At 65.9% G+C, this 54,907-nt stretch carries 58 protein-coding genes, 1 tRNA gene and 1 pseudogene (2 of these 60 running past the window's edge); 27 read left to right on the top strand and 33 right to left on the bottom strand.

From position 1 onward, the window contains the following. Positions 1 to 708 carry the final stretch of a cation:proton antiporter gene (locus QA600_RS06370; protein ID WP_278291120.1) on the top strand. The gene continues 1,095 nt to the left of window position 1, outside the view, so only the last 708 of its 1,803 coding nucleotides appear in the window; its start codon lies off the left edge, out of view; it ends in the stop codon at positions 706 to 708. 261 nt (positions 709 to 969) lie between these two features. Here QA600_RS06370 and QA600_RS06365 read toward each other — a convergent pair. The 4 genes and pseudogenes from QA600_RS06365 to QA600_RS06350 all read right to left on the bottom strand — a co-directional run. After that, positions 970 to 1,200, bottom strand: a pseudogene (locus QA600_RS06365) (IS6 family transposase); the annotation flags it as partial. A gap of 26 nt (positions 1,201 to 1,226) precedes the next feature. Beyond that, the gene (locus QA600_RS06360) at positions 1,227 to 2,888 is read right to left on the bottom strand and encodes a cation:proton antiporter (protein WP_278291119.1); all 1,662 of its coding nucleotides are present in this window, start codon (positions 2,886 to 2,888) and stop codon (positions 1,227 to 1,229) included. Then, on the bottom strand, positions 2,881 to 4,599 hold the full coding sequence (locus tag QA600_RS06355) for a cation:proton antiporter (RefSeq protein WP_278291118.1): 1,719 nt from the start codon (positions 4,597 to 4,599) through the stop codon (positions 2,881 to 2,883). The genes QA600_RS06360 and QA600_RS06355 overlap by 8 nt, the downstream gene beginning before the upstream one ends. Positions 4,600 to 4,691: 92 nt before the next feature. Further along, entirely contained in the window at positions 4,692 to 6,182 is a 1,491-nt protein-coding gene (locus QA600_RS06350; protein WP_278291117.1) for a hypothetical protein, read from the bottom strand. Between the two features lie 197 nt (positions 6,183 to 6,379). Between QA600_RS06350 and QA600_RS06345 the strand changes: the two genes are divergently transcribed. Together QA600_RS06345 and QA600_RS06340 are read left to right on the top strand one after the other, a co-directional pair. Further along, positions 6,380 to 7,207, top strand: a complete 828-nt coding sequence (locus tag QA600_RS06345) for a pantoate kinase (protein ID WP_278291116.1) — start codon at positions 6,380 to 6,382, stop codon at positions 7,205 to 7,207. A 41-nt stretch (positions 7,208 to 7,248) separates the two neighbouring features. Beyond that, positions 7,249 to 8,028 (top strand): 4-phosphopantoate--beta-alanine ligase, encoded by a 780-nt coding sequence (locus QA600_RS06340; protein ID WP_278291115.1) that lies wholly within the window; start codon positions 7,249 to 7,251, stop codon positions 8,026 to 8,028. Here QA600_RS06340 and QA600_RS06335 read toward each other — a convergent pair. Then, positions 8,025 to 8,687 (bottom strand): hypothetical protein, encoded by a 663-nt coding sequence (locus QA600_RS06335; RefSeq protein ID WP_278291114.1) that lies wholly within the window; start codon positions 8,685 to 8,687, stop codon positions 8,025 to 8,027. The genes QA600_RS06340 and QA600_RS06335 overlap by 4 nt on opposite strands. 150 nt (positions 8,688 to 8,837) lie before the next feature. Between QA600_RS06335 and QA600_RS06330 the strand changes: the two genes are divergently transcribed. Both QA600_RS06330 and QA600_RS06325 read left to right on the top strand, forming a co-directional pair. Further along, complete coding sequence (locus QA600_RS06330; protein ID WP_278291113.1) at positions 8,838 to 9,116, top strand: HalOD1 output domain-containing protein; 279 nt, start codon at positions 8,838 to 8,840, stop codon at positions 9,114 to 9,116. A gap of 65 nt (positions 9,117 to 9,181) precedes the next feature. Further along, a complete protein-coding gene (locus QA600_RS06325; protein ID WP_278291112.1) occupies positions 9,182 to 10,162 on the top strand; it encodes a tyrosine--tRNA ligase in 981 nt (326 codons plus the stop codon). Between the two features lie 54 nt (positions 10,163 to 10,216). Here QA600_RS06325 and QA600_RS06320 read toward each other — a convergent pair whose 3' ends face one another. Beyond that, on the bottom strand, positions 10,217 to 10,387 hold the full coding sequence (locus tag QA600_RS06320) for a hypothetical protein (RefSeq protein ID WP_278291111.1): 171 nt from the start codon (positions 10,385 to 10,387) through the stop codon (positions 10,217 to 10,219). A 164-nt stretch (positions 10,388 to 10,551) separates the two neighbouring features. On the opposite strand from QA600_RS06320, the gene QA600_RS06315 reads away from it, so the two are divergent. Then, complete coding sequence (locus tag QA600_RS06315) at positions 10,552 to 11,490, top strand: biotin--[acetyl-CoA-carboxylase] ligase (RefSeq protein WP_278291110.1); 939 nt, start codon at positions 10,552 to 10,554, stop codon at positions 11,488 to 11,490. On the opposite strand, the gene QA600_RS06310 is transcribed toward QA600_RS06315, so the two are convergent. The 3 genes from QA600_RS06310 to QA600_RS06300 all read right to left on the bottom strand — a co-directional run bounded on the left by QA600_RS06310 (position 11,487) and on the right by QA600_RS06300 (position 15,261). Then, a complete protein-coding gene (locus QA600_RS06310) occupies positions 11,487 to 11,990 on the bottom strand; it encodes a universal stress protein (RefSeq protein ID WP_278291109.1) in 504 nt (167 codons plus the stop codon). The genes QA600_RS06315 and QA600_RS06310 overlap by 4 nt on opposite strands. Before the next feature lie 222 nt (positions 11,991 to 12,212). Continuing rightward, complete coding sequence (locus tag QA600_RS06305) at positions 12,213 to 13,319, bottom strand: carboxypeptidase regulatory-like domain-containing protein (RefSeq protein ID WP_278291108.1); 1,107 nt, start codon at positions 13,317 to 13,319, stop codon at positions 12,213 to 12,215. 238 nt (positions 13,320 to 13,557) lie between these two features. Then, on the bottom strand, positions 13,558 to 15,261 hold the full coding sequence (locus QA600_RS06300) for a tRNA uridine(34) 5-carboxymethylaminomethyl modification radical SAM/GNAT enzyme Elp3 (RefSeq protein WP_278291107.1): 1,704 nt from the start codon (positions 15,259 to 15,261) through the stop codon (positions 13,558 to 13,560). Positions 15,262 to 15,363: 102 nt separating this feature from the next. On the opposite strand from QA600_RS06300, the gene QA600_RS06295 reads away from it, so the two are divergent. Further along, positions 15,364 to 15,822, top strand: coding sequence for a hypothetical protein (locus QA600_RS06295; protein WP_278291106.1), 459 nt, complete (start codon positions 15,364 to 15,366; stop codon positions 15,820 to 15,822). Positions 15,823 to 15,862: 40 nt separating this feature from the next. Here the strand turns inward: QA600_RS06295 and QA600_RS06290 are convergent, their stop codons facing one another. From QA600_RS06290 to QA600_RS06280, 3 genes are all read right to left on the bottom strand, one after another. Beyond that, a complete protein-coding gene (locus QA600_RS06290; protein ID WP_278291105.1) occupies positions 15,863 to 16,300 on the bottom strand; it encodes an SHOCT domain-containing protein in 438 nt (145 codons plus the stop codon). An 83-nt stretch (positions 16,301 to 16,383) separates the two neighbouring features. Next, entirely contained in the window at positions 16,384 to 18,507 is a 2,124-nt protein-coding gene (locus QA600_RS06285; RefSeq protein WP_278291104.1) for an OB-fold nucleic acid binding domain-containing protein, read from the bottom strand. Positions 18,508 to 18,609: 102 nt separating this feature from the next. Further along, positions 18,610 to 18,873, bottom strand: a complete 264-nt coding sequence (locus tag QA600_RS06280; protein ID WP_005556952.1) for a hypothetical protein — start codon at positions 18,871 to 18,873, stop codon at positions 18,610 to 18,612. A 152-nt stretch (positions 18,874 to 19,025) separates the two neighbouring features. Here QA600_RS06280 and QA600_RS06275 point away from each other — a divergent pair, with 152 nt between their 5' ends. The 5 genes from QA600_RS06275 to QA600_RS06255 all read left to right on the top strand — a co-directional run bounded on the left by QA600_RS06275 (position 19,026) and on the right by QA600_RS06255 (position 21,927). Further along, a complete protein-coding gene (locus tag QA600_RS06275) occupies positions 19,026 to 19,754 on the top strand; it encodes a metal-dependent hydrolase (protein WP_005556954.1) in 729 nt (242 codons plus the stop codon). A gap of 103 nt (positions 19,755 to 19,857) precedes the next feature. After that, positions 19,858 to 20,253: an OsmC family protein gene (locus tag QA600_RS06270; RefSeq protein ID WP_278291103.1), complete on the top strand. Its 396-nt coding sequence runs from the start codon at positions 19,858 to 19,860 to the stop codon at positions 20,251 to 20,253. A 42-nt stretch (positions 20,254 to 20,295) separates the two neighbouring features. After that, positions 20,296 to 20,595, top strand: a complete 300-nt coding sequence (locus QA600_RS06265) for a hypothetical protein (RefSeq protein WP_278291102.1) — start codon at positions 20,296 to 20,298, stop codon at positions 20,593 to 20,595. 298 nt (positions 20,596 to 20,893) lie between these two features. After that, positions 20,894 to 21,394, top strand: coding sequence for a gamma carbonic anhydrase family protein (locus QA600_RS06260; RefSeq protein WP_278291101.1), 501 nt, complete (start codon positions 20,894 to 20,896; stop codon positions 21,392 to 21,394). Positions 21,395 to 21,465: 71 nt separating this feature from the next. Beyond that, complete coding sequence (locus tag QA600_RS06255; RefSeq protein WP_278291100.1) at positions 21,466 to 21,927, top strand: DUF5799 family protein; 462 nt, start codon at positions 21,466 to 21,468, stop codon at positions 21,925 to 21,927. A gap of 109 nt (positions 21,928 to 22,036) precedes the next feature. Here the strand turns inward: QA600_RS06255 and QA600_RS06250 are convergent, their stop codons facing one another. Beyond that, complete coding sequence (locus QA600_RS06250) at positions 22,037 to 22,177, bottom strand: hypothetical protein (RefSeq protein WP_278291099.1); 141 nt, start codon at positions 22,175 to 22,177, stop codon at positions 22,037 to 22,039. 112 nt (positions 22,178 to 22,289) lie between these two features. Here QA600_RS06250 and QA600_RS06245 point away from each other — a divergent pair, with 112 nt between their 5' ends. The 5 genes from QA600_RS06245 to QA600_RS06225 all read left to right on the top strand — a co-directional run bounded on the left by QA600_RS06245 (position 22,290) and on the right by QA600_RS06225 (position 25,195). Then, a complete protein-coding gene (locus tag QA600_RS06245; protein ID WP_278291098.1) occupies positions 22,290 to 22,580 on the top strand; it encodes a hypothetical protein in 291 nt (96 codons plus the stop codon). Positions 22,581 to 22,797: 217 nt separating this feature from the next. Further along, positions 22,798 to 23,379 carry a biotin transporter BioY gene (locus tag QA600_RS06240; RefSeq protein WP_278291097.1) on the top strand — a complete coding sequence of 194 codons (582 nt, stop codon included), beginning with the start codon at positions 22,798 to 22,800 and terminating at the stop codon, positions 23,377 to 23,379. Next, entirely contained in the window at positions 23,379 to 24,107 is a 729-nt protein-coding gene (locus tag QA600_RS06235; protein ID WP_278291096.1) for an ABC transporter ATP-binding protein, read from the top strand. The genes QA600_RS06240 and QA600_RS06235 overlap by 1 nt, the downstream gene beginning before the upstream one ends. Then, complete coding sequence (locus QA600_RS06230) at positions 24,101 to 24,805, top strand: energy-coupling factor transporter transmembrane component T (protein ID WP_278291095.1); 705 nt, start codon at positions 24,101 to 24,103, stop codon at positions 24,803 to 24,805. Before QA600_RS06235 ends, QA600_RS06230 begins: the two co-directional genes overlap by 7 nt. 117 nt (positions 24,806 to 24,922) lie before the next feature. Continuing rightward, complete coding sequence (locus tag QA600_RS06225; RefSeq protein ID WP_278291094.1) at positions 24,923 to 25,195, top strand: hypothetical protein; 273 nt, start codon at positions 24,923 to 24,925, stop codon at positions 25,193 to 25,195. 75 nt (positions 25,196 to 25,270) lie between these two features. Here the strand turns inward: QA600_RS06225 and QA600_RS06220 are convergent, their stop codons facing one another. Next, positions 25,271 to 26,314 carry an AI-2E family transporter gene (locus QA600_RS06220; RefSeq protein WP_278291093.1) on the bottom strand — a complete coding sequence of 348 codons (1,044 nt, stop codon included), beginning with the start codon at positions 26,312 to 26,314 and terminating at the stop codon, positions 25,271 to 25,273. A 346-nt stretch (positions 26,315 to 26,660) separates the two neighbouring features. On the opposite strand from QA600_RS06220, the gene QA600_RS06215 reads away from it, so the two are divergent. After that, positions 26,661 to 26,861, top strand: a complete 201-nt coding sequence (locus QA600_RS06215) for a hypothetical protein (protein WP_278291092.1) — start codon at positions 26,661 to 26,663, stop codon at positions 26,859 to 26,861. A gap of 150 nt (positions 26,862 to 27,011) precedes the next feature. Here QA600_RS06215 and QA600_RS06210 read toward each other — a convergent pair. After that, positions 27,012 to 27,085, bottom strand: a tRNA-Thr gene (locus QA600_RS06210). 90 nt (positions 27,086 to 27,175) lie between these two features. Continuing rightward, the gene (locus tag QA600_RS06205; protein WP_278291091.1) at positions 27,176 to 28,156 is read right to left on the bottom strand and encodes a class I SAM-dependent methyltransferase family protein; all 981 of its coding nucleotides are present in this window, start codon (positions 28,154 to 28,156) and stop codon (positions 27,176 to 27,178) included. Positions 28,157 to 28,244: 88 nt separating this feature from the next. Between QA600_RS06205 and dph5 the strand changes: the two genes are divergently transcribed. Both dph5 and QA600_RS06195 read left to right on the top strand, forming a co-directional pair. Further along, the gene (gene dph5 / locus QA600_RS06200; protein WP_278291090.1) at positions 28,245 to 29,018 is read left to right on the top strand and encodes a diphthine synthase; all 774 of its coding nucleotides are present in this window, start codon (positions 28,245 to 28,247) and stop codon (positions 29,016 to 29,018) included. A gap of 133 nt (positions 29,019 to 29,151) precedes the next feature. Then, positions 29,152 to 31,053, top strand: coding sequence for a polysaccharide deacetylase (locus QA600_RS06195; protein WP_278291089.1), 1,902 nt, complete (start codon positions 29,152 to 29,154; stop codon positions 31,051 to 31,053). 113 nt (positions 31,054 to 31,166) lie between these two features. On the opposite strand, the gene QA600_RS06190 is transcribed toward QA600_RS06195, so the two are convergent. From QA600_RS06190 to QA600_RS06145, 10 genes are all read right to left on the bottom strand, one after another. Then, positions 31,167 to 32,147, bottom strand: a complete 981-nt coding sequence (locus QA600_RS06190) for an isocitrate/isopropylmalate family dehydrogenase (protein WP_278291088.1) — start codon at positions 32,145 to 32,147, stop codon at positions 31,167 to 31,169. A gap of 77 nt (positions 32,148 to 32,224) precedes the next feature. Continuing rightward, the gene (locus tag QA600_RS06185) at positions 32,225 to 34,519 is read right to left on the bottom strand and encodes a S8 family serine peptidase (protein ID WP_278291087.1); all 2,295 of its coding nucleotides are present in this window, start codon (positions 34,517 to 34,519) and stop codon (positions 32,225 to 32,227) included. An 85-nt stretch (positions 34,520 to 34,604) separates the two neighbouring features. Then, positions 34,605 to 35,246: a 3-isopropylmalate dehydratase small subunit gene (gene leuD / locus QA600_RS06180; RefSeq protein ID WP_278291086.1), complete on the bottom strand. Its 642-nt coding sequence runs from the start codon at positions 35,244 to 35,246 to the stop codon at positions 34,605 to 34,607. Beyond that, on the bottom strand, positions 35,243 to 36,670 hold the full coding sequence (gene leuC, locus QA600_RS06175) for a 3-isopropylmalate dehydratase large subunit (protein WP_278291085.1): 1,428 nt from the start codon (positions 36,668 to 36,670) through the stop codon (positions 35,243 to 35,245). The genes leuD and leuC overlap by 4 nt, the downstream gene beginning before the upstream one ends. After that, positions 36,667 to 36,966 (bottom strand): hypothetical protein, encoded by a 300-nt coding sequence (locus QA600_RS06170; protein WP_278291084.1) that lies wholly within the window; start codon positions 36,964 to 36,966, stop codon positions 36,667 to 36,669. The genes leuC and QA600_RS06170 overlap by 4 nt, the downstream gene beginning before the upstream one ends. Before the next feature lies 1 nt (position 36,967). Further along, on the bottom strand, positions 36,968 to 38,020 hold the full coding sequence (ilvC, locus tag QA600_RS06165) for a ketol-acid reductoisomerase (RefSeq protein ID WP_278291083.1): 1,053 nt from the start codon (positions 38,018 to 38,020) through the stop codon (positions 36,968 to 36,970). Further along, positions 38,013 to 38,681 (bottom strand): acetolactate synthase small subunit, encoded by a 669-nt coding sequence (ilvN, locus tag QA600_RS06160; protein WP_278291082.1) that lies wholly within the window; start codon positions 38,679 to 38,681, stop codon positions 38,013 to 38,015. The genes ilvC and ilvN overlap by 8 nt, the downstream gene beginning before the upstream one ends. Further along, entirely contained in the window at positions 38,678 to 40,492 is a 1,815-nt protein-coding gene (gene ilvB, locus QA600_RS06155; protein ID WP_278291081.1) for a biosynthetic-type acetolactate synthase large subunit, read from the bottom strand. The genes ilvN and ilvB overlap by 4 nt, the downstream gene beginning before the upstream one ends. A 326-nt stretch (positions 40,493 to 40,818) precedes the next feature. Further along, complete coding sequence (locus QA600_RS06150) at positions 40,819 to 42,021, bottom strand: 2-isopropylmalate synthase (RefSeq protein ID WP_278291232.1); 1,203 nt, start codon at positions 42,019 to 42,021, stop codon at positions 40,819 to 40,821. 466 nt (positions 42,022 to 42,487) lie between these two features. Continuing rightward, on the bottom strand, positions 42,488 to 43,081 hold the full coding sequence (locus tag QA600_RS06145) for a winged helix-turn-helix transcriptional regulator (RefSeq protein ID WP_278291080.1): 594 nt from the start codon (positions 43,079 to 43,081) through the stop codon (positions 42,488 to 42,490). Positions 43,082 to 43,160: 79 nt separating this feature from the next. Here QA600_RS06145 and QA600_RS06140 point away from each other — a divergent pair, with 79 nt between their 5' ends. Further along, the gene (locus QA600_RS06140) at positions 43,161 to 43,451 is read left to right on the top strand and encodes a DUF5779 family protein (RefSeq protein ID WP_005559894.1); all 291 of its coding nucleotides are present in this window, start codon (positions 43,161 to 43,163) and stop codon (positions 43,449 to 43,451) included. Positions 43,452 to 43,579: 128 nt separating this feature from the next. Here QA600_RS06140 and QA600_RS06135 read toward each other — a convergent pair whose 3' ends face one another. Then, positions 43,580 to 44,278: a VOC family protein gene (locus QA600_RS06135; protein ID WP_278291079.1), complete on the bottom strand. Its 699-nt coding sequence runs from the start codon at positions 44,276 to 44,278 to the stop codon at positions 43,580 to 43,582. A 162-nt stretch (positions 44,279 to 44,440) separates the two neighbouring features. Here QA600_RS06135 and QA600_RS06130 point away from each other — a divergent pair, with 162 nt between their 5' ends. Further along, positions 44,441 to 45,124, top strand: coding sequence for a hypothetical protein (locus QA600_RS06130; RefSeq protein WP_278291078.1), 684 nt, complete (start codon positions 44,441 to 44,443; stop codon positions 45,122 to 45,124). Positions 45,125 to 45,164: 40 nt separating this feature from the next. After that, the gene (locus QA600_RS06125; RefSeq protein ID WP_278291077.1) at positions 45,165 to 45,587 is read left to right on the top strand and encodes a hypothetical protein; all 423 of its coding nucleotides are present in this window, start codon (positions 45,165 to 45,167) and stop codon (positions 45,585 to 45,587) included. 52 nt (positions 45,588 to 45,639) lie between these two features. Here QA600_RS06125 and QA600_RS06120 read toward each other — a convergent pair whose 3' ends face one another. Continuing rightward, the gene (locus QA600_RS06120; RefSeq protein WP_005559900.1) at positions 45,640 to 45,849 is read right to left on the bottom strand and encodes a ribbon-helix-helix domain-containing protein; all 210 of its coding nucleotides are present in this window, start codon (positions 45,847 to 45,849) and stop codon (positions 45,640 to 45,642) included. Between the two features lie 207 nt (positions 45,850 to 46,056). Between QA600_RS06120 and QA600_RS06115 the strand changes: the two genes are divergently transcribed. After that, positions 46,057 to 46,386 (top strand): hypothetical protein, encoded by a 330-nt coding sequence (locus tag QA600_RS06115; RefSeq protein ID WP_005559902.1) that lies wholly within the window; start codon positions 46,057 to 46,059, stop codon positions 46,384 to 46,386. A gap of 12 nt (positions 46,387 to 46,398) precedes the next feature. Here the strand turns inward: QA600_RS06115 and aglJ are convergent, their stop codons facing one another. The 4 genes from aglJ to QA600_RS06095 form a co-directional block, all read right to left on the bottom strand. Further along, positions 46,399 to 47,412 carry an S-layer glycoprotein N-glycosyltransferase AglJ gene (gene aglJ, locus QA600_RS06110; protein ID WP_278291076.1) on the bottom strand — a complete coding sequence of 338 codons (1,014 nt, stop codon included), beginning with the start codon at positions 47,410 to 47,412 and terminating at the stop codon, positions 46,399 to 46,401. Positions 47,413 to 47,481: 69 nt separating this feature from the next. Beyond that, positions 47,482 to 48,861, bottom strand: a complete 1,380-nt coding sequence (locus tag QA600_RS06105) for an AAA family ATPase (RefSeq protein ID WP_278291075.1) — start codon at positions 48,859 to 48,861, stop codon at positions 47,482 to 47,484. A 938-nt stretch (positions 48,862 to 49,799) separates the two neighbouring features. Further along, positions 49,800 to 50,531, bottom strand: coding sequence for a UTP--glucose-1-phosphate uridylyltransferase AglF (gene aglF, locus QA600_RS06100; protein ID WP_278291074.1), 732 nt, complete (start codon positions 50,529 to 50,531; stop codon positions 49,800 to 49,802). Positions 50,532 to 50,551: 20 nt separating this feature from the next. Beyond that, entirely contained in the window at positions 50,552 to 51,607 is a 1,056-nt protein-coding gene (locus QA600_RS06095; RefSeq protein WP_278291073.1) for a hypothetical protein, read from the bottom strand. 85 nt (positions 51,608 to 51,692) lie between these two features. On the opposite strand from QA600_RS06095, the gene QA600_RS06090 reads away from it, so the two are divergent. Then, a complete protein-coding gene (locus QA600_RS06090) occupies positions 51,693 to 52,619 on the top strand; it encodes a hypothetical protein (protein ID WP_278291072.1) in 927 nt (308 codons plus the stop codon). A 53-nt stretch (positions 52,620 to 52,672) separates the two neighbouring features. Continuing rightward, positions 52,673 to 53,389: a hypothetical protein gene (locus QA600_RS06085; RefSeq protein WP_278291071.1), complete on the top strand. Its 717-nt coding sequence runs from the start codon at positions 52,673 to 52,675 to the stop codon at positions 53,387 to 53,389. A 21-nt stretch (positions 53,390 to 53,410) separates the two neighbouring features. Here the strand turns inward: QA600_RS06085 and QA600_RS06080 are convergent, their stop codons facing one another. Continuing rightward, positions 53,411 to 54,340 (bottom strand): glycosyltransferase, encoded by a 930-nt coding sequence (locus QA600_RS06080; RefSeq protein ID WP_278291070.1) that lies wholly within the window; start codon positions 54,338 to 54,340, stop codon positions 53,411 to 53,413. 60 nt (positions 54,341 to 54,400) lie between these two features. On the opposite strand from QA600_RS06080, the gene QA600_RS06075 reads away from it, so the two are divergent. Continuing rightward, positions 54,401 to 54,907, top strand: partial view of a glycosyltransferase gene (locus QA600_RS06075; RefSeq protein WP_278291069.1) — the 5' portion only. The gene runs 390 nt beyond the window's last position; 507 of the gene's 897 nt are visible here — the first part of the coding sequence; its start codon is at positions 54,401 to 54,403; the stop codon falls past the right edge of the window.

Raw genomic sequence — 54,907 nt, 5'->3', positions numbered from 1 at the left:
GAGGCGCTCGTCCTTGGATTCCTGATTGATCCGGTGTTCGAGGCGATCATCCTCGCCGCAGCGGTGTCGATGATCCTCTCGAACCTTACCCACACGTACGACAAGGAGATCTACGAAGTTATGGTCGATCGTGGCTGGCTCGGTCAGCCGCGCCACGATGTTGACGACTGGAACTCCGTTCCCGAGGACATCTCCGACCACGTCGTCATCGTTGGGTACGGCCGGCAGGGTCGACGACTCGTCGAGTTCTGTGAGGAGATCGACCAACCCTACGTCGTCATCGAGAACAACCCGCGGGCACTGCCCGACCTCCGGGCCGAGTGCGACGCCTACGTGTTCGCCGACGCGATCGAACCGGAAACGACGGACGCGTCCAACCTCGAATCGGCGCGATTGGTCGTCTCCACGGCCGAATCGAAGTCCCTCACGGAGTACTTCCTGTCGTTTTCCGATACCGTCGACGTCATCGTCCGGACCAGAGAACTCCCAATGGCCGCCGAACTCATCGAGCGAGGGGCTACGTACGTCATCGTTCCGGATCTCCTTGCAGCCGACCAGCTCGCCGACAGCCTCGGAGCACTGTTGAACGGAGAGTACGACCCCGACGAACTGCGGGCAGAGAGTATGAGCGAACTAAACCCTGAACGTGTCCCACCTCGTTTTTCCACCGCGGAATCGACATCGCACACCGGAGAGATCGACAGGTAGCGCTCTCCGCCTCCTGAACGTCTTGTATCGCCTTTGTCGGCGTATACGTGGAAGCAACGACAGGTACGTCTTCTCTCCTCACGAGTCGCTCAAACACGACTGAGACAGATTGGGCGTGGAACACCGTGTAGTGGAGTCGTCTGCCTAAACTGGGACTCTCTCCGACCGTTCTGTCGGCATCAACTCTCGGCTGACAGCGTCTGCACGGTGCTCCGTCGTTTGTCGATCAAAGCGTATCACGACGTTTTGTTGCTCCATCTACGAGTTGCGAAAACGCTCGAGTCGGATGTCGAGCGTATGAAACCACGTTTCGACGAGGCTTCGTTCGACTGAGTCTCCTCGGTCGTTCAACCCGAACCGGACAGGGACAGTCCGATAGCCAAACTGAGCGACGAAAAACGCTGCCTTGGAGGGATCGTGTTTCTCACGGAGTCCATACAGGAACGCAGCCGCCGGATCGGCGCCGTGGCGTCCGAATACCTGAACGTCGAGACGACTCTCAATGTGCAACCGGTACGCTACGATTCCTGATCCGGGTACGGCGGGTCCTCGAAGAACGTGCGGCTGCGCCCGACGAACTCCTCGTGAGAGAGTTCGTCGGTAAGCAGCGCCTCGAGGTCGTCGCCGACCCGCTCGGCCGTGATCGCCTCGGGGTAGACGACACCGGTTGCCTCGCGTTCGAGGAACGCCTCCGCGTCGTCGGCCGAATCGATCCGGACGACCCGCGGCGTGTCGCCCTCGAGGTCGGCGATCGCCTCGGCGCGGGCGAGTTCGGGCGACAGCGAGACGACGAGCGCCGCCGTCTCGAGTCCCGCCACGTCCCAGGTCTGCTCGTTCAGCACGTCCCCGTAGACGTAGTTGTCAGCGAGTTCGCGGATGTCGTCGAACCGCGTCGGGTTGTCCTCGACGACCACGACCGGTCGATCGAGCTCCGAGCAGGCCTCGAGGACGTGCTCGCCACCGTGTTCGAAGTCGGTGATAATGACGTGATCCTCGAGATCGTCGTCGACGTCCGTTTTCTCACCGATCGGTTTGCCGACTGCGCGGACGACTCCGTGCTCGCGGAGCCAGCCGTTGATCTCCTCGGCGTTGCGGGCCGTGTACGTCGCCGCGATCCACGTGATCGCCGCCGAGAGGACGATCGCGTCGAACAGCGGCCGCGCGATCGTCTCGGCGACGAGCGCCTCGATCGCGATGAAGAGGCTGAAGACGCTGACCTGGTCGAGCGTTAGCCCCGTCATGACGGCCGTCCGCCCGTCGAACCCCCCGCGGAGCAGGAGAAAACCGACGATCAGCGGGTTGAGAACGACCACGGCGAGGACGAGCGCGACCGTGTAGCCGACTGTCTCGACGGTCGGGATCGCCAGCAGGGCGCCGACAGTGACGAAGAAGATCGGCGTGAAGAAGTCCTCGAGGTCGTCGATCGTGTCGACCAGCTCGAGCGAGTGGGGGTAGTCGTCGGCGACGGCGATCCCGGCGGCGAACGCGCCGACGATGATCGAGAGGTTTGCGGCCTCGGCGAGCGCGATGAAGCCGATCGCGAGCGTGATGCCGAACAGCATCATCACCTCCGAATCTCCCTGAAGCCTGCTCGTGATGCGGTGGAAGGCGAGGTATCGCACGCCGAGTGCGAGCGCGAACAGCCCGGCGCCGACCGCAAGCTGGGTGGGGGCCGGTTCGGCCGCGTAGACGAACGCGCTCAGACCCAACACGACCAGAACGCCGAGCAGGTCCTCCGTGAAGTGGATCGACTCGGCGACCTGCGCGTGGGTCGGTCGAACGCCCTCGTCGGTATCGAGGTAGCTGGTCGCGACGAGCGACGAACTCAGAGCCGCGGCGACGCCGAAGTAGACGGCGTTCAGCGGGTCGACGCCGAACGCGAGCGCGCCGGCGACGGCCAGACCGCCGATAGTGACCGCCTGCAGGACGCCGATGGCGACGCTCGTTCGCCCGGTCGACCGGAACGCCTCGAGGTCGACGTGGGTGCCGAAGAGGAAGACGAGGAAGGCGATTCCCCACTGGGCGAGATCGAGAAGTTCGCTCTCGTCGATCGCGAAGCCGATGAGAACGCCCGCCAGCAGGTAGAACGGCAGTACCGGGAGATCCCGTTGGGCGGCGACGAGCAACAGCCCCGCCGCGACGGTGAAGATCAGCGTCAGCGCGAACAGGATCTCATACATCGGTCCCACCTCCGGTGCTGGCGGGCTCGCCCGCTCGCCTCGGCTCGCTGCGGGCCCGCGCGTTGAGTTCCTCGAGACGATCCTCAAACGCCTCGCGGTCGTCGAGCGTCCCGAGTAGGTCCGCCAGCTCCTCGCCGACGAGTCCGCGCTCCATGACCACGTAGTCCGCCCCGGCCTCGGTGAGCCGCGTGGCTTCGAGCTCGGTGTTGGCTCGCACGATCGAAAGCGTCTCCGGGGACTCCTCGACGAGGCGCTCGTTGACGTCGACCCGGTCGGCGACGGTGATCAGGACCTCCGCGCCGGCGAGGTTCGCCTCCTGGCGGATCTCGCCGTGTCTGGCGTTGCCGAAGATGAAGCCGTAGTCGGCCTCCTTGAGCTCCTCGACGTGTTCGGCCCGGTCCTCGACGACGACGATGTCTTCGACGTGTTCGTCCAGTACGTTCATGAGTTCGTTCGAGAGTCGGTTGTAGCCGACGACGACGGCGTGGTTCTCGTACTCGACCGGCTCGGCCTGAATGGGGTCGTCCCGTTCGAAGCGCTCGAGGTACGGCTTGACGTACGCGTAGATCTCGCGGTTGTACCGGACGTAGTACGTCGAGATCGGCATCGTGACGAGCGCCATCAGGCTGAAGAAGCCGAGCAGCCCCTCCTCGATGAACCCTTCCTCGACGGCGAGGGCACCCAGGACGACCGAGAATTCGCTGACCTGCAGCATCGAGATCGTTCCCAGGAAGGAGGTCTCCATGTCGAAGTTCTGGCTGTAGAACAGCCCGAAGACGATGAAGAAGTTGATGACGATCAGGGCGACGCTCGCGATCAGTGCCTCCTGCCAGTAGGCGAGCAGCTGGTCGACCTCCATCTGGAGGGCGATGCTCGCGAAGAAGACCGCGATGAAGAAGTTCGTCGCGGGCCGCATCCGCTCTTTGAGCTCCGTGCTGTAGGGTAGCTGTGCGAGCGCGAGCCCCGCAAGGAACGCGCCGATCTCGACGGAGAGGTCGAGCATTTCAGCAGTGAAGATAAAGAGGAACGCCCAGGCGATGCCGACCGTAAAGAGCGTGCTCTTGTTCGCCGCGCTGGCCCGCAACAGCGCGGGCAGGAAGTACTTGCTCGCAAGGTAGGCGACGACGCCGATGACGCCCATCAGGAACAGCACCTGTCCGATGTTGAAGGCGACCTCGGTGACGTTGTCGACGGTGCCGACGGCCAGTATCGCCAGCGCCATCACCAGGTAGATGTCCTGGAAGATCAGGATGCCGATGTCGGTCTTGCCGTACAGCGTCTTCAGGTCGTCCTTGTCCCCGAGCACCTTGACGATGATCGGCGTCGCGCCGAACGTCGTCGCCAGCGCGATCATCAGCGACTGGAACAGCGTAAAGCCAAGCAGGAGCGCGACGCTCGTCGAGGCGATCGCCTGCAGGATCGCCTGCCCGACGGCGATCGCCCCGACGGGGCGCATGATCTCCTTGATGTCGTCGAAGCGCATCTCGATCCCGAGCAGGAACAGCAGGAAGCCCAGCCCGAGTTCGGCCATCACCTCGATCAGCTGGTCCTCGGTGACGATCCCGAGACCGATCGGGCCGACGACGACGCCGGTCATGATGTAGGCGACGATCGTCGGCTGCCCTGTCAGCCGGGCAATATAGCTCAGTACAGTTGCCGCGGCGATCAACAGCGCGAAGTCTGCCGCGAGTGCGATCCCTCCGGTCGGCATCTCTTAGGGCCTCCTCATAGCAATCGTAGTCGACCGCTCGTCCGCGACTGTCGTCGTTCGTCGCTCGTCGTCGATACGCTCTCGGACGGCACTCATCGTCGCTCGATCGTCGTCCCCTCGCCGCCGACGGCGACGCCCAACTCGTCGCCGAGCGCGATCGCCTCGAGCCCCACCTCCGCGTCCGCGTCGGCTCGTTCCCAGTCGTCGGTCGGGTCGTCGCGCTCGTAAATCGCTCCGTCGGCGGTACAGACGGCGAGCCGGTCTCCGGCTCGAGCGATCCCCGACAGCGCGTCCTCGCAGACCCGCTCGGGAGTCCAGCGCGACCCGTCGTAGCGGTGGACGACGCCGGCGTCGGTACAGAGGTGACAGGAGTCGTCCTCCCCTGCGGCGAGCCCGGTCGGCGTGCCGTCGGCGTCGTCGATCCCGATCGCTTCGAAGCGTTCGCCGCCGTCGTCGGTCGCGAAGACGCCGTCGTTCGTGTCACAGCAGTAGCCGACCTCGCCGTCGAGGACGACGTCGCTCAGGCTCGAGCCACTTCCTGGCTGCAGGGGCTCGTCCCAGCTGCAGTCGCCGTCGCGGTACCGGCCGCCCAGTACCTCGCCCGAGCCGTTGATCAGAAGGACCGTCTCGTCGCCCGCAGCGCCCGCGACTGCGATCCCCGCGAGGTTGTCAGTACGGTCGCCGGGCGCCGAGAAGTCGGTGTGGCGACCCGAGTCGAGCTCGAGCCGGCCGACGGCGCCACCGTCGCCGGCGACCCAGGCGACCTCGCCGTCCTCGGTCGCATCGACGCCGTGTAGCGCCTGTCCCTGGGCGGCGGGCCCGTCCTCGAGGGTAATGGACCACTCCTCGCCGTCCGTCATCGTGACAACGCCGCCCTCGCCGACAGCGACGGCGCTCGAGCCCGCGACCGCGGCATCGAGCAGGGTCGCGTCGGTGGGTGCGTCCGCGTGTCGCCACTCGGGTTCGGGCTCGGAATCGGTCTCATCTTCGTCGTGCGGTTCGGACGACAACGTGGCATCTGCCGCCGCTGGTTCGACCTCGCCGGCCGATTCGTTCGGGTCGGGTTCCGGCGCGGCTGCACCTGCCGACTCGGTCGACAGTTCGGCGTCGGGCGTCGGCTCGCTCGAGGGAGCCGGCTCCGACTGCGTCTCGGGTTCGGTTTCGGCTTCCGGTTCGCGGTCGTCCGTCGGCGAGTCCTCGAGCGACTCCCGTCCGTCCCCACTCGAAGAGTCGGATCGAGCGTCCCGCTCGGCCGGCGGCGGGCCGAGGGAGTCGGTTCCCGACTCCGGAGCGGATCGAGCCTCGGGGTCGTCTCGCCTCTCCTGGCTCGGCTCGTCCTGCTCCGCGAGCGCCGCGTCCGTCGGCGACATCGAGTTTCCGCTCGCGTCGTCGCCGCGTCGCGTGATATAGAGGACGATCGGCGGGACGATGTAGCAGGCAAGCGCCAGGAGGACGAACCCGCGGTGGACGAACGAGAGGAGCCCGAACGCCGTGAGTCCGGCCGTCGCGACGGCGTGCATCCAGGTCTTCGTGTACTGCTGGAAGAACCGGCCGAAACCGCTGGGTTCCGTGTTCGTCGCCATCACTCAGCCCCACCCGTCCTCGGGGAGAGGACTCTCGCTATCGCTGCTGGCCGCCCGGTCGACGGGCCGCGGCGAGGACTGTGCGTTCATTGCGCGTTCCTTGACACTCCGAACGGAAAAGCCGGGACCATGAAGTGTCCTGAGCCGCCGCCGTCGAACCTGTAACGTTATACCGGGCGAGTGACAACCGGGTGGTGATGCGCGAGGAGGCGACGGCGTTCGTGCCGGGCCACGTAACCGGATTCTTCAGCGCCCATCCGGACGAGGACCCGACGAAAGCCGGCTCACGGGGGGGTGGACTGACTCTGACCGACGGCGTCGAGGTGACCGTCGAACCCGCGACCGAGACGACGGTCATCCTCGACGGCGAACCGATCGAGATCGATCCGGTACGGACGGTCCTCGAGGCGCTCGAAGTGCCGGCCCGGGTCGAAGCCGAGTCCGACCTCCCGCTGGGAGCCGGCTTCGGCGTCTCGGGGGCAATGGCGCTCGGCACGGCGTTCGCAGCGAACCAGGTCTTCGAGCGGCGGCGCTCGCGAAACGAACTCGTTGCGGTCGCCCACGCCGCCGAGGTCGAGGCCGGAACGGGGCTTGGCGACGTCGTCGCCCAGGCCCAGGGCGGGATCCCGATCCGACTCGAGCCCGGCGGGCCCGCGGTCAACGAACTCGACGCGGTTCCCGCCCGATCACGGATCGAGTACGTCGCGTTCGGCGAGCTCTCGACGGCCGACGTGCTCGCCGGCGAGACGGCGAAGCTCTCGCGGGCCGGCGAGGCGGCGCTGTCGCGGCTCGTCGAGGAGCCCACCCTCGAGTGCTTCATGAACGTCTCCCGTCGGTTCGCCCGCGAGGCCGAGCTGTTGACGCCGACGCTCGAGTCGACTATCGAGGAGGTGACCGAATCCGGTGGGCAGGCGTCGATGGCGATGCTCGGAGAGACGGTCTTCGCACTTGGGACCGGGCTCTCTGACGTCGGCTACGAACCGTCCGTCTGCCGGACCCACCCCTCGGGTGCGGTGCTGAAGTAGGGATCGGTCGGCTTTTCATTGACGGTCTCGAGGGATCGATCATGACCGACTACGACACCGTCTCCGCCGACGTCGAACACGAGGAGGAGATCCCGGAGGACCACCCGAGATACCAGGACCTGCTTACCCGCCATCGGATCGAACAAGGTGTCGAGAAGGGGATCACCCACCTGCAGGGGATGCACGCGGAGGGGCGGGGCAGCGCCTTCGACTACCTGCTCGGCGAGGAGACGATTCCCAGCGCGGACGAGGCCGAACGGGCCGCCGCGGCCCACCTGCTGCTCGCCGATCGGCCGGTGCTCTCGATCAACGGCAACGTCGCCGCGCTGGTGCCCGGTGAAATGGTCGAGCTGGCCGACGCTGTCGGCGCCGACCTCGAGGTCAACCTGTTCAACCGCACCCCGGAGCGGATCGAGGCGATCGCCGACCATCTCCGCGAGCACGGCGCCGAGGACGTGAAGGGGCTCGAGGCAGACGCCCGGATCCCGAACCTGGACCACCAGCGCGCGAAGGTCGACGCTGACGGGATCCACGCGGCCGACGTCGTGGTCGTCCCGCTCGAGGACGGCGACCGCGCGGAGGCCTTAGAGGCGATGGGCAAGACCGAGATCGTGATCGACCTCAACCCGCTCTCGCGGTCGCCCCGGATCGCGGAGGTCCCGATCGTGGACAACATCATTCGCGCGGTGCCGAACGTCACCGGTCACGCGCGGGACCTGGCGGAAGCGGAGGAGGCCGAACTCCGGACGATCCTCGAGTCGTTCGACCGGGAGGCGGCGCTCGAGGAAGCGGAGCGCCGGATCCGGGACGGCGAGCTCTAGAAGCGGTCGGTGATCCGCGGCGAGAGGGTGTCGCGGCCGTCTTCGGCTTCTGTGATGTAGTCGTCGGCGGCGCCGTCGACAAACGGCACTCGAGAGCTGATCGAGGCGGTAAGCTCCTTGACGCGGTAGTACGACAGCGAAAAGTACTCGCTGGCTCGCCGGCTGAACGAGCCGTCGACCTCGTAGCGGATGTCGCAGTCCTCTCCTCGAAGGGTCTCGCCGTCGTCGTCGATCAGCCAGCGTTGACTGAGGTCGACGCCCTTCTCCGCGTCGTAGCCGCGGGCGACGTAGTGTCTGTAGGGGTGGCGGATCCAGGAACACTCCCAGTGGGCGTAGATGTCGACACCCTCGGCGTTCTCGAGTTCGTGGAGGATGACGTGAAGCTGGTACGACGCCAGCGGCGACGGCCGCCACACCCACGATCCCTCGGCGGTGTTGCCGTCCATTCGGACCTTCACCGCGGAGATCGGGTTACGCGAAAAGCCCAGGTCGTCGAGCAGCGCCTCGATCTCCTCCTCGGAACACTGGGCGGTCAGCACGTATTCGTTGGAGGTCGTGTGTGTGACGGCGTACCCGCCGAAGGTCCCCCGCAAGAGGTAGTGGATCTGCGGGTAGACGGTTCGTCGAGCGGCGTTGATGGCGTCCTCTCGATAGCCCATACGATCGAGCAATGCGTCGAAATCGGTATCAATGTTCGGCAGGCAGTGGCCACAGTCGCCGTCGTTGCCGGAATCGCAAGCGGGCGAACGATGCGTGCATACGCCGGTAGAATGATTAGGGAAACTCCGGTCGGTACTACGCACACTCAGATGAACACGACGGACAACGGAGATGTCATTACGAGGTGCACGCTCGACACCGATCAGGAGACGCCGGCGACGCAAGTCGCCGAACTCGTGGCAGAGCTCGAGGACTGTGAGGTGACGGATCTGTCGCCGATCTACTACACGGTCAGCGAACTGCTCGCGGATCTCTTCTCTTCGCCGCCGCGGGCGACGGCCGACGCTGCCCTCGAGTTCACCTACGAGGGGTACCAGTTCCGGGTCCGGCAGGACGGGACGACGACGGTAATGAACGCCGGCGTCTGATCCGGGGTCGTCGCGGTCGCGGGTCGGTTATTATAAAACCGTTCGCCGGGTGCGATGAGGTAGAGATGGACGCCTACGAGCTGATCACGCGAAACGCCGAGGAAGTCGTCACCGACGAGGAGGTGCGCGAGCTCGCGACCGAGCCCGAGGGCAAGCGCGTCTACGTCGGCTACGAGCCCTCCGGCGTGTTACACCTGGGACACCTGCTGACGGCCAACAAGCTGATCGACCTCCAGGACGCCGGCATGGAGGTCGTCGTCCTGCTCGCGGACGTTCACGCCTACCTCAACGGGAAGGGCAGCTTCGAGGAGATTCGCGAGACCGCCGAACGGATGCAGGCGCAGTTTACCGCCTACGGCCTCGACGAGGAGAACACCGAGTTCGTCTACGGCTCCGAGTTCCAGCTCGACGAGGAGTACACCCTCGACCTCCACGAACTCGAGCTCTCGACGACGATGAACCGCGCCCAGCGCGCGATGGCCGAACTCCAGTCGGGCGAGACCGCTAAAGTGAGCCACCTCGTCTACCCGCTGATGCAGGCGCTGGACATCGAGTACCTCGACCTGGACCTCGCGGTCGGCGGCTTGGATCAGCGGAAAGTCCACATGCTCGCCCGCGAGGAGCTCCCCGAGCTCGGCTACGAGGCCCGGCCGTGTCTCCACACGCCGATCGTCGCCGACCTCACCAGCGGCGAGGGAAAGATGTCCTCGAGCGAGGGGATCACGATCTCGATGGAGGACTCCACCGAGGAGGTAGAGGAGAAGGTCAACTCGGCCTTTTGCCCGCCGACGCGCGACCCCGAGGACGACCTCGAGAACCCCGTTCTCGAGCTGTTCGAGTACCACGTCTTCCCGCGCTTCGAGGAGATCGTCGTCGACCGTCCCGAGAAGTACGGTGGCGATCTGACCTACGAGGCGTACGAGAGCCTGGCCGCGGACCTCGAGTCGGGCGAGCTCCACCCCGCCGACGCCAAGGGCACCCTCGCAAGCTACCTCGACGAACTGATCGCGCCCGGCCGCGAGAAGCTCCGGGAGCTGCGAAGCTAACACTCGGTTCCGCGGGCGCCGAACGGCTCGCCCGTCGCGCCGTCGCCGCTCGGCTCAGAACTCGACCGCGCCGATCCACGGTTCGTCGCCGCAGTACTGACACTCGAACATCGTCTCGTACTCCTCGCAGGGGTCGTGAACTCCGCGCCCGCACGTCTCGCAGGTTGTGATCTCGCTGTCGTCGGGTCGCGTCCCGCAGGTCGTACAGCGCGTGCCGATCTTCATTGTGTCGTGCTAACTCACCTCATTCATTTGGTGGTCCGAGAGCGAGCGACAAAAACCTCCGGATCCGACGGTCGAACGACCGGTCACGGCGAGAGATGGTCGAACCGCGGACCGCTCGAGAGCCGATCCAGCCGATTCAAGTGCGGTCCCGTTCCTTGCCCGGTATGAACGAGACGCGACGAGCGATCCTCGAGGCGATCGGCGACGGGCCCGTGTCGGGCCCCGACCTCGCCGAGGAGCTCGACATCTCCCGGGCGGCCGTCTGGAAGCAGATCGACGCGCTCCGCGAGGCCGGCTTCGAGATCGAGGGCGGATCGACGGGGTACGAGCTAACCGACGTCGCGGCCTACAACGCTCCCGCGGTCGAGTTCGGGCTCGAGGCGCCGTTCTCGATCGACTACCACGACGCGATCGGGAGCACCAACGACCGCGCCCGTGAGCTGGCGACCGAGGGCGCGAGCGACGTCGGCGTCCTCGCGGACGAACAGACCGGGGGCCGGGGTCGACTGAAACGCGAGTGGACCGCTCCGTCGGGGGGCGTCTGGTTAAGTATCGTCCTCCGGCCGGAGGTCGTGCCGGCTCGCGCGTCCCTATACACGCTCGCGGCGGCGGTCGCGACCGCGCGGGCGGCTCGAGAGGCCGGCGTCGACGCCCGGATCAAGTGGCCCAACGACGTCGTCGTTCCCGTCGATGACGAGGGCGGATACCACAAGCTCGCAGGAATTCTCACGGAGATGGAGGGCGAGACCGACCGCATCGCGTGGCTCGTCGTCGGGATCGGCGTCAACGCGAACATCGACAGCGACGTCCTTCCACAAGAGGCGACGTCGATCCGCGCGGAGGCGGGCGACGTCGACCGACGCGTCTTCGTCCAGCGACTTCTCGAGGAGTTCGATCGCCTTCGGACCGACTTCGAGGCGGTCGTCCCGGCCTGGCGCGAGCTGGCGCTGACGCTGGGCCAGCGCGTCCGGGTCGAGCGGCCGACCGACGAACTCGTCGGCGAAGCCGTCGACGTCACCGACAGCGGGGCGCTCGTCGTCGAGACCGACGACGGCCGGGAAACGGTCTCAGCTGGCGACTGCGAGCACCTGCGGCCGACCTAGACGTCCGAGGGCTCAGCCCTTTCTCCCTCGGCCGTCTCGGCCTGGCGTTCGGATTCGGGAACCGGTTCGTCCTCGTCCAGTCTGACCGTCAACACCGGGACCGGAGACTGTCTGACGACCCGCTCGGCGACGCTGCCCAGCAGCAGGCGGTCGATTCCGCCGCGGCCGTGTGTACCCATAACGACGAGATCGCAGCTGTCGGGCGTCGCCTCCCGGACGATCACCTGACTCGGCGACCCCTCGAGGATCTCGGTCTCGACCTCGACGTCCGGCGGCGCGAGCTCCTCGACCCGCGCGAGCGCGCCCTGACCCTCCGAGCGCAGCGCCTCCCCGATGCCCTCCCAGGCGGTCTCCATCGGTAGCCCGCCGTAGCTGGCGACGTTGGCGACGTAGATCGCCTTCACCGTCGCGTCGTGAGTTCGGGCGAGCTCGAAGGCGTACTCGAGCGCGCGCTCGCCCTCCGGCGAACCGTCGGTCGGGACGAGAATGCAGTCGTACATCTGTTACCACGTGGCATAACACGTCGTGAGTAATAACGTTGTGGTAGTATCGAGGGATTCTCTTACGAATACTGACAGGGATGGCGAGAGGATAGAACTGACAAAAGAACGCCGATTCTTTCTACTGGTACTGTTTCCGCATGGCAGACAAGGGCTCTTTACGCCGTACTTCCCGCGGAGATTTGGGTTGGTCGTCGACGAGAGCCGTCTCGTGAAACCAACCTACGACTCCAGGGCGGCGAGTCGCTTCTCTAGCTCCGCGATTCGGTCGTCCCTCTCGGCGAGCTTCTTCGACAGGCCTTGGATCGCAGCGAGTGCAACCCCTTCGGCATCGACTGTCGAGATTGATTCATCGTCGTCACCAAGATCGAACGTTTCGGCGAACTCCTCGGCCATCGGTCCCATGTGTTTTCCGGTGCCGTTGTGTCTGAACTTCCACGTGGTGATCTCCAAGTCCTCGACGCCGTCGAGCACCGTTTCGGGATCGACCGATTCGACGTTCGTTTTCGCCGATGTAGCGCTTGTCGAGTTGAACGCCGGCGCGAAGACCGGCATCTGTGATCTGATCTCGTTCTCGCCGTCCGACGTCTGGTAGGCATCGCTGGAGTCAGCGAACACCACTGCCCCTTCATGAGTCGCGTACGCTCTCCGGCCGGCTGCGAACGAATTATTGGCGTGCGCAACGTTCTCCGAACCTCCAGGTACCGTTCCCAAACCACCGTTCGCATGGTTCCTTCGCCCGCCCCCGACTGTCGAGTGCGAGCCACTTGCCGTGTTTCCGGCTCCACTAATTCCACCTCCTCCCCCGATTGTCGCTCGGAAGCCGCTGGCTTTGTTTCCGACGCCACCGCCAACTGTCGCGTCGGTGTTGCTGGCTTCGTTTCTCGCTCCGCCGCTGACTGTCGCCGCCTGACCGTCGGCTACGTTGCCCCATCCCCCGGCGACCGTGTCGTACCTGCCGCGGGCCTCGTTGTCCAAACCACCGCCGACCGTCGCGTGATCGCCGCTGGCAAGAAGGCCGATTTCGAGGGTATCGGCCATCTCCCTCGCCGCATCGGACGCCAGTTCGGATAGCGTGATGTCCAGCGTCTCCGTCGTATCCTCACCGATGGTGACGGATTGCTCGTCGGTCTCGAACCCGATTTGTTCGCATCGCACATCGTATGTACCAGGTCCGACCGAAACGGAGTACGTACCGCTCCCCTCCGTCGTGATTATCGCTTCGAGTTCCTCCGTTTCGGTATCAGTAGCGGTTATTACTGCCGCCTCGACGTCATCGCCTTTATCGGTCGAAACCGTCCCCTCGATGATTCCCTCTTTCGATCGCATTTCTTCACTCATGGTCTCTCACCACTTACCGAGAAACGATGTAAGAGGTAAGATAGGTATCTAGTGAATTTTTGGTAACACTTGGCTGGATTGCAGCGGCTGAAAATCGGTCACCTACTACGCTAAGCAAGTCGATATGTTCGGTTCGGTCGAGAGAGGGTGGCCCACAGTTACGGACGAACGCGGCGCCGATTCCTGGCTTGAGGATCGCGGCAAACTTCTGTTTTCGTTCCGTCAGCTACAGCCGCTTGCTGACGTAGGGGCCGTCCTGCGTGTACCCCAGTTTGTTGCGGTAGTACTCTCGAGCGCCGATCCCCGAGATGACGCTCAACTTGTCGTAGCCGGCGTCGGCCGCAAGCTCCTCCGCGCGGTTCATCAGCCGGCGACCGTACCCCTTGTGCTGGTGCTGGTCCGTCTGGCCCTCGCTCCCGACGGCGACCTCGCTGCCGTAGACGTGGAGTTCGCGGACGATGGCGGCGTTCTCGAGCTCCGGCCGGATCCGGTCGCCCGTTGTGACCGAGGGAAGGCCGTCCGCGGTGCCGCCGTCGTTGGGAAACCGGAGGCGACAGAAGCCGACGAGGAGGTCCTTCTCGAAGTCCTCGAACGAGATGAACTGCTCCGTGCCGCCGCAGGCGTCGTAGTTCATGACGTCGAGCTCGACGTTTTCGGGCACTTCATCGTTCATTCCGGCCTCGCGACAGCGGATGCAGTCACAGGACCAGCCGTGCTTGTCCATGCGCTGTCGGGCGAGCTGTCGCAGATTCGACTTCCAGACGCCGGCGTCGATGTAGTCCGCCGGAATGTCCCGCTGGACCCGCTGGAGGCGCGTGTACCGGGGGATCATGTCCTTGATCTCGGCGACCAGATCGGCGGCCTCCTCGTTCGTGAGGGGGTCGAACTCCCCCTCGTGCCACCAGTCGTAGGTCGCGGTCCCGCGAACGATCAGCGTCGGGTAGATCTTGAGATAGTCGGGTTTCCACTGCTCCTGCTCGAACAGCCGGCGGAAGTCCTCGAGACACATCTCCTTGGACATCCCCGGCTGGCCCGGCATCATGTGGAAGCCGACCTTGAAGCCCGCGTTGCGGAGCCGGCGGTTGGCGTCGATCGACGCCTGGGCGCCGTGGCCGCGGTGCATCTCTCGATTGATCCGCTCGTAGGTCGTCTGCACGCCGACCTCGACTTTCGTCCCGCCGAGGTCGAGCATGCGGTCGATCTGCTCGGGGTCACACCAGTCGGGCTTGGTCTCGAACGTCGTTCCGATGTTCCTGATGTCGTTGGTCTCGTTCTCGGCGATGACGTCCTCGAGGTACTTCCACTCGTACTCCTCGGGATCCTCGGCGAAGCTGACGCCCTCGGCGGGCTCTGGCTCCTTGTCGACGTCGTAGTCGTTCATCGCCTCGAGGGCGCGCTTGACGAACCACTCCTGGTAGTCGTGGCTGCGGGCGGTCATCGTCCCGCCCATCAGGATCAGCTCGACCTTGTCGACCGGGTGGCCGATCTCCCGGAGCTGTTCGAGGCGCAGGGTGACCTGGCCGTAGGGGTCGTAGTCGTTCTGGACACCTCGCGCCGCAGCGGGCTCCTCGCCCGTGTAGCTCTGGGAGGACGAGAACTCCGAGTCGGGGCCGCCGGGACAGTAGAGACACTTCCCGTGAGGACACCGTTCGGGCGAGGTCATGATCGCGACCGGGGAGACGCCCGAGGCGGTTCGGACGGGTTTGCGCCGAAGCACCGACTCGAGTTCCTCGCGGTGCTCCTGGGGCGCGTAGTCCAGCAGCTCGGAGTTCTTCGGCACCTTCGGCGCCGACTGTTCCGAACACGCCTCGAGCTTGGCCTTCTCGACCTCGTCACGGTCGATCTCGCCAGCGAGAATTCGCTCGACGAGCGTCTCGCAGACCTTCTCGAACGCGTCGGTTTCGGTCGGTTCGGGCGTCTCGGTACTCACTACACGGAGTTGGTTTCGGAGCGTGAATAAGCGTGTCGGACTCGCTACCCTTCGGCTCGGGAGCAGTACGGCTTTGACCGCTCGCCCGCAACGTCACTCTGAATGCGCGAGATCGAGCTCTCGTACACCGTCGAGCCGTCCGCCGAGCAACTCCGCGAGCGACTGACGCCGCGTTCGATCCTCGAGTACGCGGACGTCTACGAGGTTCGATCCTGTGAGCCGACCGACGACGGGGCCGAGGCGACGGTCGCGATCGACGGAACCGAGATGACAGTGGTGTTTTCGGCGCTCGAGAACGGGTACGCCTACCGCTTCGTCGACGGCGGGATGTTCGAGGAACGATACTCGAGAGTCACTGTCGAGGACGGCGAGGAGGCCCGTGTCACGGCGACGGCCAGGTACACGTTCGACTCGATCTGGTCGTTCGTGCTCGATCGGCTGGGTGCGAAAACGGTGCGTCGGGAACTCGAGCTGACGATCACGAACCTGCTCGAGGACGTCGCGGCGGACGAACCGGAGCCAGTAGCCGACGAGCCAGAACGGGCGGACGACAGGGAGTGAATTCACGTCGCCGTTCCGGCCACAGCCCGCGTCTTGGGGTTCAGCGCTCGTACTCGAGGTCGCGGTCCCGGGCCGACTCGCGTTCGTTTCGTCGTTCGCGTCGCCAGCGGTCGGCGTCCTCGAGGCTCTCGGTCTCGAGGAGCCGATCGAGCTTGCGCTCGAACTGCTCGTCGGTCAGCTCGCCCGCCGCGTACCGATCGCGGAGTCGCTCGAGGGCGTCGGTGGCTGACGACTCCTCCGCTTCCGCCTCCGCGAGCGTCTCGGGGTCGATTTCGTCTTCGGTCCACCACTCCCGAACGTCGTCCTCGTCGCCGAACAGCAATGCGACCATCGGCACGACGACGATATACCCGAAGAGCAGCGCCGCGAGCCACCACCCCTGGCCGGTGAACATCGCGGCGAGCCAGATCCCGGTCACGAGCGTCGCCGTCACCTCCGTGGCGTTCTCGCGGAGCCGTGTCCTCGGATCGGCGCCCATACCCTACGTGTGATAGCGACTGCCAAATGCGTTTCTGACTGGTGCCGCCGCTGGCAGATCGCGGACGACGGAGAAGGGCGCGATTACGCGAGCGTCTCGGCGAGGGCTTCGAGTGCGGCCTCGTGGACGGCGTCGCGCTCGCCGGGCAGGAACTCGACGTGGCCGTCCCGCCCGCCGACGACGTGGACGCCGCCGTTCGGAACCCGTTCGGCGATCGCGTTGCCGAGGGCCCGAACGTCGATCGCTTCGGTCGTCCGGACGTGCAGTTCGTCCTCGCCGATGCCGAGCGTGGCGGCCGACTCCTCGCGCTCGCGGCGGTGGAGCGCGTCGAGCAGCAGGATCGTCGTCGGGAAGTCGTACCGGTGGGTGAACGCGTCGGTGTCGAGCACGGTGACGGTCAGCCCGTCGACCTCCTGCACCGAGCGGTTCTCTCGCGCGGTTCCCAGTTCGGTCTCGAGCTTGTCGCGGAACTGCTCGGAAACGTGGGCCGCGAGGTCGGCGTTCCCGTCGAACAGCAGGTCCGCGACGAGTTCGCGCTTGTCCTTGTAGCTCTGGTAGAACGCTTCCAGCGCGACGGCCTCACGTCGCTCGGAGATGTCCGTCTCGTCGTAGCCGGCCTCGGTGGCCAGCTCGAGGTACGCCTCGGGGGCATTCTCCCAGTAGCTGATCGCCGGCAGGTGCTCGAGGTCGTCACGAACGTCGTCGTTGACGTGGGCGGCGACGTTCGCGGCGAGGGCGGTCGAGGTCAGATCGGCGACGTCGGCGCCGCCGAGCGAGGGCGCGACGGCCGCCGAGACGGCGTCGACGATCTCCTCGTCGGCGCGGCTGTCGTCGATCACCAGCGCCTCGGCGCCGTACAGCGACAGCAGCTCGTAGCCGTCGGCGGACTCGACGGTCGAGCCGGTGCCGACGAGTACGACCAGCGGCAGCTGCTCGTCGTGGCGGTCGCGGGCCTCGAGCATCGAGGTGACGTCGTCGGTCGCGGCGTCCATGTCGTACACCCGGCCCTCGAGCGGCCGGCGCTCGAAGTAGTGGTACTCGGCGTCCTCGCGGGTGTGTTTCTCGCGGATCAGCGGGAGCGCGGCGCGCTCGATGGCGGCGCCGGCGACGTAGCCGTCGGCGGTCGCGGCGTGGCGAACGACGACGGGTCGGGCCTCCATGACCGCCCGTCGGATCGTCGTCGCGGCGTCGGCGATTTCGTCTTCGACGGCCGTGACCGCGTCGTGGTCGGCCAGCAGCGAGACGTCGGCGGGTCGGGCCTCGCGCTCGATCGCGCTCTCGAGGCGGTCGACGACCGTCTCCCGGGCCTCGTCCTCGAGGATCTCGAGGGTCTCGGTCTCGACCTGCAGGTCGCCGTGGTGGCGCTCGATCTCGCCCTCGAGGGCGACGACGTCCTCGACCTCGACGTCGGGGTAGGCCCGAACGCCGGCCTCCTCGAAGGCCGCACACTCGACGGTGCCGGTCTCGTCGCGAAGCTCGAAGACCGTCGGGCCGGATGTTTGGCGGACCCCGGTGATCTCGCCCTCGAGGCGGACGACGCTGCCGACCTGGTTCTCGATGGCGTCGATCGTCGTTCGCTTCAGCGCCGGTTCGGCCTCCGGCTCGGCGTCGGCGGCGTCGTCGGTCGTCGGCGTCGAGGCGGTGGCCGACTCGGTCGCAACGGAGCCGCTCTCGGCAGCGACCGCCTCGGCACCGCCCGTCGGCGGGCTCGCCTCGTCGCTCGGACCGGCGTCGTCGGCGCTCGCGCCCGGTTCGGCGCCCGAATCTGGCTCGGGCTCGGGTTCGGGTTCGGAGTCGGTCTCCGAGCCGTCGGGACCGTCGTTGGCCTCCTCAGGGAGGAACTCGTCGTCGGCCGTCTCGACCAGGTGACCACGGAACTCGCGTTCGCGCTGGCGGATCGACCAGCCGAGGTCGACGTTGCCGTTGTCCCGGACGTCAAGAACCTGGACGAACACCTCGTCGCCGGGCTCCCAGTCGAGACTCTCGAGTCGCTTGTCCAGTTCGCTTCTGTGCAACAGACCGGTTACGTGGTCGCCGATATCGATGAAGACACCGAAATCGGCGTAGCCGTCGACGGTTCCCCGGTAGTAGCGACCGGGGGTGAGCTGCGAGGGGGTGGTTCCGCGGAACTCGAAGACCGCGTCCTCCTCGTGACTCTTGCAGATCTCGCCGTCGACAGACGTGCCGCAGATGATACAGTTACCCATCTACACGAACCAAGCAGTTTCGCCCTAAAACGGTTGTCGGAATGCGTTCGGGGCAGTACCGACCGATCCGTGCGCGAAACGACCGCCGGAATCGGCCGTCGTTCACTCGAAGACCGGGGAATCGTCCTCGAGCGCCTCGACGTCTTTGACGATCTTGCGGACGTCTTCGGGGAACAGCGACACCTGCACCTCGTTGCCGTCCTCGTCCTCGAAGACGAGCTTGACTCGCTTGTCGCCGAACTCGCGGGCACCGGCCTCCTCAACGCCGAACAGCTTGACCGTCGCGGACTTGTTCGTCGGACCGACGTTCTTGATCGATCCCTCGTTCAGTTCGACCATGAACTCCTCGAGCGAGAGTGAGAGCATACACCGTCGTAGGAGCCCCGTACAAAAAACGCCACGGCATCGCTCCGCGGGTTGCCGGCTCGTCGTTCCGATCGTCGCCTGCGGTCGCAGGCGGCCCACGGCAGCTCCCGCGGCCAGTTTTAAGACAGTCTCCGACCAACCGTTGGCCTGCTATGGAACTCACTTGGCACGGTCACTCGACGTGGCACGTCACCGTCGGCGACACCGACCTGTTGATCGACCCGTTCTTCGACAACCCGAAGACGGGCCTCGAGCCGTCGGACGTCGACGAACCGGACTACGTCCTGCTCACGCACGGCCACGCCGACCACATCGCCGACGCGGGCGAGTTCAGCGACGCGACGCTGGTCGCGACCCCCGAACTCGTCTCCTACTGCGAGGAGGAGTTCGGCTTCGAGGACGCCGTCGGCGGGATGGGGATGAACCTCGGCGGGACCGTCGAGTGTGACGACGCGTTCGTCACGATGGTCCGGGCAGACCACACCAACGGGATCATGACCGAGTACGACGTCGACGCGGGGATGCCCGCCGGCTTCGTGATCTCGGATACGAAACCGACGCAGGTCGCCGACGAGGAGTCGACCACCTTCTACCACGCGGGCGACACCTCGCTGATGACCGAGATGCGCGAGGTCGTCGGTCCCTACCTCGAGCCCGACGCCGCGGCGGTGCCGATGGGCGATCACTTCACGATGGGGCCCTGGCAGGCCGCCGTCGCCGTCGACTGGCTCGACGTCGACCACGCGTTCCCCCAGCACTACGACACGTTCCCGCCGATCGAGCAGGACCCCGAGCAGTTCGAAAGCGAGGTCGCGGGGACGGGCAGCGACGCCGAAGTCCACGTCCTCGAGGCCGACGAGCCGTTCGAACTCGAGAGCTGAGCCGGCAGACCGATACAGTCCATTTTTCGGCGGAAACTCGAACCGGACGGTGTTGCCCCCGAGAACAACGTTTACGGCGACGGCAGTGGTTGTCCCGACTGCGATGTCGAAACAAGTCACCACCGTCTCCGAAGAGGGGTTCAGCGCGACGAACGAGATCGGCGAGTTCGAGACGACGATCGACGCCGAGGGCGAGGAGGCGCCGGACACCCTCGAGAGCCTGCTGGCGGCGTACGCCTCCTGTTACGTCCCCGCGCTGCGCGTCGGGGGCCAGCAGCGCGACGCCGGCGACCTCGGTCGAATCGAGATCGAGTCGACGGGCGAGCTCAACGACGACGACAAGCTCGAGTCGGTCCACTTCGACATCCGCGTCGAGGCCGACGTCGACGACGACACCGGGCAGAAGGTAATCGACCGCGCCTTCGAGCTCTGTAAGGTCCACGACGCGCTGAAGGACAGTCTCCACGCGGACACCGACTTCGAGGGCGGCGCCTTCTAGAATCGAGCAGTACTTCTTTCGCGGTCGCCGGGAGGGCTGCTAGTGTCCGGCCGTTTCGAGTCTCGAGCCAGACGCATCGCGCGGATCGGTGCCACCGTTGCACTCTTCGCGCTGAGCGGTTGCATCGACAACCGACCGAACGCACTGCTCGATCAACTCGAGACGGTGACAGCCGCGCTCTCGACCGACGGTCCGGTCGTAATCGGTTCGTTAGCCGCCCACTGTCTCGAGCCGGTCGAGCGACTGATCGGCGAGGTACGGACGGCTCTCGACCGGCGTCGGAACTCGCTGTTCGGGTCGAGCCGAAAGGGAAGGAAGCCGCAAAACGGAAGCGGGGTCTGACCCCCCTGATCAAGGTGACTGTCTTGGGTGAACGGAAGCGGGGTCGAACCCTCCACGTCGAAGGTGGGGTCTTCGGGGAACGGAAGCGGGGTAGACTTCCTGATTCGAAGACGGGGCCTTCGGAGCACGGCAGCGGGCTACGGATGCATTCTGGTACGTCCGTCCACTGCCTACTTCTTCGTAGCGGGGATACCGCATTAGAGCTACCGCCAACATACATTGGTGTTTATACGACGAGTCGGTCGAACACACTCCGATCGACGGTAGATTCAAGCCCCGTTCGCGAGAGGTAGCCGCCATGCTTCGCTCGTTCGAAGGGACGGAACCCCAGGTCGCCGACTCGGCGTACGTCGACGAGAGCGCGGTCGTCATCGGCGACGTCGTCGTCGAGGCCGACGCCAGCGTCTGGCCGAACACGACCCTCCGGGGCGATCACGGCCGGATCGTCGTCGGCGAGGGCGCGAACGTCCAGGACAACGCGGTCCTCCACGAGGACGCCGAGCTCGAGCCCTACGCCACGGTGGGTCACAGCGCGATCGTCCACGACGCGACCGTCCGCGAGCGCGCGCTGGTCGGAATGAACGCCGTCGTCCTCGACGGCGCCCGGATCGGTAAGGGTGCGGTCGTCGCGGCCGGTAGCGTCGTCACGGAGGGAAGCGAGGTCGAGCCGGAGACGCTCGTCGCCGGCGCGCCCGCCGAACCGAAAGCCGAGGTCGACGATCCGCGCCTCGAAGAGACGGCGGACCGATACGTCGAGCTCTCGAATCGTCACGCCGAGGGCTCGGAACGACTCGATTGAGCCCAGGATCGCCCACCGTCGACGCTGCGGCGAGGGAAACGCTGATACGCACACCCGCGCAATCGACGGCCATGAGCGACACCTCGTGGACGGACCGGATCGTCGGCGAACGGATGACCGTCGATCAGGAGTTCTCCGCGCGCGTCCAGGACTCGCGGTTCTCGAGCCAGCAGTGGAGCCTGATCATGACCGCGACGGAGTTCGAGATCGAGGACGCCGATGACCCCGATCGGGCCCGGATCGTCGCCAACACCGAAAAGGTCGACCAGATCATTCCCGAACTCGAGAACGTCGATCGTCAGATGGGCGCGATGGGCGGCCAGGGCGGCGGTGGCGGCGCCTCGAACTCGTCAGGCGGCGTCGTCGACTCCATCCTCGGCGCGCTCGGACTGGGCGGAGACGGCGGCGACGAGGAGGAAGAGCAGCTCCGGGCGGCCGAGCAGCTCACCCAGGAGTACGCAGATCAACTCCAGAGCCAGCTCGAGTCGAAGGGGCGATGGGAGTCGGTCCGGCAGGCCGCGGCCGGCGACTGAGACTGGCGGCGATCCGTCCCGTCTACTCGTACGGACTCCTGTACGTCAGTTCCGGAGCGACCGCGCCCCGTCCTGCGGTTGCTCCGGGAACTCGTCACAACAGACCGTATCAGCCCGCGTGAAAGAGGGTGAACTCGCTGGCTTCGTAGATGTTGATCAGCTCCACGACGAGCTCGTCGTAGGACTCGTCCTCGATCCGCAGCCCGTCCAGCCGTTCGACGGTCTCCTCCTCGAGTTCGATGGTGGGCATACCAGTCCGTTCGTCGCCGAGGAGCAAAAGCCTCGCGGAGAGCTATCATACCACATTCCTCGAGCACGGCCGAGCCACAGGGTCTTTAGGTGCCCCACCCCTCCGTCGGGGTATGACCGACGACGTCGACACGACCACGATCACGATCTCGACCGACGACGACGAGACCGACGAGGTAACGCTCCCCGCCGGTCTCATCGACCTCCTCGCCGAGGGCGACCAGGACGCCGCTGAGACCGTCGGTGACATCACCCTCCTCTCGTTCGCCAGCCGGGCTCACCATATCGTCCACCACGGCGAGGGCTCGGATCCGGAGCTCGAGGCCCAGGAGGAACGCATCATGAACCAGTTCGAGGAGCGGTTCGGCCAGACCTTCGCCGAGGCGACCGGCCACCAGCACTAACCGACAACCCCGACGGATTCGAGACTCGTTCGCGGCCGTTTTCGGCAGACAGCCGACGATTCGTTCTCGACGACGAGCGATCGGTTCGATCGGCGAGACGAGCGTCGAACCGCGTTCGACGCTGTACACTCACGATCCGTTCGATCGACCCGTTTCGTCCGCGATCTCGAGAGTCGTGAACCGAAGTTTTGATCACGGTTTACGGCGGTGGTGACGTATGGCAACCGAACAGGGAGACGTCGACCTCGTCGACGGCGACGTCGTCCACGCGTTCGCTCGAGCAGCCCTGCTCGCGACACTCCTCGGCGCGGTGGCACCGATCGCGATACCGATCCCGTTCTCTCCGGCGCCAATCACGCTGCAGGTGCTGTTCGTCTTTCTCGCCGGGCTGTTGCTCGGCCCGCTCTGGGGGACCGTCTCGATACTGCTGTACCTTGCCGCCGGCGCGATCGGACTCCCGGTGTTCGCGGGGATGGCCGGTGGGCTCGGCGTCCTCGTCGGGGATTCGGCCGGCTACCTCTGGTCGTACCCCCTGGCCGCCGGTCTGATCGGCCTGCTCGTCCACCGCGGGACCGACCTTCGGGATCCCGCCGAGGTTTCGACGCCGCTCGTCGTCGTCGCGCTCGTCACCGCGACCGTCCTCATCTACGGGATGGGAGTGGGCTACATGGCCTGGCTGCTCGAACTCGAGCTCTGGGAGGCGATTACAGTCGGAGCACTGCCGTTTATCCCGGGTGAGGTATTGAAGATCGCCGCCGCGGTCGCGATCGTCGAGAGCGGTCGGATCGACACGATCTGATGCTCGAATTCCGCTCCGTCTCGTTCGGCTTCGACGACGTCGGCGTACTCGAGGACGTCTCTCTCTCGATCCCCGATGGCGAGTTCGTCGTCCTCGCAGGAGCGAACGGCAGCGGGAAGACGACCTTGCTGCGCCACTGCAACGGCCTGCTGGATCCCGACGAGGGGACGGTGCTGGTCGACGGCACTCCCGTCGCGGACGACGTCATCGGCGCTCGAACGAGCGTCGGCATGGTGTTCCAGCACCCCCGCGACCAGTTCGTCGCCGCGACCGTCGGCGACGACGTCGCCTTCGGGCCCGCGAACCTCGGCCTCGGGCGCGAGGAGATCGATCGACGCGTCGCCGAGGCCCTCGAGGCCGTGAATCTACGGGGACGCGAGGACGAACGGATCGACCGACTTTCAGGTGGCGAGCAGTCCCGGGTGGCCATCGCGGGCGCGCTCGCGATGGAGCCGACCCACCTGGTGCTCGACGAACCATTCACCGGACTCGACGAACCCGCGCGCCGTTCGGTGGTCGGTCGACTCGAGGCGCTGGCCGCCGACGGCACTGGGATCCTGCTCGCGACCCACGACCTGCGGGACGTGCTCGGGCTGGCCGACCGCGTGATCGCGATGGCCGACGGACGGGTCGTCGTCGACGAGCACCCCGACCGGGCCCTCGAGGAACTGGACGGACTGCCGGTTCGCATCCCCCGAGCGCGGGTGGACCTCGAGGAACGATGCTGACCTACGAGCCGGGCGAGACGGTCGTCCACGATCTGGACCCCCGAAGCAAGCTCGCGGTTCAGATCGGCTTCGCGGCGACCGCGCTGGCTCACACCGCGCCGCGGGCCCTGCTCGGGTTCTCGGTTTTCACCGTGGCCGTGCTGGCGCTCGCACGAGTTCCCCTGCTGCGGACGCTGTATGCCTACCGTTTCGCGCTGGTGATCCTCGCGGTGGGTCCCCTCGTCGCGGCCGCGACCCTCGGCCCGCCGTGGATCGATCTCGAGGCCGGGCTCGCCACCGCGCTCGCGAGCTACCGCGTGCTGCTCATCCTGCTCGTCAGCGCCGCCTACGTTCGGACGACCCCCGTTCGGGAGTCGCGGGCCGCGATCCAGCGGACGGTCCCGGGCAAACCCGGCCAGCTCCTCGGAATCGGCGTCGCACTGATCTTTCGGTTCCTGCCCGTCGTACAGTCGGACCTGCGGACGATCCGAGACGCGATGGCTGCGCGGCTCGGCACCGAGCGGAGCGCCCGCGAGCGCGCGACGACGATCGGCCTCCTCGGGCTCTCGCGGACGTTCGACCGCGCCGATCGACTCTCGCTCGCGCTGCGGGCGCGGTGTTTCTCCTGGAACCCCACGCTTCCGGCGCTTGCGTTCTCCCAGCGGGATCTGCCCGCGCTGGGAGTCGCCGTCGCGTTGCTCCTGACGGCGTTTCTCTGAGCGGTCGGCTCGGCCTCGAGAGGCAGCGCCATCGGTTTTCGGCCGAACCGTACCGAGAGCGAGGAGTACTGAGCAAGCCGGAATTATTAACCCTCAGCCGATCGATGCAGCTAGTGAATGGCGCTTCGCCCCGGCGACATGGTCTGTGTACGTCCGGATCAACTGCCCGATTCGATCGAGCGGGAACTCCCGCAGGCGGAAGCGGCCGTCGGACGGGTCCTCGAGACGAGCGACGTCTCGCTGGTCGACCTCGAGTGGTACGTCGACTACGCGAGCGGCGCGGTGATGGACGGCGTGCTCCCGAAGCGCCGCAGCGACCTGCTCTGTCTTCCGACTGACGCCCTCGAGAAGATCAGTCACGACGAGTACATGGAACGACGAACGCCCTGAGCCAGCCGAACTCGCGGCTCGGGTGAGGTCGGTCCGAACGAGTGCCCGTGCCCGTCTCGAGCACCTGCGACGATCTCATGCCGCCGACCCGTGCCACTCGCGACTGAAGAGGTCGAAGGCGATCTTGGCCGCGCCGAGGATGACGGGACCGACGAACAGCCCGACGGCGCCGAACATCGCGACCCCGCCGAAGATCCCGAGAACGATCACCGCGGCGCTGAGAGCCCCGCTCTTTCCGATGATAGCCGGGCGGAGGTACATATCGGAGATGCTGACGAACGTTCCGTAGCCGACCAGCGCCAGCGCCGCCAGCGGTCGCCCGACGGCGACGAGATAGATCGAGACCGGAACCCAGATTCCGAACGCGCCGACGAGCGGAAGCAAGGCGAGTACGAACGTCGCGACGGTGAGTAGGACGACGCCCGGCACGTCGAGCACCCAGAGGCCGATCCCGAGTAACACGGCCTGGATCGCGGAGACGATCACGTTGCCGATCACCGACGCCCACATGAGCCGGTCGAGTTCGGCGAACAGCTCGTCTCTTGCGTCGTCGCTGATCGGCACCACGGTCTGGAGCCAGTCGACCAGCCGGTCGCCGTCCCGGAGCAACCCGAAGAGGACGAACATCGTCACCGTCAGCCCGAACGCGATCGACGGCAGCCCGCCGAGGAACTCGAGGGTCCCGGTGACTGCGCCGTGAAGTCCGTGCAGGCCGTCGTCGATCTGGCCCTGGTTGGCCTCGTAGGCCGCGATGGCGGCTTCGGGATCGAGCTGGTAGCCGAAGCCCTCGAGTTCGTTCTGGATCGCCACTGTGTCTAACCCCTGTTGTTGGATCGTCCCCACGAGCTCCGACGCCTGTCGGATCGCGACGACGAGGATGTACAACACCGGAATCACGAGTACGAGCAGCGAACCCACGATCAACGTCAGTGCCGACGCGGTCGGGCTCAGCACTCGCTCGAGGGTCGTCTGGAACGGCGAGAGCGCGTAGGCGAGTACGACCGCGAGCAGGATGTACTGGAGGTAGGGTAGGACGAGCAACGCCGCGAGGAGCCCAGTCACCAACGCGACGATTCCGAGGGCGGACTGTTCGGTCAGTCCCCCGTTTGTCTCGGTCATGGCGCGTCAATGTTCCCGCTGGGCAAAGAGCGTATCCGATTCACTCTCGGGGGATGATACTCCGAAACGAATGCGGGAGGAACGAGCGCCAACGAGCCGAGGCGGCGTGTCCTGCCATAGATCCGAACAGACGTTACAGTGAGTACCGGGCGACGATCTCACGGCGGAAACTGTGGACTTCGGCGACAAACGGGACGAAAACACGGCCGGCCCGGTGGTCGACCGCTCGAGTCGGATGCCGAACTCGAGCGCGGCTGGCGGTCGAGTCCAAAGGGCCGGTGTCAGTGATAACGCACAACAAGCTTATTACGAATCATGCATGATTGGGGGACAGAGGTGGGATGGAATGAAAGCTCGTCAACTGGATCCAACCGATAGACGCGTCCTCGAACGGAACTACGACTACGCGCAGAAGAACGTTCGAGTGCTTTCGACGTGGTACGAGTGTGAAACCAAACGGATGATCGAGCTGCTCGCCGAGAACGGGATCGACCTCTCGGCGAACGACGAACAGCGATTCGGACCGTACTATCGAGAAGCTCGGTAGCGCCACAGGCGGCGAGCGCACTCGGCGCTCACGAATTTGCTCGCGGTAGAAGAATCGTTGGAGAGCGCGGATCGTAGTTGGAGCGAACTCCCTCTTAGCCAAATCTCTCCAAGTCGGAGCTCTGGCTCACGTATTCGTTCGCTCGAAAAGAGCCGGTGGAGGGATTTGAACCCTCGACCTAATCCTTACGAAGGATTCGCTCTGCCAGTCTGAGCTACACCGGCACGTCGACGAGTGCATTTATTCGTACGTCCGATACCGTCCATAAGGGTTGCGAATCGCGACGGTCGTGCTATCGCGTTCCGTACGATGACCTATCGCTCGAGCCGGACGTCCAGACAGACGTTCAGCTCGTGGGGCGCGTACGAACGGACCGTGTGCCGCGTCTCGACGGTCACCTCGTACTCGGGTTCGACGGCCTCGCGGATCGCGCGCTCGCCCGGACCGAACGGGTCGTCCTCGTGCTGGATATCGTAGTAGTGCAGCGTACAGTCCTCGCCCGCGATCGTCACTGCCGACTCGAGGAACGCGTCTGCGCTGTGGGGCAGGTTCATCACGATCCTGTCGGCCCAGCTCTCGTGGTCGGGGGCGACCTCGCGGACGTCGTCGCAGATCGGCGTGACGCGGTCCTCGACACCGTTTCGGCGGGCGTTCTCGCGAAGGTAGTCGATCGCGGTCTCGTTGACGTCGACGCCGACGCAGTCGGCACCGCGCTTCGCGAACGGGATCACGAAGGGGCCGACGCCGGCGAACATGTCGAACGCGCGCTCCTTGCTCCCAACTTGTTCGGCAACCCGGTGGCGTTCGGTCGCGAGCCGGGGCGAAAAGTACACCTCGGCGAGATCCAGCGCGAACTCGCAGCCGTACTCGCGGTGGACGACCTCGGTCCCCTCACCCGCGAGCAGCTCCCAGTCCCGAACCCGCGTCTCGCCTTTGACCTTCGAGGCCTTGTTCAACACGGTGTCGACGGGGAGATCAGACTCGAGGATCGCGTCGGCGATCGCCCGCGCGCGCTCGGTGTCATCCTCGTCGAGTAGGGCGGCCTTGCCGAGGCGTTCGTAGGACGGCTCGAACGAAAGCAACTCGGCGGGGGTCGTCTGGCTCTGACGCTCGTCGACGGCTCGCTCGACGACCTCGTACTCGCTCGAGAGCGCCTCGGGGTCGGTGACCGGGACGTATAGCCAGCCGTCCGCGACGGTGATCTCGTAGTCGTCGTTGATCAGGTCCGCCTCGGCCAGAGTCGAGCGCGTCGCCTCGCCCGCCTCGGGTTCGACGCGGACACACGGCACCTCCATACCGACACTCGCCACCGCCGGCTCCTAACGCTGACGCTTCGATCGACGTGTCGAAAGCTTATAACGGCCGCTCGCGCTACCGACGGCCATGCTCATCTTCATCGGGCTCGGGCTCTACGACGAGCGGTCGATCACCGTCGAGGGTCGACGAGCACTCCGGGAGGCCGACCGGGCCTACGCCGAGTTCTACACCAGCAAGCTGCTCGGGACGACCGCAGAGGAGCTCGAGTCGGCCCACGACGTCTCGATCGAGGTTCGCGATCGAGCGGGCGTCGAGCAGGAACCCGACGAGATGCTCGCCGCGGCCGAGGACGAGGACGTCGCCTTCCTGACGGCCGGCGATACGATGATCTCGACGACCCACGTCGACCTCCGGCTGCGCGCCCACGACCGCGGAATCGAGACGCGAGTGATTCACGGCGTCACCGCCCAGACGGCCGCCAGCTCCCTGACCGGGCTACAGAACTACCGGTTCGGGAAGGCGACGACGCTTCCCTTCCCCTACGCTCACGGCGCCGACGGGCTCCCCTCGAGCGTAACCGGGACGATCGACGCGAACCGCGCAGACGGACACCACACCGTCGTTTATCTGGATATTAAGGCCGAGCGCGGCGAGTACATGACCGCCGACGTCGGTGCCGAGCTACTGGCCGAGGTCTACCCGGATCTCGTCGGGATCGTCGTCGCTCGAGCCGGCAGTCCCGACCCCCTCGTTGCGGCCGGGACGATGACCGAACTCGCACGGCGGTCGTTCGGCGATCCGCTGCACCTGCTGGTCGTCCCCGGCGACTGTCACCTTCTCGAGGCCGACGCGCTCGTCGAGCTGGCTGGTGCCGATCGGTCCACTCTGGAAATCGTCTGAAACCGCCAGCAGGCGGGGTGTTAGCTATCGAATAAGCGTCTCCGCACCGATCGGTCTCGGACACAGTCCTTTCGGGAAGAAGGTTTAGTACCTCTATTAACAAGTATACAGGTGCGGAAAGTTCAGATCACACATGGATAACGGTACTAACACTGGATTCGGGTCGTCCAGGCGGCGGCTGCTGGCCGCTGTCGGTGCAACGTCGGCGACGCTCGCCGGCTGTACGGACTTCCTGTCCGAAGACGAAAACGGCAACGGTGGGAACGGTGACGACGAGGGGAACGGCGACGATTCGAACGGCGGGAACGGCGACGACTCCGACGACGGTGGGGACGGCGGAGGCGAAACGCTGTGGCCCGCGATCGACGACGGCGAACTGCTGGCTGACTTCGAGGAGGAGCCGAGTCGGCGGTCGGGTGAGCTCTCGATGTCGTCCGACGAGGCCCGGCGTGGATCGCAGGCCGCGGTCGTCGAGGACGAAGAGGGCGAGGAGGCGGGGCTGACCGTCTACTTCTCGGACGGGATCGACCTCACCGAGCACGACGTCTCGTTTGCGGTCAAACCCGAGTCCGCGAACCGAATCGTCATCGAGTTTGTCGCGCCCGGCCGGGGGAGCCGGCTTACGACCGTTCGAACCGTTCCCGGTGAGTTCACGGGCTGGTTCCGGCTCGACTGTGGGTACGAACACAAACCCGGCGACGAGCCGGACCTCTCGAACGTCACCGCGATCAACATCCTCGCGACGAACGACGGCCGACCGATCAAGATGGTCGTCGACGACCTCCGAAAGGTCGAGTCCGTCGACAACGGGAAGGCGATTCTCCTGTTCCACGGCGGCTACGAGTCCCAGTACGACATCGCTGCCGACATGCTCGAGGAGCGAGGCTGGGCCGCGGCCGTCCCGCTCCCGCCGGAAGCCATCGGCGAGAGCGGTCGGATGAACGTCGAGCAGCTTCAGGAACTGCAGGATCGGGGTTGGGACATCTGTTCGAACCCGTCGACGACGACGCCGCTCTCGGACTCGCCCCAGGACCGACAGCGAACCGTCCTCGAGAACTCGAAGAGCATGCTCGAGGAACAAGGCTTCGAGGACGGTGCGCGCCACCTGCTCGTTCCCGGCGATCGGATGAGCGAAGAGACCTACGAGGTCGTCAGGGACGTCCACGAGACGGCGTTTCTGTTCGGTTCCTGTCCGAGCACGATGCCGCCGACGGAGCGTCACATGATTCCGCACATCTGGGGGCCCTCGCTTCATGACGGCGTGCGCCGGCACATCAACCTCGTCGACCAGTACAACCAGCTCACAGTGTTGCGCATGCAACGGATCGTCGACACCGACGATCCCGAGGACGGCGAGATGAGCCTCGACGACTTCGAGCACCTGCTCAACCATCTCGAACACCGCGGGCTCGACGTGATCACGCCTTCCGACCTCGTCGACGAGAGCTACGAGCGCGAGACCGACGACGACGTGGACGACGAGCGCCCGGAGGGGACGATCCTCGAGGCGGGTCGATCCTACGAGTTCGAGGGCGACGGATCGACGACCGAGACTGTCGAACTCGACGAGGGAGTCGTCGTCGCGAGTTTCTCCCACGACGGCGACGACGAGTTCGTCGTGGAGCTCGACGGCGACGTGCTCGCGACGACCGCCGGACAGACGGCCGGCGAATCCATCCTCCCCGTCGACGGCGGCAGCTATCAGCTCGAGATAGCGGGTGACGGCGAGTGGCTCGTCGACCTCTCGCAGCCGGAGATCCACGGGGAAGACCTCGAGGAGCTTCCGGTCGAGCGCTCCGGGAACGGCTCCTCGTTCGTCGGCCCGCTCTGGGCGCCCGACGACCTCTCGCTCTCGCTGACCCACGACGGCGACGGCGAGTTCGTCGTCACCGGCTACGGCGCCGACGGGAGCTACGAACAGCTCGTCGACCAGACTGGATCGTTCGACAGCCCGCGGTCGTACGCGGCGGGCGGACCGGTCTGGATCGATATCGAGGCCGACGGCGACTGGACGCTCGAGGCCGAGGACGCCTGAGCGTCGGAGCTGCCCGTCGCCGTACTGTCGCTGAAAAGCGTGTCCGTCGTCGATTTTTGTGCGTTCGATTCCACTGGCTTCGTTTCGAGCGGTACCGCCGCCGGGAAGTCCGTCTACAGCCGGTCGATAATCGCGTTCGTCACATCCTCGGTGCTCGCGTCACCCCCGAGGTCGCCCGTCCGCGGTCCCTCCTCGAGGGTCGTCTCGACGGCCGACCGAACCGCCGAGGCTTCTTCGTCGTACTCAAGGTACTCGAGAAGCATCGCCGCCGAGAGGATCGCCGCGGCGGGGTTGGCGGCGCCCTCGCCGGCGATGTCGGGGGCGGTGCCGTGGACGGGTTCGAACAGCGCGCGATCGGGACCGACGTTCGCGGAGGGGAGCAGGCCGAGCCCGCCGACCAGCCCCGCGGCGAGATCCGAGAGCACGTCGCCCGCGAGGTTCGGACAGACGATGACGTCGAACTGTTCGGGGTCGAGACAGACCCTCGTCGCGAAGGCGTCCATCAGAACCTCGTCGGTCGCGACACCAGCCTCGCTGGCGACGTCGGCGACCGTCTCGCGAAAGAGTCCGTCCGTCTCGCGCATCACGTTCGCCTTGTGGGCGATCGTAAAGCCGTCGTGGTCGCCCTGCTGGACGTAGTCGCAGGCGAACTCCGCGAGCCGTCGGGAGGCCGTCTCCGTCGTCACGCGGGTCAGCGTCGCGACGTCGTCCGTGAGGCGGTCCTCGTGGCCCGCGTAGACGCCCTCGGTGTTCTCCCGGAGGAAGACGAGGTCGGTCTCGGGACGGACGGCGTCGACACCGGGATAGGCCGTCGCGGGACGGACGTTGACGAACGAACCGACCGCTTCGCGGAGGGGCAAAATCACGTCAGCCGCGGTCTCGCCGGCCGCGCCGAACAGCGTCGCGTCGGTCGACGCGGCGAGGTCGTACGTTTCCTGGGGCAGCGGGTCGCCGGTCTCCTCGGCGACCGCGTCGCCGGCCTCGGCCTCGGTGAACTCGAAGTCGATCTCGAGGGCGTTCAGTACGTCGATCGCTGCGGGCGTGACCTCCTGCCCGATTCCGTCACCGGGCACGACGGCGATCTCGTGAGTCATGTCGGACTCTCGCGCGCCGGGGAAAAAGAGGGTATCGGAAACCACGAGAACTGCCCGCCTGCGAGGCGGAATCCGAATCAGGACCGCGCCAGCCGCGCGACGCCGACCGCGACGACCACTCCGGCCGCGGCGAGAACGATCGGGGCCGGTCCGCCCGAACTGCCCTCGGTAGGCGCGACGACGACAGTCTCGGTCGTTCCCTCGTCGATTGCCCCCGTTTCAGCGGTGGTCGACTCGAGAGCCGACCCGGAGGCCGTCACCGTGTACTCCTGGCCGGTTCCGGGAACCGCGACCTCGAGCGTGCCGTCCGCAGCCGTGCGCTCGTCCGGTTCGAGCGTCTCGCCCGACTCAACCTCGACGACGACGGACGCGTTCTCGACCGGGTCTCCGTCCCCGGTCTCGACCGCGACCTCGAGGGTCGAATCGCCCCGCATGTCGAACGACTCCGGTCGGGTTTCCGAACCGTCGACGGCGACCGTCCGCTCGTCCGCAAGGCGTCCGGGCGCGTCTACCTCGAGGGCGTACTCCTCGTCTCCGGGAACGGCGTCGATCCGGTAGCTCCCGTCGTCCGTTCGCTCACCCGGATACGAACCGGTCGGTCCCGTCGCTGCGACCGTCCCCCCGTCCACCGGCGTTTCGAACTGCTCGTCCGCGAGGTCGACGTCGATCGTCCCGCTACCGGCGAGCGAGAGATCGACGGTCGCCGATCCGTCGGCCGGCGGTGTCGCCGTCTCCGACGTCGGCTCGTAGCCGGAGCCCTCGGCGACGACCTCGTACTCCCGGTCGGCCTCGAGGCCCTCGAACTCGAACGCGCCCTCAGAGTCGGTCGTCGTCTCGTGGCGATCACCGTCGGCGGCAGCCGTAACCGTCGTCTCCTCGAGGGGGGCGTCCGTGACCGTATCGGTGGCCGTCCCCTCGATCGTCGAGTACGAGCCGGCCCGCTCGATCGCCGCCGGAACGTCGATGACCCCGTGGCCGTTGTGCTGGCCGTCGCCGCCGACCGCGGTCTCTGTCAGCGCGGTCTCGAGTTCCGTCGCGTCGAGCGTCGTCGCCGTCGCCGACTGGACGAGCGCGGCCGCCCCGCCGGCCGCGGGCGCGGCCATGCTGGTGCCGCTTTTGGTCGTGTACCCGCCGCCAGGAGCCGTACTCGTTACGTCGACGCCGGGCGCGACGAGGGTCGGAACCTCGTACGAGCCGGGCCAGTGCTCCGGCGCGTCAGAACCCCACGTCTCGGCCGTCTCGATCCTCTCGCTGCTCGAGAACTCCGGGACGGTATCCGTCTCGTCGACCGCACCGACGCTGGTCGTCGCGTGGAGGTTGCCCGGCGACGTCGAGGTTCCCGCACCCTGGTTGCCGGCCGAGCTGACGACCGGCGTTCCGGCTTCGTTCGCGTTCTCGATCGCCTCGAGCAGCCCCGGATTGTATCCCTCGATCCCCAGACTCAACACGATGACGTCCGCGTCCGCCTCGACGGCCCACTCGAGACCCGCGATGATGTCGCGCTGGTAGCCGACGCAATCCTCACCCTCGCAGTGGGTCATCACGGCGCCGTGGTAGAGATCGGCCTCGGGAGCGACGCCGATCTGCGTGCCGCTCTCGTTGCCTCCGGCGACGACGCCCGAGACGTGGGTGCCGTGATCGTCGTAGGCGATCGGCTCGTCCGAGGGGTCGTCGCCGAAGTCGCGCCACTCGGCGACGTCGAGGTCCGGGGGGTCGCCGTCGACGCCCGAGTCGAGAACCGCGACGGACGTTCCCTCTCCTTCCGTCCGGTAGGTATCCCACGCCTCGGGAACGTTCAGCTGCTCGAGCCCGGCCGAGGGGCCGTCCGACTCGGACGCCTCTCCGTCGACGTCCGCGTCGGCGTCCGCGTCGGCGTCGTCGACCACTCGATCGGACGATCCGGAAACCGCTTCGTCCGCGCTGACCGCGGAGACACCATCAGCCTGGGCGAGCGTCTCGAGATCCATCCGATCGGTGTCGACCGTCGCGAGGACGGCCGTGGTGAGCCAGAACTCCCGTTCGACGGTGACGGCGTCGTCCGAGGCGGCCCCCCGGTCGAACCGGTCGTGGCTCGCCTCGGCTTGTGTCCGTCGGTCCGCGGGCTCCTCACCACCCTCAGCCGGGGGCGACTCGAGGTGGACGAGGACGGTGACCTCGCCTTCGGCATCCTCGAGTGCGGGATCGATCGGGGTCTCGGCGGCCGTCGCGTCGTCGACCCCAGCTGTCGGATCGTCGATCCCGGCCATCGGCCCGGCGGGGACGCCGATCGACCCGACCGCCGCTCCCGGAACCAGTCCGACGACCAGCACGAGCGCGAGAAGGACGACTCTCGGCCGGGTCGCGAGACGGTCGGCTCCCGATCCCGGAGACATTAGTGTAATATAGAAATTCAATATACTAAATATGATCGGCCGTTAGCTACCGCTACTCGGTCGAGGAACCAACGGAAAAAGAGGCCTACTCGGCCTCGGGGATCGCTTCGGACTCGACGTACGGCAGTTCGCGGGCGGTGTCCCGAACCGCACCCGCGTTGGACTTCATCAGCGCCGTCGTGTCCCAGACCCCGTCGACCAGGGCCTTGCGCTGGGCGTCGTCGACGGTGACGTCGATCGTCTCACTACCGTAGGAGACCGTCTCGGTCTCGACGTCGATCTCGAGTTCGCCGTCGGGATTCTCGTCGACCCAGTCCTGAAGCGCCTGGATCGTCTCGTTGTCGGCCGTCACGGTCGGGATGCCGAGCGCGAGACAGTTGCCCGCGAAGATTTCGGCGAAGCTCTCGCCGATGATCGCGTCGATTCCCCAGCGCATCAGCGCCTGGGGAGCGTGTTCGCGCGAGGAGCCGCAGCCGAAGTTCGAGTTGACCACCATCACGGACGAATCCTGGAACCGCTCCTCGTTGAACGGATGGTCCTTCTGATCGTCGTCCTCGTCGAACCGGAGGTCGAAGAACGCGAACTCGCCCAGCCCGTCGAAGGTGACGACCTTCATAAAGCGCGCCGGGATGATCTGGTCGGTGTCGATGTCGTTGCCGCGGATCGGAACGCCGGAGCCCGAGACGTAGTCCACCTCGGGGATCTCCACGTCGTCCGTGCCGCTCATTGGGCGGTCACCTCCGCTTCCGGCAGCTCACGGACATCGGTTACTTCCCCGGTGATCGCCGCCGCGGCGACCATCCGCGGGTTCATCAGGACGGTCCGGCCGTCCTTGCTGCCTTGGCGACCGACGAAGTTCCGGTTCGAGGAGGAGGCACAGGCCTCGTCGCCCTCGAGCTGGTCTTCGTTCATGCCCAGACACATCGAGCAGCCGGCGTTGCGCCACTCGAAGCCGGCTTCCTCGAAGATCTCCTTCAGGCCCTCCTCCTCGGCGGTCTTCTGGACGCGCTGGCTACCGGGGACGACGAGCGCGCGGACGTCGTCGTGGACCTCTCGACCCTCGACGATCCGGGCCGCGCGACGCAGGTCGGGCAGGCGGGCGTTGGTACAGGAGCCCAGGAAGGCGACGTCGATATTGTACCCCTCCATCGTCTCGCCGGGCTCGACGCGCATGTGTTCCTGTGCGCGTCGTGCGGTGTCTTGCTTGTCGGCCGGCAGCGACTCCGGTTCCGGAATCGGCTCGGTGATCCCGATCCCCTGACCCGGGGTCGTCCCCCAGGTGACGACGGGCTCGAGCTCGTCGGCGTCGATCGTTACGACGTCATCGTATTCGGCGTCGTCGTCCGATCGAATCGACTCCCAGTACGGTTTGAGTTCCTCGAACTTCTCCGGGTTCTCCTGGAAGTAGTCGGTCTCCTCGAGCCACTCGTAGGTGGTCTCGTCGGGGTTGACGTAGCCCGCGCGGGCGCCGCCCTCGATCGACATGTTACAGATCGACATCCGGCCTTCCATCCCCAGGTCCTCGATCGCGGAGCCGGCGTACTCGTAGACGTAGCCGACGCCGCCCTCGGTACCCAGTCGGCGGATGATCTCGAGGATGACGTCCTTGGCTTCGACGCCGTCGCCGAGTTCACCCTCGACTTCGATCTTTCGCACCTTCTGCTTCTCGAAGGCCAGGGTGCCCGTCGCGAGCACGTCCCGGATCTGGCTGGTGCCGATACCGAAGGCGAGCGCGCCGAAGGCGCCGTGGGTCGAGGTGTGGGAGTCGCCACAGACGATCGTCTTCCCGGGCTGGGTCAGGCCCTGCTCCGGACCGACGACGTGGACGATCCCCTGGTCCCCGCTGTTGGGGTCCGAGAACTCGATTCCTGCCTCGCGGACGTTCTCCTCGAGCTCGCTCATCATCTCCTCGGCGGCGTCCTCGTCGTAGGGACGGGACTGATCTGCTGTCGGGATGATGTGATCGACCGTCGCGTGCGTTAATTCGGGATAGGCGACCTCGAGGTCCCGCTCGCGGAGCATGCCGAAGGCCTGCGGGCTGGTGACCTCGTGGATGAGGTGGAGGCCGACGAACAACTGATCCTGTCCGGTCGGTAGGGTGGTCACCTTGTGGCGGTCCCAGACCTTGTCGTACAGCGTGCCCTCGCTCATACGTCGGTTGCTCCCCGCTCGTCGTCGCGGCCGTGTTCGTTGCCCCGCTCGAAGACGTCGTTCGCGTCGTCGGCGCCCTCTGGCGGCGTGTGATCGACTCGCTTCATCGTGTCGTCTGCCGACGGATCCGTCGCGGCTGGATTCTCGTCGCCGGCTCCGTTCCGCCGGCCGCCGTCGGCCACGACGGTCGGACCGCGGCTGAACAGCCGTCCGGCCGTCTCGCCGGTGTAGGGGTTGGTGTGGCTGACCGCACGCATCGAGTCGTCGTCCGATTCGGTGTCGTTCGTTCGTTTCATTCTAATCCGCTTGCAGTTTCTCTCGCTCGTCCTCGGTTTCCGACTCCTGTTCTTCCTGCCAGGCGAACAGCGCGCGGAGGCGCTCGCCGACCTCCTCGATCTCGTGGTCCTTCTCGGCCTGGTTGAGCTGGGTGTAGACAGGGCGGTTGGCCTGGTTCTCGGTGACCCACTCGGTCGCGAACTCGCCGTTCTGGACCTCCTCGAGTACCTCCTCCATGTTCGCGCGAACCTGATCGTCGATGACGACTTCGCCGCGGGTGAGACCGCCGTACTCGGCGGTGTCCGAAACCGAATCCCACATCGCGCCGAGCCCGTCCTCGTACATGAGGTCGACGATGAGCTTCATCTCGTTGAGACACTCGAAGTAGGCCATCTCCTTGCTGTAGCCCGCGTCGACGAGCGTCTCGTAGCCGACCTTGATCAGCTCGGCGATACCGCCACAGAGGACGGCCTGTTCGCCGAAGAGGTCGGTCTCGGTCTCCTCGCGGAACGACGTCTCGACGACGCCGGCACGAGCGCAGCCGATCGCCTTCGAGTACGCGAGCGCGCGCTCTTTCGCGTCGCCGGTGGCGTCCTGATAGACCGCGAGCAGCCCCGGCGTCCCCTCGCCGTTCTCGTAGTTGCGCCGCACGAGGTGGCCCGGGGACTTCGGCGCGATCATCGTCACGTCGACGTCCTCGGCGGGCTGGATCTGGTTGTAGTGGATGTTGAAGCCGTGGGCGAACTGGAGGGTGTCGCCGGCCTCGAGTTCGTCCTCGATCTGCTCGTAGACGTGGGGCTGGACCGTGTCGGGGACCAGCATCGAGACGATCTGTGCGCGCGATGCGGCCTCAACGGGCGTTACGACCTCGAGTCCGTCTGCTTCGACGGCCGAGCGCGAGGACGAGTCTTCGCGGAGGCCGACGACCACGTCGACCCCGCTGTCGTGGAGGTTCAGCGCGTGGGCGTGGCCCTGGCTGCCGTAGCCGAGGACGGCGACGGTTACGTCGTCGAGCTGCGATTCGTCTGCGTCCGATTCGTAGTAGATCTCGGTGGTGAATTCGTCGTCAGTCATCGTCTGCTGGTTGGGTGTAGGGGGTGTTGTTCGCCTCGTTGGCGGTCGATTCTGCCGGAGCGGGTGCTGCGGTGTCGTCGGTACCGCGTGCGAGCGCGGTCGTCCCCGTTCGGGCGATCTCGCGGATGCCGAACTGGGAGAACGTCTCGATCGCGGCTTCGATCTTCTGGCGGGCGCCCGTGATCTCGAACGTCGCCGTCTCGGGGCTCGAGTCGACGGTCTTGGCGTCGTACATGTCCGCGACGGCGGCGACCTGGTCGGGTCGTTCGGCGTTGACCTTCACCAGGGCGAGCTCGCGGCGCATCGCGTCGGGCTCGAGTTCGCGCACGGCGATCACCGGAATCAGCTTTCGGAGCTGCTTTTTGATCTGGTCGATCCCCGGATCGGGCTCCTCGACGACGAGGGTGATCCGCGCGCGATCCTCGTCGTCGGTCGGGCCCACGGTGAGACTCTCGATGTTGAACTGCCGCCTCGAGAACAGTCCCGAGGCTTCGGCGAGCACGCCGGGTTCGTGTTCGACCAGTGCCGAGATGACGGTCCGTCGAGGTTCGTGTTTCGCCTCGACTTCGGGGTCGATGCGGATCCCCTGTTTGTTTCGCCGACCCGCAGGCGACGGTCGCTCCTCGGGAGCGGGTCCGTCGAGGCCCTGCTCTCGTGTCATAGCTGGTCCTCCGTCAGTGCGAACTGACCGTTGTCGCCGCCGCTCGGGACCATCGGGTAGACGTTCGCCTGCGGATCGATGTGGACGTCGATCACGGAGGGGCCGTCGTAGGCGAGCGCGGCCTCGATCGTGTCGGCGACCTCGTCGTAGTCGTCGATCCGAAACCCTTCCGCGCCGAACGCCTCGGCGAGCGTGTCGAACTCGGGCATCCAGCCGTAGTCCGAGGCGGAGTGGCGCCCGTCGAAGAAGGCGTCCTGCCACTGCCGGACCATCCCGATATACTCGTTGTTGAGCACGGCGACCGTGATATCCAGGTTCTCGCGGACGGCGACCGACAGTCCCTGCAGCGTCATCAGGAACGAGCCGTCGCCGTCGACGCAGACGACCTCCTGGTCGTCGTCGGCCGCGAAGCGAGCGCCGATCGCCGCCGGGAGGCCGTAGCCCATCGCGCCCAGACCGTGGCTCGAGACCCAGGTTCGGGGCTCGGTGTAGGTCCAGTACTGCCAGGCCCACATCTGATGTTGGCCGACGCCGGTCGTAACGACCGCTCGGTCGCTCGTGGCCTCGTCTAAGGCCTCGACGACGAACTGCGGCTTGACCGGTTCGTCTTCCGGCGTGTCGTAGGCCATCGAGTAGTCGGACTTCCACTGCTGGCACTGCGCCCGCCACTTCGTCGCCTGGGGCGACTCGTCGACGGCCTCGGCCAGCTGGGAAACGACGGTGCCGGCGTCGCCGATCAGCGGATAGTCCGCGTGGATGTTCTTCGATATCTCCGCAGGATCGATGTCGACGTGGATGATCTCGGCGTCGGGCGCGAACGTCTCGATACCGCCCGTCAGGCGGTCGTCGAACCGGGTGCCGACGGCGACCATCGTATCGCAGTGGGTGATCGCCATGTTGGCGTAGCCGGTACCGTGCATCCCCGCACCCTCGAGTGCGAGCTCGTGGTCTTCAGGGAAGGCGCCGGTTCCGGGCATCGTCGTGACGACCGGGATCTCGTGTTCGATCGCGAACTCGCGACAGACCTCGGCGGCGTCGCCTTTGATCACGCCGCCGCCCAGCAGCATGATCGGGCGGCTGGCGTTCTCGACGCGTTCGGCTGCGGCCGCGACGATCTCGGGGTCCGCTCGTTCCTGGACCTCGTAGGTGTCGGGCGTCTGCGGCTCGTCGGGTTCGCGGTCGGTTTCGGCGTTCGTGACGTCCTTGGGCAGGTCGACCAGCGTCGGACCGGGTCGACCCTCGCTCGCGAGCGCGAACGCCTCGCTGACGTCCGTACCGACCCGGTCGGGCTCGCTCGAGAAGGTGTTGGTCTTCGTGACCGGCATCGTGACGCCGGTGGTGTCGGTCTCCTGGAAGGCGTCGTTGCCGACGAACTCCGTCGGCACCTGGCCGGTCAGTGCGACGACCGGATCCGAATCCATGTCGGCGTCGGCCAGCCCGGTGACGAGATTCGTCGCGCCCGGTCCCGACGTCGCCAGGCAGATCCCCGGCTTCCCGGAGACGATGCCGTAGGCGTCGGCCGCGTGAGAGGCCCCCTGCTCGTGGGCCATCGTCACGTGGTGGATCTCGGAGTCGTACAGCGCGTCGTAGACGGGCATGATCGCGCCGCCCTGCACGCCGAAGGCGTGCTCAACGCCCGCGTTCTCGAGTGCGCGAACGACGGATTCGGCGCCCGTCGTGACGGGGGTCGGCTCGGCGTCGGTCGCCGGCTCGACGTCTTCGGTCGGGGTCGTCTCCGCCGGTTCCTCCTGCGTCTCCTGGTCGTCGTGCTGTTCCTCGGTCGCGGTAACCGGTGGTGCGCGTTCGCTCATCGATTACCTCCTGTCGCCTCTCGGCGGTCCGGTGCGCTTGCTGGTGTCATCTGGTAAGTTGCTGGTCGCTCGGTGGTCGGTGCGACGGATACGGGTCGAGGTCGAGGAAGGAGTTGGTGAGGGGCTAGTCGGCCCCTACAATACGAAGGCGAGCAAGCGCGCTGCCGCCGGTGTCGCGAGTGCGAACCGATGGTCGAGCGCGATCCGTCATTACTCCACTGGTAGGCGGGGCAACCAGTATAATAGTTTCGTCCCGGGCAACGCTGGCGGGAACGACGGCGCGATAGCCGGGGCTCCCGGCCGGTGGCAAACGAGGGAGCCATCCCTCAGATCTGCACCTCCTCTCGCTGGCGCTCGACGCCAGCCTCCTTGGCGAACCGCTCTAAGTCCTCGACCGTGATGCGGCGCTTCTCGGCGCCATAGTCCTTGACGCGGCGCGTTACCGTTCGCACCTCGTCGTCGGTGGGCACGTACCCGCGCTCCTCGAGGCGTTCGCGGACCGAGTGGGTCCCGGTGTGTTTCCCCATGACCAGTCGGCGCGTCGCGCCGACCATTTCGGGGGTCATGACGCCGGGTTCGAAGGTGTCCGAGTTCTCGATGACGCCCGCGGCGTGGATGCCGCTCTCGTGGGAGAAAGCGTTGTCGCCGACGACGGGCTTGTTCCCCGGCGTTTCGATCGAACTCTTCTCCTCGACGATCTCCGAGAGCTCCATGATACGGGTCGTGTCGATACCCGTATCGCACTGGTAGACCGATTCGACGGCCATCACGAACTCCTCGTAGGCGGCGTTGCCGGCCCGCTCGCCGATCGAGTTGACCGAGACTTGCGCCTGGTCGGCGCCCGCCTCGATCCCCGACAGAGCGTTGGCGGTCGCCAGCCCGAAATCGTCGTGGGTGTGGACGTCGACTCGCGCGTCCGTGTGGGCACAGACCTTCTCGATCATCACCCGGAACCGATTCGGCGTGGCGACGCCGCAGGTGTCCGGAATGTTGATCCAGTCCGTTCCCGCCTCCGAGACGGCCTCGATCACGTCGATCAGAAACGCTTCGTCCGTCCGGGTCGCGTCCATCGGGGAGAACATGCACGTCGCCCCCGCTTCCGTAATCCGTTCGACGGAATCGACGGCGCGCTGTACTACGTCCTCCCGGGTCGCGTGCATTGAATCCTCGATCTGGACGTCGCTGGTGCTGACGAACGTGTGCACCATCTCGACGCCGGAATCAAGTGCGGCTTCGATGTCGTCGTCGACGACGCGGGCCAGCCCGCAGGTGGTCGTCGACGTCGAGGACGCGATATCCCTGACCGCCTCGAACTCGGCCTCGGAGTTGACGGGAAACCCGGCCTCGATGACGTGGGTACCCATCTCGTCCAGAACGGCGGCGATCTCGCGTTTGTCGTCGTAGGAAAACGACGTGCCGGGCGACTGTTCGCCGTCCCGCAGCGTCGTATCGAAGACACGTGCTGACTCGATTTCGTCAGTGGAATCTAACGTGCCCTGGAAGAACTCGACCCCCCTGACTGGTGTCAGAGGTCGGGTTGCCTTGTGAAGACATTGTATCCGAATCCGAGGACCGACGTCGTATATAAACCTGACGCTGCCCCCGTGATGGGACGACGTGTCAGTACTCACAGAACTCCGCTGAGAGGAGAAAACCGCAAGACATCAACGACCTATTATCCACCAGATAGCCTATTATCATACTACTCGATCCGCGAGTCGACTCCGAAATCCCTCGCTCGATCCCCTACAATCCACCCAAACATGCTTGAAAAGAACGTGGTTCGGCTGGCGCGCGCTTCCCGGTGGACGGTCGGTCAGTAAGAAACCACCACGCGGAACGGATTTAGACTATCGTCCAGTTGTTAGTATATTTCGAAACACAAATCAGGAGAAGAATAGTCTCCCGGGACGGACCGACCCGTTACCGACGGGGATTCGTACGTGTTGCAGCTTCACCTGGATCCGAGCGCCCCATCGCTTAGAGTCGGGACCCTCACTCGAGGGCGTCCCGGTGGGACTCGTATCGACTCAGGTATCGATCCTCGCAAGAAGAACAGCAGAACGTCTTGATCTCGCCGTCGACCGTTGCCGTCACACCGTCGCCGGTGACCTGCTTCCCGCAGACGACACACTCGAGGGCGAACCCGGTCGCCGAGAGCGCGGCGATGCGAGCCGACCGGTTGAGCAGCGTGACGTCGTAGCCCGACAGCGAGGCGAGGTCGACCTCGCGAGCGAGCCACGAGCGGACGTCACCGTCGGCAATCGTTGCGTGGACGAGGACGCGGCCGTCCACTCCCTCCAGGACGCGCTCGACGCCCTCGAGCTCGCCTGCGGCCGCGTAGACCTCGTCGACCGCCTCGGGAGCGGGCTCGAGGTCGACCAGCACCGAGACCTCGCCGTGAAGTCGCTCGCGGTCGACGTCGATCGTAAACCCCCGGATGATCCCCTGGCTCTCGAGCCGGGAGATCCGATCCGAGACCGCCGGCGGCGTCAGGTCGACCCGATCGGCGATCTCCTTGTACGGCCGCCGGGCGTCGGTCGCCAGTAACTCGAGGATCTCGAGGTCCGTCTCGTCGAGCTCTCTCATGAGCGTCGGTTAGGAGGCCTGCGTCAAGAGTGTACCGCGGAAGCGAACGTTTTTCTCGCCGCGCTCCGAGGGGATCGGTATGAGCGATTTCGACCTCGACCTGCGGACCGTCGAGGAACACATCGACGAGGAGTTCGAGCTCGACGGTGAAATCGTCCTCGGCGTCCTCGACGGAACGACGCCGTCCTCGGAGTGGCTCGAGGCGGTTTCGACGGGGAACGTCCTCGTTCTCTGCGTCGACGGCGAGGTCAACGAGCTCGCCTCCGGCTTCGCCCGCGACGTCAAGGAGTCGGGCGGAAACCTCATCCACTTCCGCGGCTTTCTGGTCGTCACGCCGCCGGGAATCGACGTCAACACCGATCGGCTCTGAGGCTGGCTCCCGTCCTTCAGCTCCGGAGCGACGCCCATCGTCCCGATCGACTCGTGAAACCAGTACGGCAGACCGTGTGACGGGCCGAGGCGCTGCTTCTCCGTCTCTCGTGTGCAGAACGTCGTCGTTCAGTCTGAGACGCCGTTCGACCGGAACGTCAGCCAGTGGCCGTCCGGATCACGAACCGTGATCTCCTCGTTCGTCTCCCGTTCGACCCGAGCGACGCGATCCTCGATCGCCTCGAGCGCCGCTTTCGGATCGTCGGTCTCGAACCCGAGATCGACGTGGACGCCGCCGCGGCCGTCGGCGATCCCGAGGTGGGGTTCCCAGAGTTCGAGAGCCATCGGGCCGTTCAGCCGCACCCGCTTGCGGTCGGAACCGAGGTCGACCGTTCGAAAGCCCAGCGCCTCGTAGAACTCGCGAGCCCGCTCGAGGGACTCGACCTCGAGGACGACCTCGAACAGGCCGTCGATCCCCGGCCCCGCGACGTCGCGCTGGCCGAGCTCGACGCAGTTCCCGTCGGGATCGTACAGATACAGCGACCGAGAGGAGCCGAACTGAGCCTCCTCGAGGTCGTACTCGGCGCTCAGGCGGTCCCACCACTCGTCGTACTCCGCGGCGGGGATCGAGAGGGCGTAGTGGGTGTGGAGCCCACCTCGGGGAACCGCCTCGGGTCGTCGGAGGACGAGGTCCGTTTCGCCCGCAGCCAGGACGACCTCGTTCTCGCCGTCCGCGCGGACGGGCAGGGACAGCATCTCCGCGTAGAACCGCCGTGCCGGCTCGAGGTACTTGACCTCGAGAGCGAGCCAGGAGAGCCCGGTGAGCATGGGCACGTCTACTCGGGGCGGGGGCATAGAAGCGTCGCCGTGGCGAGTTCGCCAGCGTCGGGGTCGACGCGGTAAACGACTCGACGGAGAGTGATCTGGATTGAACCGGCGGAATCAGCGGCTTCGTCCAGGTTTATGACGCGAGCGAGCGTACCGCCGTCCATGCCATTTCGCGTCGACGAGCGCTCGACCGAGTTCGCGGAGATCGATCGGTTCGACGGCGGCGTCGGCTGGATCGCACACCCCGACGAGGAGATGCAGCGGGCCAGCCACGCCCTCGAGTGCGACGGCGAGGTGTGGGTGATCGACCCCGTCGACGCCGAGGGGGTCGACGCCCTTCTCGCGGAGTTTGGCGAGGTCCGCGGCGTCGTCGTTACGCTGGACCGACACAAACGTGACGCCGCCGACGTCGCGAACCGCCACGACGTCCCGGTGTACCTTCCGGCGTTCTTCGACGGCGTCTCCGAGGAACTCGAGGCACCCGTCGTTCGCTTTGGCGACGAACTCGCCGACACGGGGTTCAAGGCTCGGACCGTCGTCGACAGCCGGTTCTGGCAGGAGGTCGCCCTCTACGATCCCGACCGACGAACGCTCGTCGTTCCGGAGTCGGTCGGCACCGCGGACTACTTCCTCGCCAGGGGGGAACGTCTCGGGGTCCACCCGATGCGGCGGGCGATCCCGCCGCGGGACGCCCTCGGCGATCTCGTCCCCGACCGAGTGCTCGTCGGCCACGGCGCTGGCGTGTTGACCGACGCGACGACGGCACTCGAGGCCGCCCTCACCCAGTCCCGAACGCGAGCCCCGCTACTGTACGCCAAGACGGGACGGAAGCTGTTGCCGTTCTGATGGGATACACCTAACTGCCGCGGGCCCGTACGAGTACGGCGTGGTCTACGTCACCCGCGCCCTAGTCGAGGTGTTGCTCGAGTTGGCCGAGGACGCCGATCCGGACCGAGTCCGGACCGGGGTCTCGGTGACGCCGGCCGGCGAGCTCGAGGGAGCCGAGGGGCTCCCACCCGAGACGCCGGTCTTTACGGACTTCTTTCTGCCCGATCCCGGGAACGCGGTCAACGCGGTGTTCGGCGTCGACCTCTCGACGCCGGCCCGACAGGCTCAGGGCCAGTTCGTCTCCCACCCCGTGCGTGAGCTCGAGGTGACGAAACGCGACGACCTCGCACAGGTGGTCTTCGTCGCCGTTCCACCCTGGGAGATCGGCGAGGCGTCGTTCGGCGCCTTCGATCGGTTCGGCGAGCGCCAGCCCCTCGAGATCCTCGACGCTCGGGCGCCCGAGCGAGAACTCCGGGACTGACCATCCAGGACTAAGCACCGGCGGATCGAGCCCGCCCCGACGAGCTGCGGCGCTACTCGAGGTAGCCCAGTCCGCGGAGCTGTTCGGTGATCTCCTCGAACTCGGCCTCGGTCAGTTCGCCCTGTCGCTGGTGCTGGATGACGATGCTTCGGAGCAGAAACCGGACCAGGTCGCTGGTGCTCTGGAAGCTCGTCCCCTCGATCGTTTCGTCGACGCGATCTGCCAGATCCTTCGGGATCGAAACCGTGGTGTACTCGACCATACGAGATACTCCGCCGCGGTCCCCAAAGACGTGTCGCCGCTCGACGGCTCGTTTCTCGGAGACGGGCAGACGACGGCTCGCCTCTCACGGCCCGCCACGGCTCGATGGCGCGGGGTGTAGAGGCGAGCCACACACGTCGTTCGGAAACGTCCTGATCGCCGACCGTCTCCGTAGCGGTTTTGATATGTGGCGTTCTACTGGCAACGTATGGGAGTCAGGCCACCATCGAACGACGACGACGACGAGCCGGAGAGCGTCGATTTCGGAATCGCCGCCGTCGACGCGCGCCTCAGGCGCTCGGAGCTAACGTTTCCGGCGACCAAAGACGACGTCGACGCCGAACTCGGTCACGAGCGGATCTCGTACGACGTTCACGGGAACGACGTTCCGCTCGGCGAGATGCTCGCAGAGGCCGACCAGCAGCGGTTCGACTCGCGTCAACAGCTGTTGAACGCGCTGCACGAACCGTTCGAGGAACACCGCCGACAGAACTCAAACGGCGTCGTCCAGCAGTTTCGGTCGATGCTGCCGTTCTAGTCGTTCCGGTCGCTACTCGTCGTCTCGGTCCCGCTCGCGTTCGGCCCGCGTAATCTGTTCGAGCCGGCGGCGCTGTTCGCGGTGCAGCGTTACGAGCATGTCCGAGAGCACGCCGAACATGAGCAACTGCACGCCGAGCAGAATCGCGGCCGCCGAGACGACCGCCAGAATCTCGTGGCCCTGTTGGTACTGGATCCACTGCCAGAGGACGTACATCGCCACGACGCCGCCGGAGGCAATGCTCGCCGCGCCGAGGCTCCCGAAGTAAAACAGCGGGTTGTTCGTCTTCGCCAGCGAGTACAGTGCCAGCACGATCGTCCCACCGTCCCTGAGCGGGTGGAGGTTCGTCTCCGAGGCCTCCGGCCGAGCGCTGTAACTGACCGGGACGACCGTCGTATCGATCCCGTGTTTGACACACTCGACGGCGAGTTCGGTCTCGATGGTAAACCCGTCCGAGTCGAGCGAAAGGCGTTCGAACGAGTCGGTCGTAAACGCCCGGTACCCCGAGAGGATGTCCTCGTACTCGGCGCCGTGGATCAGCCGGAACGAGCGGTTGATCAATCTGTTTCCGAACCCGTTCAGCGCCCTCATCGCGTCGTCGTCCATGTTGGCGAAGCGATTTCCGATGACGTGTTCGTACCCCCGCGAGAGCGGCTCGAGCATGCGCTCGGCGTCGGCCGGGTCGTAGGTGCCGTCGCCGTCGACCATCAACACGTACGGGACCGTGACGTACTCGAGGGTTTCCCTGACGGCCTGGCCCTTCCCGTTGCCGGCCTGGGTGAACACCTGGGCGCCCCGCTCGCGCGCGATAGTGCGCGTCTCGTCATCGGAGTCGCCGTCGACGACGACGACGTTCGAGTACCCCTGTTCACGGAAACCGTCGATCACGCCGCCGATCGTCGCCGCCTCGTTCAGCGTCGGGATGAGGATACAGACCTCGTCGGTCGAAATATCGCGCGTCCGTTCGCTCATCGACAGGAACGCCTCCCGCTCGAGCGTCGACGCGCGGACCCCGTCATGTTCCATTGCCCGTGAATTCTGTATCAGAGATGAAAAATATATTGGTCATTGGTGGTACAAAATAGTCGGTTGGCGCTACGATCCCACTATGGAGACGATGTGCTGGCGCATCCGCCCGTCGATCGGGATATTCGCACACCGCTCGTCGAGACCGATCGTCTGGAGCAGGAGACTCGAGTCGTCGAGGAGGGAGAGCTGGAGGTAGGTGCCCTCGCGGTAGCCGTCGCTGGTCCTGGTCATGTTGATGATCTTCAAGGTTTCGTACTCCCGGAGCTGGTCAGTGATCCGTTTCTTGCCGAGGACGTTGGCGTCGATCGCCTCGGCGAACGCGCGGTAGACGCGGTACATCTCGGTAGCCTTGAACGCCGAGCGCTCGGAGAACTCGTCCATCGTCGCAAGCGCCGCGATCGCGATCTTCGCCTGCGTGGGACACCCCCTGATGAGATCCTGGATCCGGGTCACTTCGGCGTCGTCGTTTGCGACTCGGACGTGGCTCTCCGTGACCTGGGCGGCGTCGTTGTCCCTGGCGACCTCGCCCGCGAGCCGGAAGAGATCGATCGCCCGGCGCGCGTCACCGTGTTCCTGGGCCGAAAAGGCCGAGCACAGCGGGATGACGTCGTCGGTCAGCACGTTCTCGCGGTAGGCGTCGCGTCGGCGCTCGAGGATGTCCCCGAGCTGGTTCGCGTCGTAGGCCGGGAAGACGATCTCGTCGGGCGAGAACGAACTCTCGACGCGAGTGTCGAGTCGATCTCCGTACTTCAGGTCGTTGCTGATTCCGATCACCGTAATACTTGCGTCGACGTCGTTCTCCTCGCCCGCTCGCGAGAGTTGCATGAGGAGTTTGCTGTCGTCGGCCTCCTCGGGCGGGACGTTCTCGACGTCGTCGGGCGGGGCGAGCCGATCGATCTCGTCCAGGACGACGATGATCGCGTCGTACAGTTCGTCGATGACCGACCAGAGCCGATCGTAGTACGCCCCCGTTGCGATCCCGGAGTGGGGGATCGTGATCCCCGTCTTCTCGGGTTCGTTCAGACTCTTCGCGAGGTGGATGACCGTCTGTACCTCCGAGCGGCGCTGGGCGCAGTCGATGACCGCTCGGCCGATCCGGACGTCGTTCTCGAGGCCGCGGCCGACGACCTCGCGGCTGACGTAGCGGGTGACCAGCGTCTTCCCGGAGCCCGACTTTCCAAGCAGGAGCGTCCCCTTGCCCGTTCCGCCGGTGATCGTCGGCTTGAGCCGTCGGGCAACGGTCTCGATCTGGTTGTTCCGGCCGACGATCTTGTTCTGGTCGGGGACGTGGTCGATCCGGAGCAGATCCTCGTTCGCGAAGATCCGATCTTCCTCGTCCAGGACCGAGAGCGGATCGTCGCGAGACTTGGAGCGGGAGTGGGCGACTGCGCCGTGCTCGGCGGCGTACTCGCCGAGCGTCCCCGTTCCCTCCGCGTGCAAAGGCATACACCGTCTTTCAGATGATTTTTCCTTAGCTCTTTCCCTCCGCGAACGGGGGTCGCTCGCGCCGAGTTCGCGTCGAAACCGAAGTGGCCCGAACCCTGGTCGCGAGTCACACACCGGATTTCAGATGAATTCCCGGACAGGAGGGAGTCGGTGCGCCCCCACCCACACCGGATTTCAGATGAAATGCTGCGAAGCCGGGGCGGATCTCGGGCAACTACTCCCACCCACACCGGATTTCAGATGAAATGCCGCGAAGAAGGGGGTGGTGGGAAGGGGTCGTAACGGTCGATCGACGGTTCGATGTGGGGTAGATCTTCGGGAGCCGATCGCAACCCGTGCTTGCCTCGAGCGGTTCTGGATCTCCGTTCGCGGATGATACAGCCTGTGAATCGGCGATATCATCTGAAATCCGGTGTCGGATCGAAGAACGAACTCGAGACGTGAACACCCCGTGCCACCGACGACTTCGACGCCTAGAGTCCCTCGATCCGAGTTCGCTTCCGGACACGGAGGGATAAGGTATAAACAACGAAGAAGAATCGCCGTTCCATTTCAGAAACCCGACACAGAACGGTTGGTCCGGGATTGTCCCACTACACTACTACTACTAGATTACCACTAGAGTAAAGTATATAATAAAGGCCAGAAGCCGTTTTGGACGAAACTCCTGTAGATATCCGTAGGTTGTGTCTAGCACTCTCTGCACTCCTTAGACCTTCTCAGGTTCGATCGAGTCGGAGTCGTCGCCACCCCACCCCCTCCCGACCTCCGACCGATTTCATCTGAAATCCGGTGTGGGGGTGTCCGTCCCCGAACCAACCTCGGTCGCGTTCCGACCGTCGTCCGAACTCCGGGGGGATTCGTTCGGTCTGCGAGCGATAGTTGTCGTTCTCTCGAGGACGAACTAGCCGGTGACCCGCTCGAGAACCAGCCGGCAACTACACCGGAATCGGTGTCTCGGCTTCCCGCACGCGTTGTTCGGCTTTCTCCCGATCCTCCGGGTAGCCGACGTCGATCCGCCAGCCGTCCATGCGAATGGCGTCGATCGTCCGTCCAGACTGGATGAGGAGATCGATCGCGTCGGGCAGTTCGTACTCGCCGCGGTCGGAGGGTTGGACGAGGTGACAGGCGTGGAAGATCGCGGGCGTGAACGTGTAGAAGCCGGTCATCACGAGGTTCGACGGCGGTTCCTCGGGTTTCTCGACGACCTCGACGATCTCGCCGTACCCGTTGGTGTCGAGCACCCCGTACCGGGAGGCCTCCTCGTAGGGTACCTCCTCGACGAGAAAGGCTGCGTCCGCGCGCTCCTCGTGCTGGCGCTTGATTACGTCCCCGAGGTTCCCCCGGAAGACGTTGTCCCCGAGCATAAGGACGAAGTCGTCGTCGACGTGGGGCTCGGCCTGCAGAATCGCGTGAGCGAGCCCGAGCTGCTCGCGCTGGTGGGCGTAGGTGATCGGCACGCCCTCGTAGGCGTCACCGTAGCGCTCGATGAGTTGCTCTTTCTGGTAGCCGACGACGACGACGAGTTCGGTGACGCCGATCTCGAGCAAGTTGTCGAAGACGTCCTCGACGAGCGGCTTCCCGTCGACCTCGACGAGCGCCTTGGGTTTGTCCTCGGTGAGCGGCCGGAGGCGAGTCCCCTCTCCAGCGGCCAGTACGACTGCTTGCATGTCCGAACAGTCTCCACGAATTACCAAATAGTTTGTGTACGTGTGACGCGGCGCGGAAAGATGGCTGTCGCAACGAACCCGTGGCAACTCGAGACGCGTCCGATCCGCGTGCTACTCCGACACTCGAGGGCGAATGTCACCCGCGACCACGCGGAGATCGGGGTGGTTCGCGAACTCGCGATACTCCGCCGGAAGCGCCTCGAGGGAGTCCGCCGCCGCGAAGCGCTCGCGGATCGTCGCCCAGCGTTCGTGGCGAACGACGATGACGGGCACCGTCTCGAGGTCGAGCAGCTTCGCGATCGACAGCCGATGTTTGCCGGCGCTGAACCGAATGATCTCGCCGTTCCGGCCGATTCCGACGCGCGTCTCCTGGGGGAACTCGGTCCCAGGATCGACTTCGTCGCGGCGCTTCCGGTCTCTATCCCGTCGTCCCCGCGCTCGAGCAGTTCGGTCTGGGAGACGTACCCCTCCTCGGCCATCGACTCGTAGAGGGTGTCGAGGTCGTCACACCGGCGCTGGAGTTCATCGATCGTCGATGACCGCCAGTCCTCGAGGCCGTTCTCGATCTTGCAGGCAGCGTACCGGTACTTGGCCGTCCGCTCCCAGGACTCGCCCTCGAGGAACCGGGCCTCGAGCGAGCGGTGGATCCGCGTCTCGGTCCACTCGGTTCGAAACCGATCCCAGCGGCCGTCGATCACTCCGACGATCGGTTCGTCGTGTACCGGTGAGCGTTCGGTATCGCCGTCCTTCGTCGGGAAGTGTGCCTTTCCGAACCGCGACTGGTACCGAAGATCGGTGGGATCGATCTCGACGATCGCCGGGAGATCCGACGCCGTCGGCTCGCCGGCCGCCCTCCGGTGACGGATCGCCCACCAGTAGCCGAACGCGCTCTCGTACAGGTACTCGAGGGTTCGGCCGAGCGCCCTGGAAACTCCTCCGAGCCGGTAGAAAACCAGCAACTTCCGCCACGATGCGGTCAGTGCAGCGAGAAAGAGCATCTGGTAGTCGGCCTCGGAACCGCTGAGGTTCCCGGTGACTCCCGTTCCCTGTACGTCGAGCGCGATCGATCCAGTCAAAAAACTTCGGCGAGGACGGCGTTCACGTTGGATCCGGTGATTTAACTGAAGGACTTACTTACTAATACGTGAGGAAATCGGTAGAGTGAGCCTCGTACACAGATCGAGTCGAATACTCCGCGAGGACGGCGTTCTGTCCCTGCTGTGGCGTTCCGTACGGTTCGTCTGGACGACGACCGTCTGGCGGCAGGAACTCGTTCAGCGGCTCCCGGTGTGGGCACTCGAGTTCGCGTTCGATGTCCGCAGCCGGCTGCTGTCCAGCATGAGTGACGCGAACCCGGCCCGACCGATCGGGATCGATCCCGACGAGATCGAGTACTACCACGGGAGCGACGACCCGTGGCGGCTTGGACGCGTTCTCGACGGCGACTGGGACGAGCCCGAGGGACGGTTCGAACAGACGACCGTCTACCGGTCGCTCGAGGCCCGGTTCCTCGAGGGCGTCGACTGGGCGGAGACGGAGCTCTACACCGAGTACCGCGACCGGCTCGAGCGGGGTGATCCGTACTGGCGGTGTACGACGGAGGCGGAACTCGAGGCCTACTTCGAGCGGATCGACGACCTCTACGAGTCGATGGCCGAGGAGGGGTACCGCTCACAGCGGGAGCTGCTGGCCGACGGCGACGCCGATCCTCGCGGGGAGAACACCGACGCGGTCCACCCGGTCGTCCAGGAGATCGGCGTCAACGTCTACCGCGACGGCGAACTGGTCAAAAAGGGTGCGGGCTTCCACCGACTCGCGATCGCGAAGCTGCTCGACCTCGAGGAGATCCCGGTGACGGTGCGGGTCAGACACGCCGACTGGCAGGCGGTCAGAGACGAGATCCGCGCGGCCTCGTCACCCGAGGAGTTGGGCGACCGGGCGAGAGCCCACCTCGAGCATCCGGATCTCCAGGACGTCGTCCCCGAACACTGGCGGGCGTCGACGATCGAACCGACGGACCGTCCGGATCGCGAGGCGTCGCAAACGGACGATTCCGAAGACGACGACGTCCCGGTACCCCGCCGGTAGCCGACACGCACCGAGCCAGCACGGTTAACTACCGCTGCTCGGAACCTTCGGATATGTCCTATCTGCTCGAGCAGGTGAAAGAAATTTGGCGGCGAGACGGCGTTCGCGCCGTCGCCGACGAGGCGACCGCCCACCTCCGGTGGCGCCTCGAGCGCTCCGCGGCGTACGGAGCCGTCAAAACCCGCGAACTCGAGCTTCGGAACCGACACGTCGACGCCGATCCGCTCGAGCTGACCTGGGTCGATCCCGCCGAGATAGAGTACGTCGTCGGCGAACTCGTCCCCGACGAGACCGACGACTCACACTTCGAACGGCCGAACGTCCCGGCCCAGGGGCGGGACGGGATCGGTGCCGTCCGCGGGGGCGAATGGGACCGACCGACGGTTCCGTTCACCGACCTCTCGGAGTACCGGCTCTTCGAGGAGCGCTTTCTCGAGGGCGTCCCCTGGATCGAGACCGAGTTCGTCGACCGTCACCGCCGCTCTCCGGACTCGAACTGGAGCGAACGGAAGCTGGTGCACAAGCTCGAGCGCTTCGACGACCTCTACGAGACGATCGCGACGGCAGGGTACTCGAGCCAGCGCGAACTCGGCGGTCACCCGCTGAACGAGATCATCGTCTACCTCGGCCGGAACGGCGAACTCCGGTGGCACGAGAACGGCCGCCACCGGCTGGCGATCGCGAAGCTGCTCGACCTCGAGTCGGTACCCGTACTGATCACGGTTCGCCACCGGAAGCTGCTCTTTCCTGGCGAGCGCTCGCCGCCGTAGCCGCGACGAGCGGTCGCTCCCTCAGTGGTGTCGGTTCGCGAACACCGCGAGCCGGCGCTTCGCCTCGAGGACGCCAAGCAATGCACCGCAGCTAACGCTTGCGGCCCAGTAATAGACGGCGTACCGGACGGATCCGGGATCGATCGCCAGCGCGTGCCTGAGGTAGGCGGCCGCCGGTTCCCGTCGTCCGCTCTCGGCGTAGATGATCGCGACGTTCGCCGCGAACTCGGCCCGCCGTTGTCGGCCGACGTGTTCGCCGTGTCCCTCGAGTACCCGGCAGTATCCCTCGAGCTTCCGCTCCGGATCCGTTCCGATCCGCTCGCCGTCGATGTGACGGTCCAGGAGCACCTCGGGGACGCCTCTGATCTCGGCGCCCTCGTCCGCCGCCAGCAGGCGCAGGTAGAACTCGTAGTCCTGGACGGCGGGCAGCTCCTCGTCGAGGGGGCCGACGTCGTCGAACGCCGAGGCACGAAACGTCGTTGCGGAGAAACTTCCGACTGGGTTGCCCCGCCCGAGGTCCTCGAGGGTGACCCGTTTCTGTGCCTGGATAACGTCGTAGACCGCGCCGTCTCGGCGCTTCCGGTAGGAAGTGTAGACGCCGCGGACCTGCTCCGAACTTTTCTGGAAGGTCTCGAGCACGCGGGCGACGTGGGTCGGCACCAGTTCGTCGTCGGAGTCCAGAAAGGAGACGAACTCGCCGCTCGCGCGTTCGATCCCGCGGTTCCGTGCCGCGTTCGCCCCACCGTTTGTCCCAGTCTGGAGGTACACCAACCGGTCGTCGTCGTACGAGCCGACGACCGCGTCGGTCCCGTCGGTCGAGCCGTCGTCGACGACGATCACCTCGAGGTCGTCGACCGTCTGTGCGAGCGCGCTGTCGATCGCCCGGCCGACGACCGACGCGCGGTTGTACGTCGGGATGACGATGCTGACCGCGGGCATTTCGTTGGCCATCCTCTCGCCGCCGAAATCAAAGTCCTTTTGCTCGAGAGACCGTACCGCTAAACGAACCCGATGACGACCGTCTCGATCATCACGCCCGTCTACAACGACTTCCCGGGACTCCGCGAGACGGTCGACTCGCTCGCGGCTCTCTCGACGGAGATCGACCGGGAGCACGTCGTCGTCGACAACGGCTCGACCGACGGCACCCACGAGCGCGCCGAGCGCTACGTCGCGGATCGGCTCGAGGGAACCGTCCTGCTCGAAGACGAGATCCAGTCCTCCTACGCCGCCCGCAACGCGGGCGTTCGGCACAGCGACGGAGAGATTCTCGCGTTCGTTGACGCCGATATGACCGTTCCCGAGGGGTGGCTCGAGGACGCCCTCGACGCCTTCCGGGCCGCGGACGCCGACTACATGGGTTGTAACGTCGAACTCGAGGTTCCCGACAACCCCTCGCTCGCCGCCCGCTACGACCACCACTCCGGCTTTCCGGTCGGTCACTACCTCGAGCACCAGCGCTTTGTGCCGACGTGCTGTCTGTTCGTCCGCCGCGAGGTCTTCGCCGACGTCGGCCTC

It is taken from the genome of Natronococcus sp. A-GB1 (assembly GCF_029688845.1).
Lineage (GTDB): Archaea > Halobacteriota > Halobacteria > Halobacteriales > Natrialbaceae > Natronococcus.
Note: the sequence above shows the minus strand (reverse complement) of the source record. Positions and strands in the feature narration are given on the sequence as shown.

Bases quoted from the DNA above. Each gene is read 5' to 3' on its own strand.
- QA600_RS06320 (WP_278291111.1), bottom strand. From the start codon at position 10,387: ATGAAGATCGGCACGCGCTGTACGACCTGCGGGACGCGACCCGACGAC.
- QA600_RS06145 (WP_278291080.1), bottom strand. From the start codon at position 43,081: ATGAGAGAGCTCGACGAGACGGACCTCGAGATCCTCGAGTTACTGGCG.
- QA600_RS06230 (WP_278291095.1), top strand. From the start codon at position 24,101: ATGCTGACCTACGAGCCGGGCGAGACGGTCGTCCACGATCTGGACCCC.
- QA600_RS06260 (WP_278291101.1), top strand. From the start codon at position 20,894: ATGCTTCGCTCGTTCGAAGGGACGGAACCCCAGGTCGCCGACTCGGCG.
- QA600_RS06285 (WP_278291104.1), bottom strand. From the start codon at position 18,507: ATGGGTAACTGTATCATCTGCGGCACGTCTGTCGACGGCGAGATCTGC.
- QA600_RS06205 (WP_278291091.1), bottom strand. From the start codon at position 28,156: ATGGAGGTGCCGTGTGTCCGCGTCGAACCCGAGGCGGGCGAGGCGACG.
- QA600_RS06335 (WP_278291114.1), bottom strand. From the start codon at position 8,687: ATGGGCTATCGAGAGGACGCCATCAACGCCGCTCGACGAACCGTCTAC.
- QA600_RS06215 (WP_278291092.1), top strand. From the start codon at position 26,661: ATGAAAGCTCGTCAACTGGATCCAACCGATAGACGCGTCCTCGAACGG.
- leuD (WP_278291086.1), bottom strand. From the start codon at position 35,246: ATGAGCGGCACGGACGACGTGGAGATCCCCGAGGTGGACTACGTCTCG.
- QA600_RS06310 (WP_278291109.1), bottom strand. From the start codon at position 11,990: ATGTACGACTGCATTCTCGTCCCGACCGACGGTTCGCCGGAGGGCGAG.
- QA600_RS06325 (WP_278291112.1), top strand. From the start codon at position 9,182: ATGGACGCCTACGAGCTGATCACGCGAAACGCCGAGGAAGTCGTCACC.
- QA600_RS06130 (WP_278291078.1), top strand. From the start codon at position 44,441: ATGCCATTTCGCGTCGACGAGCGCTCGACCGAGTTCGCGGAGATCGAT.
- QA600_RS06195 (WP_278291089.1), top strand. From the start codon at position 29,152: ATGGATAACGGTACTAACACTGGATTCGGGTCGTCCAGGCGGCGGCTG.
- QA600_RS06220 (WP_278291093.1), bottom strand. From the start codon at position 26,314: ATGACCGAGACAAACGGGGGACTGACCGAACAGTCCGCCCTCGGAATC.
- QA600_RS06295 (WP_278291106.1), top strand. From the start codon at position 15,364: ATGCGCGAGATCGAGCTCTCGTACACCGTCGAGCCGTCCGCCGAGCAA.
- QA600_RS06185 (WP_278291087.1), bottom strand. From the start codon at position 34,519: ATGTCTCCGGGATCGGGAGCCGACCGTCTCGCGACCCGGCCGAGAGTC.
- QA600_RS06085 (WP_278291071.1), top strand. From the start codon at position 52,673: ATGTCCTATCTGCTCGAGCAGGTGAAAGAAATTTGGCGGCGAGACGGC.
- QA600_RS06225 (WP_278291094.1), top strand. From the start codon at position 24,923: ATGGCGCTTCGCCCCGGCGACATGGTCTGTGTACGTCCGGATCAACTG.
- QA600_RS06250 (WP_278291099.1), bottom strand. From the start codon at position 22,177: ATGCCCACCATCGAACTCGAGGAGGAGACCGTCGAACGGCTGGACGGG.
- QA600_RS06120 (WP_005559900.1), bottom strand. From the start codon at position 45,849: ATGGTCGAGTACACCACGGTTTCGATCCCGAAGGATCTGGCAGATCGC.
- QA600_RS06115 (WP_005559902.1), top strand. From the start codon at position 46,057: ATGGGAGTCAGGCCACCATCGAACGACGACGACGACGAGCCGGAGAGC.
- QA600_RS06170 (WP_278291084.1), bottom strand. From the start codon at position 36,966: ATGAAACGAACGAACGACACCGAATCGGACGACGACTCGATGCGTGCG.
- QA600_RS06135 (WP_278291079.1), bottom strand. From the start codon at position 44,278: ATGCTCACCGGGCTCTCCTGGCTCGCTCTCGAGGTCAAGTACCTCGAG.
- QA600_RS06290 (WP_278291105.1), bottom strand. From the start codon at position 16,300: ATGGGCGCCGATCCGAGGACACGGCTCCGCGAGAACGCCACGGAGGTG.
- QA600_RS06240 (WP_278291097.1), top strand. From the start codon at position 22,798: ATGGCAACCGAACAGGGAGACGTCGACCTCGTCGACGGCGACGTCGTC.
- QA600_RS06080 (WP_278291070.1), bottom strand. From the start codon at position 54,340: ATGGCCAACGAAATGCCCGCGGTCAGCATCGTCATCCCGACGTACAAC.
- ilvN (WP_278291082.1), bottom strand. From the start codon at position 38,681: ATGACACGAGAGCAGGGCCTCGACGGACCCGCTCCCGAGGAGCGACCG.
- QA600_RS06235 (WP_278291096.1), top strand. From the start codon at position 23,379: ATGCTCGAATTCCGCTCCGTCTCGTTCGGCTTCGACGACGTCGGCGTA.
- QA600_RS06105 (WP_278291075.1), bottom strand. From the start codon at position 48,861: ATGCCTTTGCACGCGGAGGGAACGGGGACGCTCGGCGAGTACGCCGCC.
- QA600_RS06245 (WP_278291098.1), top strand. From the start codon at position 22,290: ATGACCGACGACGTCGACACGACCACGATCACGATCTCGACCGACGAC.
- QA600_RS06350 (WP_278291117.1), bottom strand. From the start codon at position 6,182: ATGGCGACGAACACGGAACCCAGCGGTTTCGGCCGGTTCTTCCAGCAG.
- QA600_RS06340 (WP_278291115.1), top strand. From the start codon at position 7,249: ATGACCGACTACGACACCGTCTCCGCCGACGTCGAACACGAGGAGGAG.
- QA600_RS06345 (WP_278291116.1), top strand. From the start codon at position 6,380: ATGCGCGAGGAGGCGACGGCGTTCGTGCCGGGCCACGTAACCGGATTC.
- QA600_RS06330 (WP_278291113.1), top strand. From the start codon at position 8,838: ATGAACACGACGGACAACGGAGATGTCATTACGAGGTGCACGCTCGAC.
- QA600_RS06360 (WP_278291119.1), bottom strand. From the start codon at position 2,888: ATGTATGAGATCCTGTTCGCGCTGACGCTGATCTTCACCGTCGCGGCG.
- aglJ (WP_278291076.1), bottom strand. From the start codon at position 47,412: ATGGAACATGACGGGGTCCGCGCGTCGACGCTCGAGCGGGAGGCGTTC.
- leuC (WP_278291085.1), bottom strand. From the start codon at position 36,670: ATGAGCGAGGGCACGCTGTACGACAAGGTCTGGGACCGCCACAAGGTG.
- QA600_RS06355 (WP_278291118.1), bottom strand. From the start codon at position 4,599: ATGCCGACCGGAGGGATCGCACTCGCGGCAGACTTCGCGCTGTTGATC.
- QA600_RS06315 (WP_278291110.1), top strand. From the start codon at position 10,552: ATGAACGAGACGCGACGAGCGATCCTCGAGGCGATCGGCGACGGGCCC.
- QA600_RS06255 (WP_278291100.1), top strand. From the start codon at position 21,466: ATGAGCGACACCTCGTGGACGGACCGGATCGTCGGCGAACGGATGACC.
- QA600_RS06140 (WP_005559894.1), top strand. From the start codon at position 43,161: ATGAGCGATTTCGACCTCGACCTGCGGACCGTCGAGGAACACATCGAC.
- ilvC (WP_278291083.1), bottom strand. From the start codon at position 38,020: ATGACTGACGACGAATTCACCACCGAGATCTACTACGAATCGGACGCA.
- aglF (WP_278291074.1), bottom strand. From the start codon at position 50,531: ATGCAAGCAGTCGTACTGGCCGCTGGAGAGGGGACTCGCCTCCGGCCG.
- QA600_RS06305 (WP_278291108.1), bottom strand. From the start codon at position 13,319: ATGCGATCGAAAGAGGGAATCATCGAGGGGACGGTTTCGACCGATAAA.
- QA600_RS06270 (WP_278291103.1), top strand. From the start codon at position 19,858: ATGTCGAAACAAGTCACCACCGTCTCCGAAGAGGGGTTCAGCGCGACG.
- QA600_RS06280 (WP_005556952.1), bottom strand. From the start codon at position 18,873: ATGCTCTCACTCTCGCTCGAGGAGTTCATGGTCGAACTGAACGAGGGA.
- dph5 (WP_278291090.1), top strand. From the start codon at position 28,245: ATGCTCATCTTCATCGGGCTCGGGCTCTACGACGAGCGGTCGATCACC.
- ilvB (WP_278291081.1), bottom strand. From the start codon at position 40,492: ATGAGCGAACGCGCACCACCGGTTACCGCGACCGAGGAACAGCACGAC.
- QA600_RS06190 (WP_278291088.1), bottom strand. From the start codon at position 32,147: ATGACTCACGAGATCGCCGTCGTGCCCGGTGACGGAATCGGGCAGGAG.
- QA600_RS06275 (WP_005556954.1), top strand. From the start codon at position 19,026: ATGGAACTCACTTGGCACGGTCACTCGACGTGGCACGTCACCGTCGGC.